The organism is Actinosynnema sp. NPDC059335, from assembly GCF_042752395.1.
Lineage (GTDB): Bacteria > Actinomycetota > Actinomycetes > Mycobacteriales > Pseudonocardiaceae > Actinosynnema.
Genome location: NZ_JBHYXZ010000010.1, coordinates 37076 through 93597, shown reverse-complemented (window position 1 = coordinate 93597; position 56522 = coordinate 37076). Strand labels below are relative to the sequence as shown.

General features: G+C 73.8%; 48 protein-coding genes, 1 other RNA gene and 1 pseudogene (1 of these 50 cut by a window edge). 21 read left to right on the top strand and 29 right to left on the bottom strand.

Annotated features, from left to right (window positions below; all coding sequences use genetic code 11):
- Positions 1-1090 (bottom strand): annotated as a pseudogene (locus ACFXGA_RS05325) (hypothetical protein); its annotated part reaches 784 nt to the left of the window's first position; the annotation flags it as partial.
- 11 nt (positions 1091-1101) lie between these two features.
- A complete protein-coding gene (locus tag ACFXGA_RS05320; protein WP_378084580.1) occupies positions 1102-2445 on the bottom strand; it encodes a glutamine synthetase family protein in 1344 nt (447 codons plus the stop codon).
- A 150-nt stretch (positions 2446-2595) separates the two neighbouring features.
- On the opposite strand from ACFXGA_RS05320, the gene ACFXGA_RS05315 reads away from it, so the two are divergent.
- The 3 genes from ACFXGA_RS05315 to ACFXGA_RS05305 all read left to right on the top strand — a co-directional run bounded on the left by ACFXGA_RS05315 (position 2596) and on the right by ACFXGA_RS05305 (position 5438).
- Positions 2596-3249: an LppX_LprAFG lipoprotein gene (locus ACFXGA_RS05315; RefSeq protein WP_378084578.1), complete on the top strand. Its 654-nt coding sequence runs from the start codon at positions 2596-2598 to the stop codon at positions 3247-3249.
- Positions 3246-4766 carry an MFS transporter gene (locus tag ACFXGA_RS05310; protein ID WP_378084576.1) on the top strand — a complete coding sequence of 507 codons (1521 nt, stop codon included), beginning with the start codon at positions 3246-3248 and terminating at the stop codon, positions 4764-4766. The genes ACFXGA_RS05315 and ACFXGA_RS05310 overlap by 4 nt, the downstream gene beginning before the upstream one ends.
- 69 nt (positions 4767-4835) lie before the next feature.
- Entirely contained in the window at positions 4836-5438 is a 603-nt protein-coding gene (locus tag ACFXGA_RS05305) for an HdeD family acid-resistance protein (RefSeq protein WP_378084575.1), read from the top strand.
- 3 nt (positions 5439-5441) lie between these two features.
- On the opposite strand, the gene ACFXGA_RS05300 is transcribed toward ACFXGA_RS05305, so the two are convergent.
- The gene (locus ACFXGA_RS05300; RefSeq protein WP_378084574.1) at positions 5442-7157 is read right to left on the bottom strand and encodes an NAD+ synthase; all 1716 of its coding nucleotides are present in this window, start codon (positions 7155-7157) and stop codon (positions 5442-5444) included.
- Between the two features lie 88 nt (positions 7158-7245).
- Here ACFXGA_RS05300 and ACFXGA_RS05295 point away from each other — a divergent pair, with 88 nt between their 5' ends.
- The gene (locus ACFXGA_RS05295) at positions 7246-8793 is read left to right on the top strand and encodes an alpha/beta hydrolase (protein ID WP_378084585.1); all 1548 of its coding nucleotides are present in this window, start codon (positions 7246-7248) and stop codon (positions 8791-8793) included.
- Between the two features lie 7 nt (positions 8794-8800).
- Here the strand turns inward: ACFXGA_RS05295 and ACFXGA_RS05290 are convergent, their stop codons facing one another.
- Positions 8801-9631, bottom strand: a complete 831-nt coding sequence (locus ACFXGA_RS05290) for a helix-turn-helix transcriptional regulator (protein ID WP_378084572.1) — start codon at positions 9629-9631, stop codon at positions 8801-8803.
- A 119-nt stretch (positions 9632-9750) separates the two neighbouring features.
- Between ACFXGA_RS05290 and ACFXGA_RS05285 the strand changes: the two genes are divergently transcribed.
- Positions 9751-10500 (top strand): SDR family oxidoreductase, encoded by a 750-nt coding sequence (locus ACFXGA_RS05285; protein WP_378084571.1) that lies wholly within the window; start codon positions 9751-9753, stop codon positions 10498-10500.
- A 36-nt stretch (positions 10501-10536) separates the two neighbouring features.
- Here the strand turns inward: ACFXGA_RS05285 and ACFXGA_RS05280 are convergent, their stop codons facing one another.
- Positions 10537-11355, bottom strand: coding sequence for a TetR/AcrR family transcriptional regulator C-terminal domain-containing protein (locus ACFXGA_RS05280; RefSeq protein WP_378084569.1), 819 nt, complete (start codon positions 11353-11355; stop codon positions 10537-10539).
- Positions 11356-11421: 66 nt separating this feature from the next.
- Here ACFXGA_RS05280 and ACFXGA_RS05275 point away from each other — a divergent pair, with 66 nt between their 5' ends.
- Positions 11422-13107: a right-handed parallel beta-helix repeat-containing protein gene (locus ACFXGA_RS05275; RefSeq protein ID WP_378084568.1), complete on the top strand. Its 1686-nt coding sequence runs from the start codon at positions 11422-11424 to the stop codon at positions 13105-13107.
- Here the strand turns inward: ACFXGA_RS05275 and lysX are convergent.
- A complete protein-coding gene (lysX, locus tag ACFXGA_RS05270; protein ID WP_378084566.1) occupies positions 13091-16351 on the bottom strand; it encodes a bifunctional lysylphosphatidylglycerol synthetase/lysine--tRNA ligase LysX in 3261 nt (1086 codons plus the stop codon). The two genes, ACFXGA_RS05275 and lysX, sit on opposite strands and share 17 nt — an antisense overlap.
- Positions 16352-16383: 32 nt before the next feature.
- Between lysX and ACFXGA_RS05265 the strand changes: the two genes are divergently transcribed.
- On the top strand, positions 16384-17190 hold the full coding sequence (locus ACFXGA_RS05265; protein WP_378084565.1) for an alpha/beta fold hydrolase: 807 nt from the start codon (positions 16384-16386) through the stop codon (positions 17188-17190).
- A 138-nt stretch (positions 17191-17328) separates the two neighbouring features.
- The gene (panB, locus tag ACFXGA_RS05260; protein WP_378084563.1) at positions 17329-18183 is read left to right on the top strand and encodes a 3-methyl-2-oxobutanoate hydroxymethyltransferase; all 855 of its coding nucleotides are present in this window, start codon (positions 17329-17331) and stop codon (positions 18181-18183) included.
- 228 nt (positions 18184-18411) lie between these two features.
- Here panB and ACFXGA_RS05255 read toward each other — a convergent pair whose 3' ends face one another.
- The gene (locus ACFXGA_RS05255; protein WP_378084562.1) at positions 18412-18918 is read right to left on the bottom strand and encodes a hypothetical protein; all 507 of its coding nucleotides are present in this window, start codon (positions 18916-18918) and stop codon (positions 18412-18414) included.
- A gap of 38 nt (positions 18919-18956) precedes the next feature.
- On the opposite strand from ACFXGA_RS05255, the gene ACFXGA_RS05250 reads away from it, so the two are divergent.
- The 3 genes from ACFXGA_RS05250 to pip are packed head-to-tail and all read left to right on the top strand — an operon-like array spanning position 18957 to position 22342.
- The gene (locus ACFXGA_RS05250) at positions 18957-19691 is read left to right on the top strand and encodes a hypothetical protein (protein ID WP_378084560.1); all 735 of its coding nucleotides are present in this window, start codon (positions 18957-18959) and stop codon (positions 19689-19691) included.
- 15 nt (positions 19692-19706) lie between these two features.
- Entirely contained in the window at positions 19707-21377 is a 1671-nt protein-coding gene (locus ACFXGA_RS05245) for a hypothetical protein (protein ID WP_378084559.1), read from the top strand.
- Between the two features lie 23 nt (positions 21378-21400).
- Positions 21401-22342: a prolyl aminopeptidase gene (gene pip / locus ACFXGA_RS05240; protein ID WP_378084557.1), complete on the top strand. Its 942-nt coding sequence runs from the start codon at positions 21401-21403 to the stop codon at positions 22340-22342.
- Here the strand turns inward: pip and ACFXGA_RS05235 are convergent.
- The 3 genes from ACFXGA_RS05235 to ACFXGA_RS05225 are packed head-to-tail and all read right to left on the bottom strand — an operon-like array spanning position 22332 to position 24334.
- Positions 22332-23081, bottom strand: a complete 750-nt coding sequence (locus tag ACFXGA_RS05235) for a helical backbone metal receptor (protein WP_378084555.1) — start codon at positions 23079-23081, stop codon at positions 22332-22334. The two genes, pip and ACFXGA_RS05235, sit on opposite strands and share 11 nt — an antisense overlap.
- On the bottom strand, positions 23081-23749 hold the full coding sequence (gene npdG / locus ACFXGA_RS05230; RefSeq protein ID WP_378084554.1) for an NADPH-dependent F420 reductase: 669 nt from the start codon (positions 23747-23749) through the stop codon (positions 23081-23083). Before npdG ends, ACFXGA_RS05235 begins: the two co-directional genes overlap by 1 nt.
- A gap of 51 nt (positions 23750-23800) precedes the next feature.
- On the bottom strand, positions 23801-24334 hold the full coding sequence (locus tag ACFXGA_RS05225; protein ID WP_378084552.1) for a Scr1 family TA system antitoxin-like transcriptional regulator: 534 nt from the start codon (positions 24332-24334) through the stop codon (positions 23801-23803).
- A gap of 114 nt (positions 24335-24448) precedes the next feature.
- Here ACFXGA_RS05225 and ACFXGA_RS05220 point away from each other — a divergent pair, with 114 nt between their 5' ends.
- Complete coding sequence (locus tag ACFXGA_RS05220) at positions 24449-25297, top strand: helix-turn-helix domain-containing protein (RefSeq protein WP_378084550.1); 849 nt, start codon at positions 24449-24451, stop codon at positions 25295-25297.
- 16 nt (positions 25298-25313) lie between these two features.
- Positions 25314-25502 (top strand): DUF397 domain-containing protein, encoded by a 189-nt coding sequence (locus ACFXGA_RS05215; RefSeq protein WP_378084548.1) that lies wholly within the window; start codon positions 25314-25316, stop codon positions 25500-25502.
- Here ACFXGA_RS05215 and ACFXGA_RS05210 read toward each other — a convergent pair whose 3' ends face one another.
- The 9 genes from ACFXGA_RS05210 to ACFXGA_RS05170 are packed head-to-tail and all read right to left on the bottom strand — an operon-like array spanning position 25503 to position 34841.
- A complete protein-coding gene (locus tag ACFXGA_RS05210; protein ID WP_378084546.1) occupies positions 25503-26909 on the bottom strand; it encodes an RNB domain-containing ribonuclease in 1407 nt (468 codons plus the stop codon).
- Positions 26910-26930: 21 nt separating this feature from the next.
- On the bottom strand, positions 26931-27119 hold the full coding sequence (locus ACFXGA_RS05205; protein ID WP_141978995.1) for a hypothetical protein: 189 nt from the start codon (positions 27117-27119) through the stop codon (positions 26931-26933).
- A gap of 37 nt (positions 27120-27156) precedes the next feature.
- Positions 27157-27693: a hypothetical protein gene (locus tag ACFXGA_RS05200; protein ID WP_378084544.1), complete on the bottom strand. Its 537-nt coding sequence runs from the start codon at positions 27691-27693 to the stop codon at positions 27157-27159.
- A 12-nt stretch (positions 27694-27705) separates the two neighbouring features.
- Positions 27706-28707 (bottom strand): C40 family peptidase, encoded by a 1002-nt coding sequence (locus tag ACFXGA_RS05195; RefSeq protein WP_378084542.1) that lies wholly within the window; start codon positions 28705-28707, stop codon positions 27706-27708.
- A 1-nt stretch (position 28708) separates the two neighbouring features.
- Positions 28709-29317 carry a hypothetical protein gene (locus ACFXGA_RS05190; RefSeq protein ID WP_378084540.1) on the bottom strand — a complete coding sequence of 203 codons (609 nt, stop codon included), beginning with the start codon at positions 29315-29317 and terminating at the stop codon, positions 28709-28711.
- Positions 29317-31212 carry a hypothetical protein gene (locus ACFXGA_RS05185; RefSeq protein WP_378084538.1) on the bottom strand — a complete coding sequence of 632 codons (1896 nt, stop codon included), beginning with the start codon at positions 31210-31212 and terminating at the stop codon, positions 29317-29319. Before ACFXGA_RS05185 ends, ACFXGA_RS05190 begins: the two co-directional genes overlap by 1 nt.
- Before the next feature lie 37 nt (positions 31213-31249).
- A complete protein-coding gene (locus ACFXGA_RS05180; protein WP_378084536.1) occupies positions 31250-34063 on the bottom strand; it encodes an ATP-binding protein in 2814 nt (937 codons plus the stop codon).
- A gap of 25 nt (positions 34064-34088) precedes the next feature.
- Entirely contained in the window at positions 34089-34562 is a 474-nt protein-coding gene (locus ACFXGA_RS05175) for a hypothetical protein (protein WP_378084534.1), read from the bottom strand.
- A 3-nt stretch (positions 34563-34565) separates the two neighbouring features.
- Positions 34566-34841 (bottom strand): hypothetical protein, encoded by a 276-nt coding sequence (locus ACFXGA_RS05170; protein ID WP_378084532.1) that lies wholly within the window; start codon positions 34839-34841, stop codon positions 34566-34568.
- Positions 34842-35224: 383 nt separating this feature from the next.
- Between ACFXGA_RS05170 and ACFXGA_RS05165 the strand changes: the two genes are divergently transcribed.
- Positions 35225-35569, top strand: coding sequence for a hypothetical protein (locus ACFXGA_RS05165; protein WP_378084531.1), 345 nt, complete (start codon positions 35225-35227; stop codon positions 35567-35569).
- A 254-nt stretch (positions 35570-35823) separates the two neighbouring features.
- Here the strand turns inward: ACFXGA_RS05165 and ACFXGA_RS05160 are convergent, their stop codons facing one another.
- Positions 35824-37434 (bottom strand): DUF6345 domain-containing protein, encoded by a 1611-nt coding sequence (locus ACFXGA_RS05160; RefSeq protein WP_378084529.1) that lies wholly within the window; start codon positions 37432-37434, stop codon positions 35824-35826.
- A 218-nt stretch (positions 37435-37652) separates the two neighbouring features.
- Positions 37653-38053, bottom strand: an RNA gene (gene rnpB / locus ACFXGA_RS05155) — RNase P RNA component class A.
- Between the two features lie 221 nt (positions 38054-38274).
- On the opposite strand from rnpB, the gene ACFXGA_RS05150 reads away from it, so the two are divergent.
- On the top strand, positions 38275-38832 hold the full coding sequence (locus ACFXGA_RS05150) for an NAD(P)H-dependent oxidoreductase (protein ID WP_378084527.1): 558 nt from the start codon (positions 38275-38277) through the stop codon (positions 38830-38832).
- Here the strand turns inward: ACFXGA_RS05150 and ACFXGA_RS05145 are convergent.
- The 6 genes from ACFXGA_RS05145 to ACFXGA_RS05120 form a co-directional block, all read right to left on the bottom strand.
- Positions 38829-39938 carry a bifunctional RNase H/acid phosphatase gene (locus tag ACFXGA_RS05145; RefSeq protein WP_378084526.1) on the bottom strand — a complete coding sequence of 370 codons (1110 nt, stop codon included), beginning with the start codon at positions 39936-39938 and terminating at the stop codon, positions 38829-38831. The genes ACFXGA_RS05150 and ACFXGA_RS05145 overlap by 4 nt on opposite strands.
- Positions 39935-40672, bottom strand: coding sequence for a zinc ribbon domain-containing protein (locus ACFXGA_RS05140; protein WP_378084524.1), 738 nt, complete (start codon positions 40670-40672; stop codon positions 39935-39937). Before ACFXGA_RS05140 ends, ACFXGA_RS05145 begins: the two co-directional genes overlap by 4 nt.
- Positions 40673-40682: 10 nt before the next feature.
- A complete protein-coding gene (locus ACFXGA_RS05135; protein WP_378084522.1) occupies positions 40683-41510 on the bottom strand; it encodes a Nif3-like dinuclear metal center hexameric protein in 828 nt (275 codons plus the stop codon).
- Positions 41507-42550 carry an Rv2231c family pyridoxal phosphate-dependent protein CobC gene (cobC, locus tag ACFXGA_RS05130; protein ID WP_378084520.1) on the bottom strand — a complete coding sequence of 348 codons (1044 nt, stop codon included), beginning with the start codon at positions 42548-42550 and terminating at the stop codon, positions 41507-41509. Before cobC ends, ACFXGA_RS05135 begins: the two co-directional genes overlap by 4 nt.
- Positions 42551-42590: 40 nt before the next feature.
- On the bottom strand, positions 42591-43589 hold the full coding sequence (locus ACFXGA_RS05125) for a polyprenyl synthetase family protein (protein WP_378084518.1): 999 nt from the start codon (positions 43587-43589) through the stop codon (positions 42591-42593).
- 330 nt (positions 43590-43919) lie between these two features.
- Positions 43920-44366, bottom strand: coding sequence for a hypothetical protein (locus tag ACFXGA_RS05120; protein WP_378084516.1), 447 nt, complete (start codon positions 44364-44366; stop codon positions 43920-43922).
- Between the two features lie 105 nt (positions 44367-44471).
- Between ACFXGA_RS05120 and ACFXGA_RS05115 the strand changes: the two genes are divergently transcribed.
- From ACFXGA_RS05115 to ACFXGA_RS05105, 3 genes are all read left to right on the top strand, one after another.
- Positions 44472-44927: a low molecular weight protein-tyrosine-phosphatase gene (locus ACFXGA_RS05115; RefSeq protein WP_378084584.1), complete on the top strand. Its 456-nt coding sequence runs from the start codon at positions 44472-44474 to the stop codon at positions 44925-44927.
- Complete coding sequence (locus ACFXGA_RS05110) at positions 44924-45754, top strand: fructosamine kinase family protein (protein WP_378084514.1); 831 nt, start codon at positions 44924-44926, stop codon at positions 45752-45754. The genes ACFXGA_RS05115 and ACFXGA_RS05110 overlap by 4 nt, the downstream gene beginning before the upstream one ends.
- 81 nt (positions 45755-45835) lie before the next feature.
- Complete coding sequence (locus ACFXGA_RS05105) at positions 45836-46660, top strand: SURF1 family protein (protein WP_378084512.1); 825 nt, start codon at positions 45836-45838, stop codon at positions 46658-46660.
- Here ACFXGA_RS05105 and ACFXGA_RS05100 read toward each other — a convergent pair.
- Positions 46602-47570 carry a cobalamin biosynthesis protein gene (locus tag ACFXGA_RS05100; protein WP_378084510.1) on the bottom strand — a complete coding sequence of 323 codons (969 nt, stop codon included), beginning with the start codon at positions 47568-47570 and terminating at the stop codon, positions 46602-46604. The two genes, ACFXGA_RS05105 and ACFXGA_RS05100, sit on opposite strands and share 59 nt — an antisense overlap.
- 51 nt (positions 47571-47621) lie before the next feature.
- On the opposite strand from ACFXGA_RS05100, the gene ACFXGA_RS05095 reads away from it, so the two are divergent.
- The 3 genes from ACFXGA_RS05095 to ACFXGA_RS05085 are packed head-to-tail and all read left to right on the top strand — an operon-like array spanning position 47622 to position 54513.
- Positions 47622-49103 (top strand): DUF2397 domain-containing protein, encoded by a 1482-nt coding sequence (locus tag ACFXGA_RS05095; RefSeq protein ID WP_378084508.1) that lies wholly within the window; start codon positions 47622-47624, stop codon positions 49101-49103.
- Positions 49103-50269, top strand: a complete 1167-nt coding sequence (locus tag ACFXGA_RS05090) for a TIGR02678 family protein (protein ID WP_378084506.1) — start codon at positions 49103-49105, stop codon at positions 50267-50269. The genes ACFXGA_RS05095 and ACFXGA_RS05090 overlap by 1 nt, the downstream gene beginning before the upstream one ends.
- Positions 50266-54513, top strand: a complete 4248-nt coding sequence (locus ACFXGA_RS05085; RefSeq protein WP_378084504.1) for an SbcC/MukB-like Walker B domain-containing protein — start codon at positions 50266-50268, stop codon at positions 54511-54513. The genes ACFXGA_RS05090 and ACFXGA_RS05085 overlap by 4 nt, the downstream gene beginning before the upstream one ends.
- Positions 54514-54644: 131 nt before the next feature.
- On the opposite strand, the gene ACFXGA_RS05080 is transcribed toward ACFXGA_RS05085, so the two are convergent.
- On the bottom strand, positions 54645-55835 hold the full coding sequence (locus ACFXGA_RS05080) for an ROK family protein (RefSeq protein WP_378084502.1): 1191 nt from the start codon (positions 55833-55835) through the stop codon (positions 54645-54647).
- Between the last annotated feature and the right edge of the window lie 687 nt (positions 55836-56522).

Genomic DNA, 56522 nt, shown 5'->3' with positions numbered 1-56522 from the left:
ACCCCTCCCGGCTGGACCCCTCGCGGTCAACCCCCTCGCGGTCGAACCCCTCGCGGTCGAACCCCTCCGGGCTGAACGCGGAGCCCGGCCTGGTCCGGGCGGCTTCGCGGTAGTCCGCGCGCAGCTCGTCCGGGATCTGGGTGCCGTCCGGGAGCTGGCCGAAGCCGTAGCGCACCCGCTGCGCGGTGTGGCCCTTGCGCACCAGTTCCGCCCGGTACGCCGTGCACAGCTCCGCCAACTGGGGGTGTTCCGACAGCAGCACGCGGGGTCGGTCGGCGAAGTCGGCCGACAGCAGCCACGGCCGGTGCGGGTCGAAGCCCGCGAAGTGCACGGTGCGGACCGGCTCGCCGATCGTCGTCAGCACGCCGTCCGGGCTCCGGTGCAGGTCGCGTTGGGCGGCGTTCCACACCGACAGGCCGACCGTCGCGTCACGCAGCACGTGCACGTTGACCAGCGCGGGGGCCATGTCGAGCACGGCCTTGGTGGCGTCCGGCGTGCGGCGGAGCTGCTCGCCCAGCGAGCGCAGGAACGGTTCCGCGCCCGGCGCGACCAGCAGGAAACCCGGGTCGAAGACGCCGGTCTCCAGCAGCTCGGTCGGCGTGGGGCGCAGGCCGTCGTCCGGCAGCGGCCGCAGCGCCCGGGGCAGCAGCACGAGCGGTCCGCGCCGGACCGCGTTCTCGACCAGGTCGGTGAGCGGCCCGAGGACCTGCACCCACGGGTCCAGGTACAGCACCGGCACGCCCTGGCCGAGCAGCTGCTCCAGCAGCGTGGGCCGCAGCACGCCGCGCAGCTGCGCCGCGGTGCAGCCGGTGGCCAGCTCGGCCAGCTCGTCCTGGGTCATCCCCAGGTCGGCGGGGGTGACCAGGCCGGGACCGGAGTTCTCCGGCTGGGCGTCGACCACCAGCGCCAGGAACCTGGCCTGCGGGTGGTTGGCCAGGAACGAACTCGACAGGACCTTCACCGCGGGCAGCTCGGCGGCGGTCGCCACCGTGCAGGCGATGAACGTGGGACGGGATTCCGAACGCGCGGGCACCTCGGTCACGGTCTGCAAACCTAGCTTCTCCGAGCGCCCGGTGTGGACGACCCGCACGGGCGTCTCCCTCACAGGACCGGCAACAGGTTGCGCAGCTCGTACGGTGTCACGCTGCGCCGATACGCGTCCCACTCGGTCCGCTTGTTGCGCAGGAAGAAGTCGTACACGTGCTCGCCGAGGGCTTCGGGGAGCAGTTCGGAGTTCTCCATCTCGGTCAGCGCCTCGCCGAGGTTCTGCGGCAGGTTGTCGTAGCCGGCGGCGCGCCGTTCGCGGTCGGTCAGCGACCACACGTCGTCCTCGGCGGGCGGGGGCAGCTCGTAGCCCTTCTCGATGCCCTTGAGGCCGGCCGCCAGGATCACCGCGTACGCCAGGTACGGGTTGCAGGCCGAGTCCAGCGACCGGATCTCCACCCGGCGGGACGACGACTTGCCGGGCGAGTACATCGGCACGCGCACCAGCGCGGACCGGTTCGCGTGGCCCCAGCACACCGCCGTCGGCGCCTCGCCGCCCACGATCAGGCGCTTGTAGGAGTTCACCCACTGGTTGGTGACGCCGGAGATCTCGCGCGCGTGCTTCAGCAGGCCGGCCACGAACATCTTGCCGGTGTCGGAGAGCTGGTAGGGGTCCTCGGCGTCGTAGAACGCGTTGCGGTCGCCCTCGAACAGGCTGACGTGCGTGTGCATGCCGCTGCCGGGCTGGTCGGTGAACGGCTTCGGCATGAACGAGGCGCGCACCCCCTGGGTGATCGCGACCTCCTTGATCACGTACCGGAACGTCATGACGTTGTCGGCCATGGTCAGGGCGTCGGCGTAGCGGAGGTCGATCTCCTGCTGGCCGGGCGCGCCCTCGTGGTGGCTGAACTCGACGGAGATGCCCATCGCCTCCAGCGCCTCGATGGCGTGGCGGCGGAAGTGGGTCGCGGTCTCGTGGCTGGTCTGGTCGAAGAATCCGCCGTTGTCCGCCGGGATGGGCTCGCTGCCGTCGTCGGGCAGGCCCTTGAGCAGGAAGAACTCCATCTCGGGGTGCACGTAGCAGGTGAAGCCCGCCTCGCTCGCCTTGGCCAGGGCGCGCCGCAGCACGTGCCGCGGGTCCGCCCACGACGGCGAGCCGTCCGGCATGGCGATGTCGCAGAACATGCGCGCCGAGTAGTGGCTCTTGTCCGGCGTCTGCCAGGGCAGGACCTGGAACGTCGACGGGTCGGGCTTGGCCACCATGTCCGACTCGTACACGCGGGCGAAGCCCTCGATGGCGGAGCCGTCGAAGCCGATGCCCTCGTTGAAGGCGCCTTCGAGCTCGGCGGGGGCGATCGCGACCGACTTGAGGAAGCCCAGGACGTCGGTGAACCAGAGCCGGACGAACCGGATGTCGCGTTCCTCGAGGGTGCGGAGCACGAACTCCTGCTGGCGGTTCATGACCCGAAGCCTAGGTAAGAGCGGCGGGCCGTGCGCTGGCGACTCGGCCGAACGCGGTGCGCCGTTTGCCACCTCCCGGCGATTGCGCAGGTCACGGGCTTGCGTCGGCGTTCGGCCGTGCGGTCGCGGCACTGGATCTACGATTCACCCATGCTCTCTCGTCGCGCCCTGATCGGGTCGCTCGTGCTCGCCCTCGCGGCGGGCTGCACGTCCTCCGGCGGTGGCGGGGGCGGGCTGCCCGACGGGCCGGAGGTGCTGGCGAAGGCGTCGGCCGCGATGAAGTCGGTGACCAGCACCCACTTCACGATCAAGGTGGACGGCGAGCTGCCCGGCGTGACCGTGAAGGACGCCGAGGGCGACCTGAACGCCGACGGCGAGTCGCAGGGCCGGGCCAAGGTGGAGCAGTTCGGCCAGTTGATCGAGGTCGAGTACGTCCTCGTCGGGCAGGACCTCTACTTCAAGGGCCCGACCGGCGGGTTCACCAAGCTGCCCGCGGCGCTGGCGGGGCAGGTGTACGACCCGACCGCGATCCTCGACCCGGACGAGGGCGTGGCCCGGGTGCTCGCGGAGGCCCGCGACGCGAAGACCGTGTCGGCCGACGACGGCGACACCGTGGTGACGGCGACCGTGCCGCGGGACGTGGTCGCCGGGCTCGTGCCGGGCATCGACGCGGACGTGGCGTCGGAGTTCTCGGTGCGGGAGGAGAAGCTGCGCAGGGCCCTGTTCACGCTGCCGGGCGGGGCGAAGGTGACGATCGAGCTGTCCGACTTCAACAAGTCCGTCACCGTCTCGCCGCCGGCGTGAGCGCCTCGGCGGTGCGGGCCCGGCGGCTCGCGATCGGGGCCGGCGCGGCGGCGGTGCTGCTGGGCGCGCTGGACGCGTACGTGGTCGTCGGCGTGCTCGTGGACATGGTGCGCGACCTGGGCATCCCGGTGAACCACCTGGAGCGCGCGACGCCCGTGGTGACCGGGTACCTGCTCGGGTACGTCGCCGGGATGCCGCTGCTCGGGCAGCTGTCGGACCGGTTCGGGCGGCGGCCGGTGCTGCACCTGTGCCTGGTCGGGTTCGCGGTCGGCTCGGCGGTGACGGCGCTGGCGGGCGACCTGCCGCTGCTGGTGGCCGGGCGGGTGGTGCAGGGGCTGGCCGGCGGGGCGTTGCTGCCGGTGACCATGGCGTTGGTGGCCGACCTGTGGGAGGAGCGGCGGCGGGCGTCGGCGCTGGGCGTGGTGGGCGCGGCGCAGGAGCTGGGCAGCGTGCTGGGCACGCTGTACGGCGTCGGGCTGGCGTCGTTGTTCAACGCCTGGTCGTTCTTCGAGTCGGTCGAGCCGCAGAGCTGGCGGTGGGTGTTCTGGGTGAACCTGCCGCTGGCCGCGGTGGCGATGGTGGTCGTGCAGCTGACCGTGCCGCGGTCGGCGCCGGCCGGGTCCGTGCGGATCGACGCGGTCGGCGGCGGGTTGCTGGCGCTGTCGCTGTCGTTGCTGGTGGTGGGGCTCTACAACCCCGACCCGGCGCGGTCGGTGCTGCCGTCGTGGGGGTGGCCCGCGCTGGGCGCGTCGGTGGTGGTGTTCGCCGGGTTCGCGTGGTGGGAGCGGCGGTCGCCGGTGCGGCTGCTGGACCCGGCCGGGGTGGCGATGCGGCCGTTCCTGGCGTCGTTGGGCGTGTCCCTGGCGACGGGTGCGGCGCTGATGGTGACGTTGGTGGACGTGGAGCTGTTCGCGCAGACCGTGCTGGGGCGCGACTCGGCCGCCGCGGCGGCGATGCTGGCCCGGTTCCTGATCGCGTTGCCGGTGGGGGCGCTGGTCGGCGGGTGGTTGGCGGCGCGGACGCGGCTGGGCGACCGGTGGGTGTCGTTCGGCGGGCTGGTGGTGGCCGCGGTCGCGTACGCGTTGATCGCGCAGTGGCCGGCGACGGTGTCGTCGTTCGTGGTGGGGCGGGACCTGGCGGTGGCCGGGTTCGGGTTGGGGCTGGTGATCGCGCCGGTGTCGGCGGCGGTGCTGCGGGTCGTGCCGGCGGAGGGGCACGGGGTGGCGTCGGCGGCCGTGGTGGTGGCGCGGATGACCGGGATGCTGGTCGGCGTGGCCGCGTTGTCGGCGTGGGGCCTGCACCGGTTCCGGGGGCTGACCGCGGACCTGGACACGCCCCTGCCGTTCGGGATGTCGCCGGAGGAGTTCGCCGAGAAGGCGGCGGCCTACAAGGAGGCGCTGACGGCGGCGCTGCTCACCGAGTACCACGAGATCTTCCGGATCACGGCGGTGATCTGCGGGGTGGGCGCGGTGGTGTCGCTGTGGCTGCCGCGCCCCGGTCCCGGCTCGGGGTCCTGACCCGGTCGGGACCACTCGGACAGGTGAATCGGCCCTGCGCCGGCGGAAGGGTCGGCGGACCATGGCCGCATGACGTATCCCGATGCCGACACCGCTGGTCAGGCCGGTCGTGACGAGTCACCGGCCGGCGAGGCGAAGTCGTTGTGGATCACCTTCGGGGTGATCACCTTGTTGATCGGTCTGGCGGTCCTGCTCTGGCCCGGCCTGACGTTGCTCACCGCGGCCGTGCTGTTCGGCCTGGAGATGCTGATCACGGGCATCTTCTGGCTGGTCGGCTCGTTCGACTCGGACACGCGCGGACGGCCGCGCTGGTTGTTGGCGGTGTCCGGGCTGTTGGCCCTGGTCGCCGGCATCCTCTGCCTGCGCGCGCCGTTCCAGACCATCGCGGTGCTGGCGCTGCTGCTGGGCGTGACCTGGGTCGTGGGCGGCGTGGCGGAGATCTTCCACGGCGTCGGCCGGAGCGGCTGGGCCGTGTTCTCCGGCGCGGTCACGGCGGTCGCCGGGATCGTGGTGCTCGTGTGGCCGGTGGCGAGCCTGATCGCGCTGGCCTGGCTGCTCGCGATCGTGCTGCTGGTCCTCGGCGCGATGGCGATCGCGGGCGCGATCGGCCCGAGGCGGCGCACGTCGAGCCGGGCGGCGGCCACCCACACCGGGACGACCGCCACCGCCTGACCGTCAGCCCTCGCGCCAGCCGCTGGTGATCGGCAGCCGCCGGTCGCGGCCGAACGCCTTGAACGTGATCTTGGTGCCCGGCGGGTACTGGCGGCGCTTGTACTCCGCCTTGTCGACCATGCGCAGCACCTTGTCGACCAGCTCGTGGGAGAACCCCATCGCGATCAGGTCGCGGTAGCCCTTGTCGCCCTCCACGTAGTCGTCCAGCACCGAGTCGAGCAGCTCGTAGTCCGGCAGCGAGTCCGTGTCGACCTGGCCGGGCCGCAGCTCGGCCGAGGGCGGCTTGGTGATCGAGTTCTCCGGGATCGGCGGCAGCTCGCCGAGCTTCTCCGCCTGCGCGTTGCGCCACCGCGCCAGGTCCCACACCAGCGTCTTGAGCACGTCCTTGATCGGCGCGAACCCGCCGACCGCGTCGCCGTAGATGGTGGAGTAGCCGACCGCCAGCTCGGTCTTGTTGCCGGTGGCCAGCACGAGGTGCCCGTGCTGGTTGGACAGCCCCATCAGGGTCACGCCCCGGCACCGCGCCTGCACGTTCTCCTCCGCCAGCCCGGTGAGCCCGAGCTGGTCGACGAAGACGCGCACCATGTCGGCGATCGGCTGCTCCTCGTAGTGGCAGCCGGTGCGCTGGGCCAGGTCGTAGGCGTCGGACTTCGAGTGGTCCGACGAGTACACCGACGGCATCGACACGCCGTAGACGTTGTCCGGGCCGAGCGCGTCCACCGACAGCGCGGCCACGACCGCCGAGTCGATCCCGCCGGACAGGCCGAGCACGACCGAGCGGAACCCGTTCTTGTGCACGTAGTCGCGCAGGCCGGTGACCAGCGCGTGCCACACCTCCGCCTCGTCGGACAGCGGTTCGGCGGGCTCCGGCACGGGCAGCGGGTCGTAGGCCGGCAGCGGCTCGTGGGTCAGCGAGCGGCGGTGGACCGCGAACCCGCCGTGCTCGCCCTCGGTGCGGGGCGCGCCGCCCGGCAGGTCGAGGTCCAGCACGACCAGGTGCTCCACGAACTGCGGCGCGCGGGTGATCAGCCCGCCGTCCGCGCCGACCACCATCGTGTCGCCGTCGAACACCAGCTCGTCCTGCCCGCCGACGAGGTTCACGTAGGCCAGCGGCGCGCCCGCCTCGACCGCGCGCCGCGCCACGAGCGGCAGCCGGGCGTCGTCCTTCTTCCGCTCGTACGGGGACGCGTTCGGCGAGACCACGAGGTCCACGCCCGCCTCGCCGAGGGCGGCGACGGGTCCGCCGTCCTGCCACAGGTCCTCGCAGATCACCATGCCGACCTCGACGCCGTGGACGCGGACGACGTCCAGCGCGTCGCCGGGGGTGAAGTACCGGCGCTCGTCGAACACGCCGTAGTTGGGCAGGTGGTGCTTGTGCTGCCGCGCCACCACCTCGCCCCGGTGCAGGACGGCGGCGGCGTTGCGCATGCCGCGCTCGTCGCGGTCCAGGTAGCCGACGAACGCCACCAGCTCGCCGCACCCCGCCTCGTCCAGCCGGGTGGCGAGCCCGGCGAGCGCCTCCCGGGACGCCTCCGCGAACGACACGCGCAGCGCGAGGTCCTCGACCGGGTAGCCGGTCAGCACCATCTCGGGGAAGACCGCGAGGTGCGCGCCCGCCTCCACGGCCTTGCGGGACCACTCGACGACGAGTTCGGTGTTGCCGGCCAGGTCGCCGACACAGGCGTTGACCTGGGCGAGGGCGAGTCGGAGCTGAGGCATGGGGGCATTGTCGCTCACTCGGAGCAACCGTGGCGGGCGTTGTGGCACACGAGTCACACCTACGATCGACCACGTGCGCCGTTCCGTGATGCTGTTCCTCGCCCTCCCGCTGCTCGCCTCGTGCACGAGCGTGCTGTCCGGCTCGCCGAGCGCCGGGACGGCGTTGGAGCAGAGAGGGCCGGCCGGTGCGGTGCCCGCCGGGTTGGAGCGGTTCTACGGGCAGCAGCTGGGCTGGGAGGACTGTGCGCCGTACGCCACGACGGGCACGACGACCACGCTGTTCCGGAGCAAGAAGTCGATCGAGTGCGCCCGGCTCGAGGTGCCGCTGGACTACGCGAAGCCGGACGGCCGGACGATCCGGATCGGGTTGCTGCGGCAGCGCGCGACCGGTGACCGGATCGGCTCGTTGATCATGAACCCGGGCGGGCCGGGCGCGTCCGGCATGGCCGCGGCGGCGAGCATGGCGTCGCAGCTCACGTCGTCCGAGGTGGGTGCGCGGTTCGACTTCGTCGGGTTCGACCCGCGCGGGGTCGGGGCGAGCGAGCCGCAGGTCCGCTGCCTGACCGACGCGGAGCGGGACGCCGACCGGCTGGACAACGACGTGGACGCGTCGCCGGCGGGCGTGGCGGAGACCGAGGCGGAGAACAAGGCGTACGCGGAGAAGTGCGCGGCGGTGACCGGGGTGGACGTGCTGGCCAACGTCGGCACCCGGGACGTGGTGCGCGACCTGGACGTCATGCGGTCGGCGCTCGGCGACGAGAAGCTGACCTACCTGGGCTACTCCTACGGCACGCACATCGGCGCGGCGTACGCGCAGGCGTTCCCCGGCAACGTGCGGGCGCTCGTGCTCGACGGCGCGGTGGACCCGACGCAGGACCAGGTGGAGTCGCTGATCGCGCAGGGCGCGGGGTTCCAGAAGGCGTTCGACGCGTTCGCCGCGTGGTGCGCGACGCGGCAGGACTGCGCGCTGGGCAACGACCCGTCGAAGGCGAACCAGGCGTTCCGGGAGCTGACGCTGCCGCTGGTGCAGCGGCCGGTGGCGGTGGGCGACCGGAAGCTGTCGTACAACGACGCGATCACCGGGGCGATCCAGGCGATGTACTCCGAGGAGCTGTGGGCGCCGCTGAACACGGGGTTGACCGAGCTGAAGAACAACCGCGGCGACGTGCTGATGCTGTTGGCGGACAACTACTTCGACCGGGACAAGGACGGCCGGTACTCGACCATCACCGACGCGTTCACGGCGGTGAAGTGCGTGGACGAGCCGCGGGTGACGGACCGGGCCGTGCTGGACGACGTGGCGCGCCGGTACAAGCAGGCCGCGCCGTTCCTGGACGACGGGCAGCCGGCGGCGGGCGCGCTGGACGCGTGCGCGTTCTGGCCGGTGCCGCCGAGCGTGCAGGAGCAGAAGCCGGTGACGGGCCTGCCGCCGGTGCTGGTGATCTCCACGACGGGCGACCCGGCCACGCCGTACGAGGCGGGGGTCAGCCTGGCCAAGGAGCTGGGCGGCGGGCTGCTCACGTTCGAGGGCAACCAGCACACCGTCTACCTCCAGGGCAACGACTGCGTGGACGAGGCGGGCAACGCGTACCTGGTCGAGGGGAAGCTGCCGGCCGAGGGCACGCGCTGCTCGTAGGCCGCGGTCAGGGGGTGGTCGACGGCACGGCGGACCAGCTCGCCAGCAGCTTGAGGCGGTCCTCGGTGGGCGAGCCGGCCCTGGCCGTGTAGACGGCCAGCACCACGTCCGGGTCGCCGGTCGGTTGCAGGCTCTCGTAGTCCAGGTCCAGGTCGCCGACCACGGGGTGGTGGACGAGCTTGGTGCCGTGGGTCTTCTCCAGCACCTTGTGCTGCGCCCACAGCCTGCGGAACGTCTCGTCCTTGACCGACAGCTCCCCCACCAACGCCGCCAGCCTCGCGTCGTCCGGGTAACGGCCCGCGTCGAGCCTGAGGAACGCCACCGTGTCGGCGGCGACCGAGGGCCAGTCGCGGTAGAAGGTGCGCGACTGCGGGCGCAGGAACGTGTGCCTGGCCGAGTTGCGGTCCTCCGGCGCCAGGTCGTCGAAGCCGTACAGAGCGCCGGCCAGCGGGTTCCAGGCCAGGATGTCCGTGCGGCGACCCATCACGAACGCGGGCACGTCGTCCACCATGTCGAGCAGGCGGCGCAGGCCGGGTCGGACGCGTTGCGGCGCGGGGCGCTTGGTCGGCGCGGGTCGCACGAGGTTGCGCAGGTGGGCGCGCTCGGTCTCGTCCAGCCGCAGCACGCGGGCGACGGCGTCGAGCACGGCGTCGGACACCGCCGGGGTCCGGCCCTGCTCCAGGCGCATGTAGTAGTCCACGCTCACGCCGGCCAGCAGCGCCAGCTCCTCGCGGCGCAGGCCGGGGACGCGCCGCCGACCGCCGCCGGGCAGGCCGACGTCGTCCGGGCGCACGCGGGCCCGGCGGCTGCGGAGGAATTCGCCGAGGTCGTGGTTCACCACCCCAGTATGGCCACCGGCCGGCCGCGCAACCTGGGTACTGGCAGACCCAGGAACCCGGGCCCACAGGATGACCAGGGCCTCTGGTACCCCTGGCGACCAGGTCCAATGTCGTTGCCATGACCTACGACCTGAACAACCGCACCGCCGTCGTCACCGGTGCCGCGAGCGGCATCGGCGCGGAGATCGCCCTCGTCCTGGCCCGGTCCGGGGCGAAGGTCGCGCTGCTGGCCCGCCGCGCGGACCGGCTCGCCGAGCTGGCCGACAAGATCGCCGCCGAGGGCGGCCGGGCGCTCGCGGTCGCCGCGGACGTCACCGGCGACCTCACCGAGGCCGCGGAGACCGTCCACACCGCCTTCGGCCGCGTCGACCTGGTGGTGAACAACGCGGGCGTCATGCTCGCCAACCCCATCACCGAGGGCCGTGACGACGAGTGGCACCGGATGATCGACACCAACCTCAAGGGCCTGCTGAACGTCACCAGGGCGTTCACCGCGGACCTGGTCGAGGCGGGCGCGACCGGCACCGCCGACCTGGTCAACGTCTCGTCCATCGGCGCGCACCTCACCTTCCCCAACTACGCCGTCTACACCGCCACGAAGGCCGCCGTCACCCACCTGTCGGCGAACCTGCGCACCGAGCTGGGTCCGCGGGGCGTGCGGGTGACGAACGTCGAGCCCGGTCTGGTGCACAGCGAGCTGGCCGACCACATCGACAACCCGGACGTGTCCGCGGACCTGACGCGGTGGCGCGAGGAGGTGCCGCCGCTGAACCCGGCCGACATCGGCGACGTGGTCGGGTTCGCCACCAGCCGGCCGAAGAACGTGAACCTGCGGCAGCTCGTGGTGCTGCCGACCGTGCAGGTCTGACGACGGCCGAGCCGCCCACCCCGTCGGGTGGGCGGCTCACGTCGACCGGCGGTGGCGGTAGGCGCGTTGCTGGCAGGCGCGCGAGCAGTAGGCGCGGGGCCGCCCGGACGCCGGCTGCTCGACCGGCGCGCCACACACCCGGCACGTTTCATCACGCTTTACCTCACGCCGCTCGATCAGGATCTCGATGCCGTCGAGCACCCGGGCCAGGCCGAAGCCGAACGGGTCGGACTCGTCGAAGCCACCCGCCTCCCACAGTCGGGTCAACGTCGGGAAGGCGTGGAAGTGGGCGTACAGCGAGTCCCGCGCGCCCCACCACTCCTCGTCGCCCACCCCGGTGTCCCGCTCCGCCCGCGCCGCCTCGACCAGCGCCGCCGCCTCGGCGTCCACGAAGCGGGCGACCAGGCCGACGGACGCGACCACCTCGGCCGGGGTCAGGCCGGTGTCGGCGAGGATCGCCAGCGCGTGCTCGAAGTGGGCCAGCGCGTTCGGTCCGGGCACGTGCCGGGCACCGCGCTCCTCGGCCAGCCACGGGTGACGTTTCCGCAGTTCCCAGGCGTGCCGGGCGAACACCTCCAGCCGGGCGCGCCACCGGAGGTCCGCCGGTGGCGCGGGCGGGTCGCCCAGCACCGCGTCCCGCATGAGGTCGACCAGGTGCGCGCGGCCGGGCACGTGGCGGTACAGCGACATGGTGGTGAAGCCGAGCCGTTCGGCGACCTTGCGCATGGACAGCCCGGCCAGGCCCTCCGCGTCGGCCACCTCGATCGCCGCGGCCACGATCGCGGGCAGGCTCAGCCCCGGCCGCCCGTCCCACAGCAGCTCGACCGAGCGGTCCGGATCGCCGGCTTTCCCCATCACGCACCTCCGCGCCCATGATATACATCCGGTCTGTTTACGGCATAAACAGCTAAGGATGTGGTCATGGTCGAGTTCCACGTCTCCCCGACCGGGGACGACGCAGCACCGGGCACCGCCGAGCGGCCGTTCGCCACGCTGGACCGCGCCAGGGCGGCGGCCCGGGACGCGGGTGGTGACGTCACCGTGCACCTCCGGGCGGGCACGCACCCGCTCACCGAGCCGTTCGAGCTGTCCGAGGAGGACTCGCGGGTCGTCTACCAGGCGTTCGGCTACGGCACCGACGCGCAGGAGGAGGTCGTCGTCAGCGGCGGGCGAACGCTCACCGGGCAGCGAGGGCCGGACGGCGTGTGGCTGGCCGAGGTCGACGACCTCGTCACCCGCCACCTCGTGGTGGACGGGCGGCGGGTCGAGCGCGCGGGGATCGACGGGCTGCCCGGCACGGTCCGCCGCACGGACACCGGGTACGTCACGGACGCGACGCTGGACTGGCGCAGCCCGGCGGGCGTCGAGTTCGTGCACCGGGGCGTCTACCCGTGGACCGAAGCGCGTGCGGCGGTCGCGGCCGCCACCCCGGACGGCGAGATCACCATGGCGCAGCCCGCGTTCGCCTGGTCGCGCGAGGTCTACAACTCCGAGTGGGACGGCCACGCCTCCACCGGCCTGCCCGAGCCGACCCGGGTCGAGAACGACCCCGCGTTCCTGACCCCCGGCACGTTCGCCCTGGATCGCGCGCGGCACGTCCTGCACTACCTCCCGCGCCCGGACGAGGACGAGCCGCACGTCGTCGCGCCCGTGCTGGAGGTGCTGGTGCGGGCCACCGGCGTGCGGGACGTGGCGTTCCGGGGCCTGACCTTCGCCGACACCACGTGGCTGCGACCGGCCGGCGACCGGGGGTTCCTGCACTACCACGCGAACGGCTTCCACGACGGCGGCGCGATCGGGCGGGTCGACGTGGCCGAGGGCGCGTGGCTGACCGTGCCCGGGGAAGCGGCGCAGATCCCCGCCGCCGTGCAGCTGCACGGCACGACCGGCGTGCGGTTCGAGGGCTGCCGGTTCACCCGGCTGGGCGCGACCGGGCTCGGCGCGACCGGCGGCGCGGACCTCGTGGTGCGCGGCTGCGACTTCGACACCCTCGCCGCGTCCGCCATCGCCGTCACCGGCACGCGCAAGGCGCTGGTCGAGGACAACCTCGTCGGGCACGTCGGGCTGGACCACTCCGGCTCGGCCGGCATCACGTTCCTGCACACCGAGGACGGCGTGATCGCGCACAACCACGTGCACGACGTGCCGCACAACGGGATCGTCGCCGGCCCGTCGCGCGGCGGCACCCGCATCACCGGCAACCTCGTGACCCGGGCGATGGGCGTGCTCGCCGACGGCGGCGGCGTCTACCTGTCCGGCCCGCAGGGCGACTCCGCCGCCACCGGCGCGGTGATCAGCGGCAACGTCATCGAGGACACCCGCACGCCGTACAACTTCGGCCTCTACACCGACTACGGGGCCACGTGGGTCACCGTCGAGGGCAACCTGGTCGCCCGCGCCGACAACACGGCCGTGCTGCACGTCAACCCGCCGCTGGAGCACGTCGCCTACCGCGGCAACTTCTTCGACGCCGACCCGGTCGGCAGCGACGCCGTGCCGGACGGCGTGACCTACGAGGGCAACACCACCATCACCGACCCCGTCGAGCTGGACGCCGCCACCGCGGACCTGCGGGCCCGCGCCGGCCTGCTCACGAGACGGGCCTGACGAACGGGAACAGCACGGTCTGCCGGATCGACGCGCCGGTGAGCATCATCAGCACCCGGTCCACGCCCACCCCCAGACCGCCGGTGGGCGGCATGCCGTGCTCCAGGGCGTCGAGGAAGTCCTCGTCCAGCTCCATCGCCTCCACGTCGCCGCTGGCCGCCCGCACCGACTGCGCCTCCAGCCTGCGGCGCTGCTCCAGCGGGTCGGTCAGCTCCGAGTAGGCCGTGCCGATCTCCGCGCCGAACGCGACCAGGTCCCAGCGCTCGGCCAGCCGGGGGTCGGCGCGGTGCGGCCGGGTCAGCGGCGACACCGAGGTCGGGAAGTCGGTGTAGAAGGTCGGCCCGGCGGTGTTGGGCTCGATCAGCTCCTCGTACGCCTCCTGCACCAGCGCGCCGTGGTCGGCGTCCTCGTCCGCGTCGATGCCGTGCCGCGCCAGCAACGCCCGCAGCTCCGCCACCGGGGTGTCCGGCGTGACGGTCGCGGACAGCGCGGCGGAGACGGCGGCGTGGACGCCGACCACCGGCCAGTCGCCCGAGATGTCGACCTCCACGCCGTCGCGCACCGCGACCGGGCGGCCGTGGGCGGCCACGGCCGCGTGCTGCACGAGTTCCCGCACCAGGTGCCGCATCGTGGTGTAGTCGGCGTAGGACTGGTACGCCTCCAGCATCGTGAACTCGGGGTTGTGGGTGGCGTCCGCGCCCTCGTTGCGGAAGTTGCGGTTCAGCTCGAACACCCGGTCCACGCCCGCCACGCACAGCCGCTTCAGGTACAGCTCCGGCGCGATGCGCAGGTACATGCGCATGTCGTAGGCGTTGATGTGGGTGACGAACGGCCGGGCGGTCGCGCCGCCGTGCACGGTCTGGAGCATCGGCGTCTCGACCTCCAGGTAGCCGCGGCCGTGCAGGAAGTCGCGGAGGGCGCGCACGACGTCGCTGCGCAGCCGCAGCATCCGCGCCGAGTCCGGGTTCACCGCGAGGTCGAGGTACCGCCGGCGCACGCGGGTCTCCGGGTCGGCCAGGCCCTTGCGCTTGTCCGGCATCGGGTGCAGGCACTTGGCCGTCACGGTCCACTCGTCGGCGAGCACGGACAGCTCACCCCGCCGGGACCGGACGACCTCGCCGCGCACGCCCACGTGGTCGCCCAGGTCGACGCCCGCCTTCCACGCGGCCAGGTCCACGCGCGAGGCGTCCAGCATGAGCTGCAACTCGCCGGTGAAGTCCCGGACCCGCGCGAAGACCAGGCCGCCCAGCTCGCGCAGCGCCACCACCCGGCCGGCCACCGAGACGGTCTCGCCGAGCAGTTCCCGGGCCTGCGCGAGGGAGTGGTCGCGCGGGTAGGCCACCGGGTAGGGGTCGATGCCGTCGGCGCGCAGCCGGTCCAGCTTGGCGATGCGGACCCGCACCTGCTCCGGGCGGCGCGGCTGCCTCGGCTCGACCTTGATCGCGTCGATCCCGGCCACGGCGGCGGCGAAGTCCGTGTCCGCCTGGTCGTGGCGCAGCGCGCGGGACGAACCCCGCCGGAACAGCGACCGCAGGCTCGGCACGAACCCCTCGGCGACCCCGGCCGCGACGCTCACCCGCGGCAGGTGGCGGGCGCGGGCGAAGCACAGGTAGCGGGGCAGCCACGCCGGGCCGTACTTGGCGTTGGACCGGTACAGCGACTCCAGCTGGAAGAAGCGGGACGCGAGGCCCAGCACGCCCCGCCACGTCCGCAGCACCGGTCCCGCGCCGATCCGCGCGCCCTCCTCGAACACCGCGCGGAACATGGCGAAGTTCAACGACACCCGCTGCACGCCCAGCCGCGCGGCGGCGGCCACCAGCTCGGCGACCATGAACTCGTTCAGGCCGTTCTCCGCCGCCCGGTCGCGGCGCATCAGGTCGAGCGACAACCCGCGCCTGCCCCACGGCACGAACGACAGCAGGCCGCGCAGGTCGCCGTCCGCGTCGTACGCCTCGACCATCACGCACCGGCCGTCGGCCGGGTCGCCCAGCCTGCCCAGCGCCATGGAGAACCCGCGTTCGGTGGCCGCGCCGCGCCACCGCTGCGCCAGGTCGAGGATCGACGCCAGCTCGTCGGCCGGGATCTCGGCGTGCCGCCGCACGCGGGCGGTGTACCCGGCGCGTTCCACCCGGCTCACCGCCTGCCGCACGGCCCGCCGCTCCGGCCCGGCCAGGCTGAACTCGCGCACGTCCAGCACGGCCTCGTCGCCGATCTCCAACGCCTTCAGGCCCGCCGCCGCGTACACGTGCGCGCCGCGTTCGCTCGCGCCCAGCACGCCGGGCAGCCAGCCGTACCGCCGCGCCTCGGCCAGCCACGCGGCCACCGCCTGCGGCCACGCCTCCTCGTCGCCGATCGGGTCGCCGCTGGCCAGCGTGGTGCCGGCGAGCACGCGGTAGGCCAGCGCGGCCCGGCCGTTCGGGGCGAACACCACGCTCTTGTCACGGCGGGTGGCGAAGTAGCCCAGCGAGTCCGGCTCGCCGTGCGCGGCCAGCAGCCGCCGCACCGCCAGCTCGTCGGTGTCGTCCAGCAGCCGGCTGGAGCGCTCGCCGCGGAAGAACACGTACAGCGCGCCGATCGCGACGAGCATGCCGCCGAACCCGAGCAGGACGCTCAGCCAGTCCGGGCCCTGGCCGCCGCGGCGCTGCGGCAGGACCTCGCCGGTGATCTGGTTGGCCGCCCACACGAGCTTCGGCCACGTGCCGTGCAGGTGACCGGGGAACAGCTCGGTCAGCCCCCAGCCCACCAGGCACAGGGCCAGGACGCCGGTGACCGACACGACCAGCGCCTGCCGCCACGCGCCCGGCGGCAGCTCGGCCGGGAACGCCTCCCGGATCACCAGCAGCAGCGCGATGAGCGCCAGTCCCACGACGATGAACGCGCCCAGCTCGGCGGCGACCGCGCCGCGATCGTCCGGGAGACCGCTGCCGCGGAACCGGTGCGGGTGGATCCAGTAGACGACGAGGAACAGCGACACCGCCGTGACGTTGAGCGCTTCGAACAGCAGCAACGTCCCCAGCGCGGCCCGCTTGCGCCGGCGCAGCGCCGCGCCGAGCACCACCAGGACCAGGGCGATGAACAGGTTGGCCTCGACGGGTAGGCCCAGCAGCGAGGCGACCGCGAGAATGCCCTTGGCGAGGTGTGAGTCCTCGTCGATCAGGAACAGCAGGAGTGACGCCGCGGCCGCCGCCTGGACGGTGGTCGCGACCACCCCCGCCGTCCGCCACTTCCACCTGGCCACCGCCACGACACGCTCCAAGGGGACTCGGGTTGTCCACCATGGTCGCCTCACTCGCCGGTCGGGTGCACGTGCGCGCGTCCGGGCGTGTCGACGGTCCCGCGGTGGTGCTCGGCTCGGCGTTGGGCGGCGCGTGGTTCGACTGGGACGCGGTGGGGGCGCTGCTGCCGGACGCGCGCGTGCTGGTGTTCGACCGGCCGGGCACGGGGCTGTCCGACCCCGCCCTCGCGCCGGCGACGCTGGCGCGCGAGGTGGCCGTGCTGGACGCCGTGCTGGCCGGGGTGCCGTCGGCGGTGCTGGTGGGGCACTCGATGGCGGCGCTGCACGTGGAGGCGTGGGCGCGGCTGCGGCCGGCGCGGGTGCGCGGGCTGGTACTGGTGGACCCCGACCCGGAGCACCCCGGCGCCGGGCGGCCGTTCGACCTGTCCGCGTCGGTGGCCCGGTGGGTGCTGCGGCTCGGGCTGGACCCGGTCGTGGCGACCCTGGCGCCGCGGTTGCGCCGGTGGGCGATGCGCGGGTCCACGCTCGGGCGGCGCGACCCGGCGGCGCCGGCGGCGCTGCGGTCGGTGTACGGGCGGCCGGCGGTGGCGCGGGCCGTGCTGGACGAGCTGGCGTCCTACCCGGGGCAGGTGGCCGCGGTGGAGCGGCTGCGCGCGTTCCGGCCGCTGCCGGCCGTGCCGTTCACCGTGCTCACGGCGGGTCGGCGGGTGTCGGCCGCGCACGTCGCGCTGGCCGCCCTGGCCCCGACCGGGCGCACCGTGCCGGTGCCGGGCAGCCGCCACATGGTGCCCGTGGACCGGCCCGACGCGGTCGCGCTGGCCGTGCTCGACGCGCTGCGCGACGCCTGACGTGCCGCTGGTCGGGCCGTGTGAAGCTACTCGCACTCCGTGCAATTCCCCTTGCGCTGGTGTCACGCTGGGCGGGTAACCGTGCAACAAGGCCCGGGGACCCGCGACGGAGCGGGCCTCGAGGGAGGACGGTCGACGATGACCTCGACTGAGGTAACCGCGCCCTACGGCAGCGGGGCGGGCAGCGCCCCCACCGGCAAGAAGGTGCGGATCCACCACCTGCAGGAGCTGAAGGACCGCGGCGAGCCGTGGCCCATGCTCACCGCCTACGACATGTACACCGCGGAGCTGTTCGACGAGGCGGGCATCCCGGTGCTGCTCGTCGGCGACTCCGCGTCCAACAACGTCTACGGGTACGACACGTCGCTGCCGGTCACCGTGGACGAGCTGATCCCGCTGGTCCGGGGCGTGACCCGGTCCGTGAAGCGGGCCCTGGTCGTGGCCGACCTGCCGTTCGGCTCCTACCAGGTGTCGGTCGAGCAGGCCGTGGCGACCGCGGTGCGGTTCATGAAGGAGGGCCGCGCGCACGCGGTGAAGCTGGAGGGCGGCAAGCACTTCGCGCCGCACATCGAGGCCATCGTGCGGGCGGGCATCCCGGTCATGGCGCACGTCGGCTTCACGCCGCAGAGCGAGCACCAGCTCGGCGGCTACCGCGTGCAGGGCCGCAGCGACGCGTTCGACGCCGTGGTGGAGGACGCGCGCGCGGTCGAGGCGGCCGGCGCGTTCGCCGTGGTGCTGGAGATGGTGACCGCCGAGGTCGCCAAGCAGATCACGCACGACCTGCGCATCCCGACCGTCGGCATCGGCGCGGGGCCGGACACCGACGCGCAGGTGCTGGTCTGGCAGGACATGATGGGCCTGCGCCGCGGGCGCGCCCCCCGGTTCGTGAAGCGCTACGCCGACGTGGCGGGCGTGATGAAGTCGGCGGCGGAGCAGTTCGCGGCCGAGGTGAAGGGCCACCGGTTCCCCGGCCCCGAGCACACCTTCCACTGATCACCCGAACGCGGTCGCCGCGCCGGCTCCAGTCGGCACGGCGACCGCGTGCTTTTCGGCCGCCGAATTCCGCACCGCCCGGAATAACGGCGGCTTGATCACTTCTCCCCGTTCTCCGAATTAATGCGGACGGCCCGGCGCGTCCTCGTGCCACCATCGCGGCGAAATGCACGGGGACGATGCGCAGCGGGTGCCGGTGTCCGGTGGCGGGCCGTGGCGCGCCGGTGCTCAGAGCCCGTGCCGCCGCACCATCGGCGTGATCAGCTCCGCCTCCACCCGCCACACCGGCCGCCGTGCGGTGAGGACCGTCGCGAACAGCAGCGCGCTGCCCAGGACCGCGCTGACGACCACCGTCGTCACGTCCTCGTCAAGGCCGCCCAGCGCCGCCCCGCCGAGCGCCACGGCCAGCGCCGCCGCCCCGAGCGCCGTCGTGCGCACCGGGTCCGACCAGCGGAAACCCCGACGCGCCTCGACCTGCGCGATGAGGTCGCGCGCCCGTCGGGCGAGGTGCGGGTCGACCGGTTCCAGCCGGGCGAGCCGCTCGGCCGCCCTGGCGCACGCCACGAACTGCGCCGCGCTGGTGATCTCCGGCTCGCCGTCGCGGGTGGTCGAGCGACACGTGTCCGCGACCGCCAGCAGCCGCTCCGCGAGCCGGTCGACGGCGGCGGGCGCGCGTTCCGCCTCGGCCACCTCGGCCCACCTCGCGGCGACCGCCGAGTCGATGTCTTCCTCCACGTCGACCTCCGATCGTGTCCGCTCCGAAGAAGGTTCCCATGAGTGATCCGCTCGGCGCGAAGATAGCCGAGAACCGCGAAGAAGAGCCGCCGCCGGGTGAAAAGGGACCGGGAAGGACACCGCGTGCGCCCGGTTCGTTCCGGTTCGCCGCGACCGCCGCCGGGACGTGCCTGCTGGCGAGCCTCGCGCTGGGGTTCGGGGTGATCCACGTGCCCCGGTGGTTCGAGGAGCCGCCACCCCCGCCGGAGGCGCAGTCCCCCGTCCCGACGCCGACCGGCACGCCCTCGTGGCAGTGGCCGACCGACGCGACCCCGACCACGACGCGCACCACGCCGGCCGGGTACACCCGGAGCACCGGCCCGGAAGGGCTCGTCACCGTGCTGCCGGACTCGTTCGAGGTGTCGGGCGGCAACGGCTCGGGCACCGCCGTCGCCCGCGACCCCGACGACCCGGAGGTCGAGGTGCGCTTCGGCGGCGCGGCTCCGGAAGGCTACGACGACCTCTACGACACGATCGCCCGGGCCGCCGCGGACACGTCCCGCCGCCCCGGGTACCGGCAGCACGCGCTCCGGTGGGCCACCCACGGTGACGTCGCCGCGGTGGACTGGGACTTCCAGCACGAGACGCCGCAAGGGCAGACGCGCCGCACGGCCGCCCACTACTGGCGCACCGGCGGCATCGAGTACGTGCTGCTCGTCCAGGCCCCGCCGGGCCGCTGGACCGAGGCGGCGCGGCTGCTCGCCACGATGATCGACCACAGCGACACCCCCTGAGGAGCGACACCGAAGATGGCCCTGGCCGACACGCGGTCCGCCCGGCGCGCCGGACCCGCCCGCGACGAGGGCACGCGCCACCTCTGCGCCGCCGCCCACCTCAGCCGCGACTTCGCCGACGCGGCCCTGCGGGAGCTGCTGGTGGTACCGACCCGCCCGGCCGCGCCCACGCCCGGCGTGGACACCGCGGCCGTGCTCACCGAAGCGCTCGCCGCACGGCTGCGCACCGACGTGGTGGACGTGCTCGTGCTGGTGCTGCTGGCCCTCACCGTCTACTTCGTGATGCCGCTCGCGGTGCTGTGGATCACCGTGGCGCTGCTGCTGAGCCTGCCCAAGCTCATCCGGCTGTGGCTCGCGGCCCGGGCCAGGCGCGGCACGCGCCCGATCCGGCCCGTCCGCCTCGGCGTCACCGTGCTCACCGTCGTGCTGTCCCTCGGCCCGGCGCTCACCACGTTCGGCAGCGACGCCGACACCGAGGACATCGTGGAGGCCGCGTTCGAGGACGTGACCGGCCTCGTGCTGCTCGGCGCGGCGCTGGCCGTGCTGCTGGCCAACCGCCTGGTCATCGCCCACCACGTGACCGCCCGCTTCGGCCGGGCCGGCGGATCCGCGCCGCCCCCGGTCGACCGCGTGCTCCTGCGGCTGGCGCCCGCCCGCCACGCCCGCATCGCCGAGCGGCACGGCGACCGCGTCCGCACCGCCCCGGACGTGTCCGAAGAGGACGGTCTGGTGCCACTGCTGGTCCACCGCGGCTACCAGCCGTTCGTCGGCGCGGGCGACATCCACGAGCCGTGGACGGTCGCCGTGCCGCTGGAGCGGTCGGGCACGTCGCGCACCGACGTCACCCTGAGCACCGCGACCCTCCTGGAGGGGATCACCGCCAAGGTGTCCGACCTGCGGGCCGCGACGCCGCTCGCGCCCGGCGGCAGGCTCGGCGCGTTGCGGGTGGACGACTTCGTCGTGGTCGCCGCGCAGGGCCTGGTCGACCACCTGCCCGACCCGGTGTCGGCGCACTACCTGCGCCGACCGGGCGAGGCCCCGTACACGCACGTGTCCCGCGCGCACGCCGACGAGCTGCGCGACCACCCGCTGGAGTGGTCCCGGTACTACCGCCGGTTCTCGCTGGAGACCTGGGACGGCGACCTGGTGCTGTCGGTCTTCGTGCACGTGGCGATGGACGAGTCCACGCTGTACCTGGAGTGGACGCCGTGCGTGCTGCGGCCGATCAACGCCGAGCTGCGGTCCGTGGACGCCGGGCCCGCGTCCCCCTGGACGCCGGTGGGGCGTGCCGTCAAGGACCTCGTGCTCCTGCCCGCGAGCACGCTGTCGCGGGTGGTCCGGCTGGCGAACCACCCCCGTGCCCGCGCGCGGGCGGGCACCCGCGTGGACGCCGACGCTTACGGCGCCTCCGTGACGCTGCGCGAGATGGCGGCGGACGTCGAGCTGCACAGCTACTTCCAGCAGGCCGACGTGGAGCGGTACACGCACCTGCTGCGCACGCGCGTCACCCTGGCGGTGGCCGGGATCCTGCGGGACGCCGGCTACCGGACGTCCTCGTTCGACCAGCAGGCCGCGTCGATCGTGAACAACACCGTCAACACGGTCACCGTCGCCGACGGCGGCACGCTCACCGGGCACGTGCTGCAGACCGGGTCGCTGACCGGGGACGTGGACATCACCGGCTGACCGCGCTCCGGCACAGTGGTGCCATGTACCCCGAGATCGAACCGTACGACCAGGGCCTGATCGACGTCGGCGACGGCAACCGCGTGTACTGGGAGGTGTGCGGGAACCCCTACGGCAAGCCCGTGGTGTTCCTGCACGGCGGGCCGGGCGGCGGGTGCTCGCCGGTGCACCGCAGGCTGTTCGACCCGGCCGCGTACCGGATCGTGCTGGTGGACCAGCGCGGGTGCGGGCGGTCCCTGCCGCACGCCGCCGACCCCGGCACCGACCTGTCGGTCAACACCACCTGGCACCTGGTGTCGGACCTGGAGAAGGTCCGCGAGCACCTGGGGGTCGAGCGGTGGCAGGTGTTCGGCGGGTCGTGGGGTTCGACGCTCGCGCTGGCGTACGCCCAGACCCACCCGGACCGCGTCACGGAGCTGGTGCTGCGGGGCGTGTTCACGTTGCGGCGCAAGGAACTGGACTGGTACTACGGCGGCGGCGCGGGGATGTTGTTCCCGGAGCGGTGGGCGCAGGTGGTGGCGCGCGTCCCGGAGGGCGCGGACGTGATCGAGACCTACGGGCGGCTGCTGGAGGACCCGGACCCGGCCGTGCGCGAGCCCGCCGCGGTGGCGTGGAGCGTGTGGGAGGGGGCGACGGTCACGCTGCTGGAGCGGCCCGAGCTGGTGGCGGCGTTCGCCGAGCCCCGGTACGCGCTGGCGTTCGCGCGGATCGAGAACCACTACTTCCGCCACGGCGGGTGGCTGGAGGAGGGGCAGTTGCTGCGCGACGCGGGCAGGCTCGCGGGCATCCCGGGCGTGATCGTGCAGGGCCGCTACGACGTGGCCACGCCCGCGACCACGGCGTGGGAGCTGCACCGGGCGTGGCCGGGGTCCGAGCTGGTCGTGGTGCCCGACGGCGGGCACGCGTTCGACGAACCGGGCGTGCTGCGCGCGTTGCTGACGGCGACGGACCGGTTCAAGGGCTGAGTGCCGCCTCCAGCGCGGGCCTCGCCTCCACCAGGGACGGGCCGTACCAGGTCAGGTGGCGGCCGGAGACGTGCACCGGGCGCAGGTCCGGGAAGAACTGCGGGCCGTCGTCCGGGGTGAACAGGTACGGCTCGTCCGGCAGCACGACGAGGTCCGCGTCCTGGAGGTCCGCCAACGCGGGGCGCGGGTAGCGCTCGGGGTGGTCGGCCAGCGCGTTGACCACGCCCAGGCGCAGCAGCACGTCCCCCGCGAACGTGTCGCGGCCCAGCGCCACCCACGGCTTGCGCCACACCGGGATCACGGCCCGCGCCCACGGCGGCGTCACCGCGCGCCACCGGCGTTCCGCCTCGACCAGCCAGTCCGGCTCCACGTCCCACGCCGTGCCGAGCAGGCGGCGCAGCGAGCCCAGCGCGGCGGGCACGGTGGCGGGCGCGGCCGTGACCCACACCGGGATGCCGTCGGCACGCAGCCGCTCCACGTCCTCCGGGCGGTTCTCCTCGCTGTTGGCCAGCACCAGGTCCGGCCGCAGCGCCAGCACCCGGTCCACCTTCGGGTACTTCGAGCCGCCCACCCGGGTCACGTCCAACTCCGGCGGGTGCGTGCAGTAGTCGGTGGCGCCGATCAGGACGGCGTCCCCGACGGTCGCGACGGCCTCGGTGAGCGACGGCACCAGGCTGACCACGCGCCTCGGCGGGCCGGGCCGCGGCACCGGCTCGCCGAGGTCGTCCACGGGCAGCATCAGATGTCGGTGATCTTCAGGCCGGCGTGCGCCTTGTACCGGCGGTTGATCGCGATGAGGTTGGCGGTGAACGCCTCGACCTGGTGGGCGTTGCGCAGCCGGCCGCCGTAGACGCCGCGGAAGCCGGGGACCGCGTCGGCCAGCGCGCGGACCAGGTCGGTGGCCTCGCGGTCGTCGCCGAGGACCAGCACGTCGCCGTCCACCGACTCGACGGTCGGGTCGGCCAGGGTGACCGCGGAGACGTGGTGGAACGCGGCCGTGACGCGGGAGTCGGGCAGCAGCGCGGCTGCCTGCTGGGCGGCGCTGCCCTCCGGCACCGGCAGCGCGAACGGGCCCTGCTTGTCGAAGCCCAAGGGGTTCACGCAGTCGATCACGACCTTGCCGCGCAGGGGTTCCCGCAGCGACGCCACGAGGTCGGCGTGCCCGTCCCACGGCACGGCGATCAGCACCACGTCCGCCTGCGCGGCGCAGCCCTCGTTGTCCGCGCCGCTGACGTGCCCGACCCCGGCCTGCGCCCGCAACTCCTCGGCCGCGGCCTCGGCGCGCCCGGCGTCACGCGACCCGATGACGACCTTCAACCCCGCCTTGGCCCACCGCAGCGCCAGTCCCCTGCCCTGCGCACCGGTACCGCCCAGCACCCCGACGGTGAGCTCACGAATATCAGTCACCAGGCCATCACAGCACACGCGATCGCCGCCGGCCCCCGATGGCGTGCTCGATCACGCCGCGACCGCGGACGAGAGGCCGTGGAGCCGGTCGAAGATCGCCCGCACCGCCTCGACCTCGTCCCACGCCTCGGTGAGGAACGCCTCGTGCGGGTAGGCGTAGAAGACGACCGACGAGCCTCCGGGCAGGTGGAAGATCGTGACGGGGCGCTCCACGCCCGCGCCGACGTCGCCCGGGATCACCCGGACCGTGACGTCGGCCCCGGTGACCGGCGCGCCTTCCGGCACGTACGCGGTGCAGCGCCCGGCGTCCACGCCGTCGAGGGGAGGCAGCCCGAACGGCGCGAACGTGTCGATCCGGTCGGCGGCGCGGCACAGCCGGCCGAGCAGGGCGGTGGCCTCCTCGCCCCACGGGCGGTGCACGTCCGGCGGGAGCGGTGACGGCGAACCGCCCTCGATGTCGCGCAGCCGTGCCGGCGAGAGGCGCGCCTTCGCCGCGAGTTCCTCCACGGTGAGGCCGGCCGCTTCGCGGTGCTCACGCAGCTTCCGGCCGAGCGACCGACCGCGTGAGGGTGGGTTGTGAGGCATGACAGGACGCTAAAGCTTGCCCACAACCTTTGAATAGTCGCCCGATCGAGGGGTTCGGGAGACCACCGGCCGTGGTGCAGACTGGTCCGGTTGATCACCGAAGGAAGCGGGGACATGATCGGAGACGCGAGCCCGGTCCTCTACAAGGCGGAACTGGGCGAGGCGCTGCGCCGGGCCCGCGAACAGGTCGGCCTGGAACGCGAGGACGCGGCCCGCGCGCTCGGCTGCTCGGTGTCCAAGATCCGCACCATCGAACGCGGACAGGTGTCGATCAGACCGGCCGAGCTGCGGGACCTGCTGGACTCCTACCGGGTCGACCCGTCCGAGCGCGCCGACTTGGAGCACCTGGCCGACCTGGCGCGGCAGCGCAAGCCGCGCACGCCGTGGGGCAGCGCGGTGCCCGACCGGCTGCGTCGGTTCTTCGCCGCCGAGGAGACCGCCGCCGTGATCCAGGTCTACCAACCGGCCTTGTTCCACGGTCTCGTGCAGACGGAGCGCTACGCCCGCGCGGTCATCGGCACGAACAGCTCGTTGAGCCGTTCCGACGCCGATCGCCTGGTGCAGGCCCGGCTCGCTCGGCAGGCCGTGCTGACCGCCGAACGGCCGCCGGCGGTGCGCCTGACCCTGGACGAGCACGTGCTGCGCACGCCGGTCGGCGGCCGCGAAGTTCTGGTCGAGCAGCTCCGGCACGTGCTGGACCTGGTCCGACGGGACGTGGTCGAGGTCCGGGTCATCCCGACCTCCGTCGGCGCGCACGCCGGCACCGGCGCACCGCTGTTCACGATCCTCACACCGCCCGGTCGGCCGAACGTGGTCTACGCCGAAACGCTCACCGACGGCTTGTTCATCGACGACCCCGAACGCATCGGCCGGTACGAAGCGGCCATGGCCGAGATGAACGCCACCGCTTTGACGCCTGCCGCTTCGATGTCGTTGATGGATACGGTTGTGGGACAACCGTGATCGCGGAGGAGGCGACGTGCTCGGTACGTGGCGCAAGAGCAGCCGGTCGAACTCGTCTGGTGGAGCGTGCGTGGAGCTGGCCTGCGGGAACGACGTCCGCGCCGTGCGCGACTCGAAGAACCCCCACGGCGGCGTGCTGCTGATCGGCGACCGGTCCGCCGGCGCGTTCCTGGCCGCCGTGAAGGCAGGACGGCTCGACCGGTAGTCAGCGGCGTTCGAAGACGACCTTGCGGCGCTCCGGGTCGGCTTCCACCAGCCGCACCACGACCCGTTCGCCCTCGGGCAGGTCCTCGCCCGTGCAGCGGCCCATCACCGGCGGTTGGGCGACGAACACGTCCGCGCCGTTGGCGTCGGCCCGCAGCACCACGGCGTCGAACTCCTGGCCCACGCGGTCGGCCAGCACCCACGCCTCGACCTGGTCCAGGCACGCCCGGTCGACCTTGGCGGCCAGCGCGTCGGAACCGCCCATCAGCCCCGGCAGCTGCGGCAACGCCTCCAGCAGCCACGCGGGCACGTCCTGGCCGGCGGTCACGGCCAGGCACACCTCGGTGGCGAAGCGGTCCACCAGCCGGCGCAGCGGCGCGGTCACGTGCGCGTACGGCGCGCCCAGGCCCGCGTGGGTGGAGACGGCGGGCACCTCGCCGTGGAACGCCGTGTACCCCGCGCCGCGCAGCAGCCGGGTCGCGTCCACGAACAGCGCCAGCGACTCGGGCCGGCTCGGGTCCAGGCCCGCGAGCAGCCGCGACGCGGTCACGCCGTCCGGCCACGGCACGCCCAGCGCGTGCGCGGACCGCCGCAGCGCGTCCACCGCGCCGTCGTCGGCGTCCGGCAGGGTGCGCAGCACGCCGACCTTCGCCTCCAGCATGACCTTCGCCGCCGACATGCCGGTGAGCAGGGAGATCTCCGCGTTCCAGGCGTCCACGTCGGCGCGCGGCCGGACCGCGAGCTTCCAGTCGCCGTCCCCGTTGGGCACGATCTCCTGCTCCGGCAGCTGCAGCTCGACCGCGCCCCGCTCGACCGCCCGTTCCCGCCGCAGCCGGCCGAAGTCGGGCAGCGCCTCGATCGACGGGTGGGGCGTGCCCGCGTCGAACCGCGCCTGCACGCCCTCGTAGTCGAACCGCTCGGTCGAGCGCACCAGCGCCCGCCGCACCCGCACCGCGGTCGGCTCGCCGTCCGGCCCGCAGTCGAACGTCCACAGCACCGCGGGCCGGGTCTGCCCCGGCAGCAGGCTCGCCGCGCCCTCCGACAGCACCGGCGGGTGCAGCGGCACGTTGCCGTCGGGCAGGTACAGCGTCTGGCCGCGCTTGCGCACCTCGGTGTCCAGCGCGCCGCCGGGGACGACGAACGCGCCCAGGTCGGCGATCGCGTAGTGCACCCGGAACCCGGACCCGGCCCGTTCCACGAGCAGCGCCTGGTCCAGGTCCTTCGCGCCCGGCGGGTCGATGGTGACCAGCGGCAGCCCGGTGGCGTCCTCGCGGTCGTCCCGGCCGAGGTCGCGCGCCACCGCCGCCTGCGCCTCGGCCAGCGCGTCGGCGGGGAACTCCTCCGGCAGGCCGAACTCGGTCCGGATGCCGCCGAAGTCGAGGTCGGCTCGACCGGTGCGGATCACCATGGGGTGCACCCTAAGCCGGCCTCAGCGCTTGCCCCACTCCTTATCGGCCTTGTCCTCCGCCTTCGTGCGCTCCCGCGCCAGCTCCAGCGCGCGCTGCGCGGTGGCCTCGTCCGGGTAGGGGCCCATGCGGTCCCCGCCCCGGCAGCCCACGCCGCGCTCGACCGTCCGGTGGGTCAGGCAGTAGTACCAAGCGTTCGGGTCAGAAGCCATGCCCCCAGGTTTCCATGCGCGACCGCGCATGTCATGTTCACCACTGGGGCGGCGGCGCGGGCGGCCCCTGCACGGGCAGCGGACCCGACTGCGGGTACGACGGCTGCGGCACCACCGGCGGCGGCTGGGGGAACCCGCGCGGCGGGGTGTTCTGGTTGGCGTTGGCGAACTCGCCCGGGATGGGGTCGAGCACCGACACCAGCACCGTCCGGTGCTCGGGGTCGTCGATCAGCGCGCCGTTGCGGTCCCGGTAGACCAGCTCGCCGTCCGAGTCGATCTCCACGATCGCGCCGACCTCGGCCAACTGGTCCTCGTCCAGGTCGACCAGCCGTTCCACCCGGGACGGCACGACCCGGTACACCGGCCAGTTGAGGTGGGCGTACGTGCGGTGGAAGTCGGCCAGCAGGTGCGCCATCTGCTGCTGCCACGGCAGCGGCATGGCCTCGACCAGCGACCGCGGCAGCACCGCGTACGACTGGTCGGTGCCGGGGGGCCGGGTGTTGAGGTAGTCGCGCGTCGGCGTGCTCGACGCGGGCGGCCCGGCGTGCCGCTGGATGGGGTCGTGGTTGAACACCGTCGTGCCTCCCTACACGCCCGGCCGGACGGCCAGCGGCATCAACTCGTGGTAGTCCCAGTTGATCTTGCTGATCTTCACCACGTCGCCGGTCTGCGGCGCGTGGATGTACTCGTCGTTGCCCAGGTACATCGCCACGTGGTGGACGGTGACCGGGTTGGCCGGGTTGGTGGCCCAGAAGATCAGGTCACCGGCCTTGGCCTCGCGCACCGGCAGGTACGCGCCGCCGGACATGTACTGGTCGTTCGCGACGCGCGGGATCTTGACCCCGGCGGCCGCGAACGCCTTGACCAGGATGCCGGAGCAGTCCCAGGCGTCCGGCCCGTTGCCGCCCCACAGGTACGGCTCGCCGAGCTGCTGCTTGGTGAACTCGATCGCGGTGGCCGCCGCGTTCGACGCGAGCAGGTAGTCGCCGAGGCTCTCGCCGCAGCCGGCCGGGTCGGTGACGTCGCCCTCCTGCCCGATCAGGAACGCGGCCATGGCCTCCCACTTGTGGTACCGGTCGGGGAACGCCGACCGCTCCACGTCCTGCGCCGAGTCGCCGGGCCGCTGCTCCTCCCAGTTCGGCAGCTTGAGCAGCACGTCGTAGAACTTGTTGATCGCGTACTCGGGGTCGGTGACCTGCTCGGGCGTGCCCCACCCCATCGACGGCCGCATCTGGAAGATGCCCAGCGAGTCGCGGTCGCCGTAGTTCAGGCTGCGCAGGCCGGACTCGGTCATGCCCGCCTGGATCGCGATCTGCCAGGCCAGCGGCGGCAGCTCGCGCTTGCGGCCGATCGAGATGATGTTCGCGACGGTGGTGCGCTGCTCCTCGGTCAGGCGGTCGGCGTCGGCCCGGCCGCGCTCCTCGCCGGCGCCGCCCCACGGCCCGATGGAGGCGTTGCAGCTCGCCATGCGGATGCCGACGGCTTCCTCCGACGGCGTGTTCTCGTTGATGACGGTGGACACGCCGTTGGTCACCGTCACGGCGACCACGGCCACCACGGCGGCGACCACGAGCCCGATCTTGAGCATGTCACCCCACCTTGTCGAACTCGTGCACGCGCCAACCCTCGGGGAGCTTCGCCACGGTCACGACGAGCTTGCCGTCCTCGAGCTTCGCCTCGAACTCCGCCGAATCGGTGAACGACTTGATCGGCCTGACCGCCTCGTCGATCACCACCGGGACGTTCGCGGGCTCGATCGAGGCCAACCGGGGGAACAGCTCCTTCGACGTGAACGGTTCGAGCCCGGCCAGCCACTGCTCCTTGGTCGTCTTGCCCGGCCGGAACGAGCTGAACGCGTCCACCCACCCGTCGGCGGCGGCCTGCGCGCCCGCGGACGTCGGCGCGGAACTCGGCGCGGGGGTGGGGCTGGGCGCCTTCGTCGGCAGCGGGGCGGACGTGGCGGTGGGCAGCACACCGACCTGGTTGCCGCCGCTGCCGCCGGTCGTGACGACCGTCGAGGCGCCCGCCGCGCCACCGCCCGTCTTCGGGCCGATCGCGTTCGGCACGACCACGCTGATCGTGGCGATCAGCGCGATCACGCCCACGATCGTGGCCACCAGGTGCCGGGGCGAGCGCAACGGCCAGCCCCACAGGCGTCGGTACACGGCCGCGCGGCCGCGATTGGTTCGGATCGGCATCAGCTGTCCCTGACCTCAAGCCCGCGTGACGGCCGGTAGATCACGTGGACCTGCCGCCCCGCCACGACCTCGGTCTCCGCCCGGCGCGGCCCCGGCACACCGGTCGGCGCCTCCGGGATCCGGCCGACCCCGTTGACGCGTGACGGCACCAGCACCGCGTCGTCCACCCGGTCGTAGTTGCGGTCCGCGATCGGCGGCGCGTCGACCACCCGCGACCGCCCGGACGGCAGCGCCGCCGGCGGCCGGTACCCGGCGGCGGGCAGCGCCGCGCCGTTCCCGCCGCCCAGCTCGCCGACGCTGTTCCCGGCCCGGTCCAACCGCTGCGCGGTCGCCGCGACCGGGTTGGCCGCCTCGGGCCGCACCCGCCGCCGGTCGCGCTGCGGCACCTCGACGCCGTCCGGGTCCGTGTCGCGCACGGTGTCCCAGAACTCCTCCTGCGGCGACGGGCCTTCCTTGCGCTTGCGGAACCGGGACAGGATGCCGCCGCGCATCGGCAGCGCGTTGCCGACCGTGCCCACCGACATCTCGACCATCTGCCACATCCGGCGCACCGGCTTGGCGACCATGAACGCGATCACCGTCAGCATCAGCCCGAGCAGCGTCCGGGCCAGCAGGGACAGCCCCGTCGCACTGAAGATCGCCTGGAGCAGCCACGCGTGCGCGCCCGCCAGCACGGCGAGCAGCAGCACGTTGAACACCGTCGCGCCGGCCGCGCGGGCGACCTTGCGCAGCAGGTCGTGGTGGATCAGCGCGACCAGGCCGATCAGCGGGCCGGTCAGCGTGAGCACCCGCAGCAGCAGCTGGGCCAGCAGCACGGCGGCCTTGGCGAACAGCTGGAACAGCGAGAACGCGATGGCCTGCAACAGCGACAGGAAACCCGCGCCGGTGCGGCCGCCGTCGTCGCCGCTGAAGTAGCCCTTCGTCGGGCCGAGCTGCGCGTAGATGTTCTTGTACTCGGCCTTCTTGGCGTCCAGCGCGGCCTGGTCGCCGTCCTTGTGCTCGGCGAGCTCCTGCACCGTCCACGCCTGCGCGGCCAGCAGCCGCGGCCCGAACTCCGTCGCCTGCGGGGCCTCCGGCGCGCCGAACTCGCCGCGCAGCCAGCTCTGGTAGACCACGGAGTCGTGCAGCCGGGACGGCAGCACGTCGAGCTGGTCCTTGCCCTCGTCCACGTCGATGAACCCGGCCTGGATCTCCGAGGTCTTGGTGACCAGGGTGTTGTCCATCAGGTCGTAGAACTGGGGCAGCGCGAGCGTCGAGGTGGCCAGCCACATCGCGGCCAGCGCCCACAGCCCCCGTTTGCTGATCGACGCCAGGTCGCCCTGCCAGATCTGGCGGAACATCAGCACCGCGAGGATCAGCGCGACCAGGCCGAACCAGCGCAGGTAGACGTTGTCGTAGACGCGCTGGACGCCTTCCTTGACCGCGTCGTCCAGCGGCTTGAGCAGACCCTGGCCGACGACCGTGTAGTGCAGGGCGTTCGTCGCGCCGACGATGTTCTTGGCGACGTTGAACAGCTCGTTGCCCATCCAGGTGTCCAGCACCGGGGTGGCGTTGGGCACCAGGCACTTCTCCTGGTAGGTGTGCCACACCATGCCCGCGTAGCCGTGGGTCAGGTACGGCGTGTCGGGCAGGCCGTTGCCGATGGGCGGGTCGATCGCGCCGACCATGCCCGAGCCGGGCCGCTCCGGGTTCGGGGCCTCGCCGCACGGCGCGGCCTGGGCGGGCGTGGCGCCGATGACTACCTGGAGGCCGACGAGCGCCACCACGACGGCCATCGCGCGCCACCGCGCGCGGCCCGGACGACCGTGCGCCGCGGCGTGCTCTTGGGCGCGTCTGAACCGCCGCCGCGCGTAGAGCGCGACGGCGATCAGCGCCACCAGGACGAGGGTGCTCATGCGGGCTCCCCGGGGGCACCCGCGCTCGTGCGGCCGCTCATGCGCTGCCTTCCCGCCCCGGTCGGCGGTTTCCTCCCTCGGCGTGCGCCAGGTCGACCAGGTCGTCGGTCAGGCCGACCTCCAGGTCGGCGGCCAACTCGTCGTCGTAGTCGTCGGTGTACTGCTCGGCGTAGGCGAACGGGTCCTGCGGCGGCGAGGAGACCTCGACCTCCGCCTCCCCGCCCTCGCGCAGGGCGTCCGGCGTCGTGTCGAGCGCGTTGCGCAGGTGCTCCAGGTGCGGCCCGGAGAAGTCGATCCGGATCCGCTCCACGCCGCCCGCGCCGTCGGCGAAGATGAACTGGCGGGGCGCGCGGTCGCGTTCGACGTTGTTGCGCACGCCGCCGGGACGACGACCCAGCGACGCCACGACCTGCTCGTAGCCCGCGCCGACCGGCACCTTCAGCAGCCGCAACGCGTCCGCCTGGGCCTGGTCGTCGTCCAACCGGCCGACGAACACCGAGTCGAGCAGCGCGACGAAGCCCTGGATCTTCAGGAAGTCCGCCGGGATCTGCGACGACAGCAGCACGCGGACGTTCCACTTGCGGGAGTCGCGGGCGAACCGGTTCATCAGCACGCGACCCGTGGGCACCTCGGACAGGAAGAACGCCTCGTCGATCCAGACGCCCTTGCGCAGGTCCTTCGGCCGCTCGTAGATCGACCGCTGGGTCAGCCACGCGGCGAGGTTCAGCATCTCCACGCCCAGCGCCTCGGCGTCCGTCCAGTGCTCGCGGCCCACGCCGTCCTTCGGCAGGTTCAGCCCCGCCATGGTCAGCACGGTCAACCGGTCGTCCCGCGCCTCGTTGTACGGGTCCAGGTCCTGCTCCGGGATGAGCAGCGACATGCGCTCCCGCATCTCGTCCAGGAAGTCCGCGACGACGACCGCGTGCTCGTGGTGCTCGCTCGCGTCCCGCCGCAGCGCCTCGAACACCATGCCGGGGTGCGCGTCGGGCCGGCCGCCGACCGTGCGGACCGCGCGCAGCAGCACGATCCGGGTCTGCGGCAGCCGGGCCACCTCGAACGGCAGCAGTCCGGTCAGCACGTCCAGCACGAGCCGGCGCCGGGTGGCCGCGGCCAGCGCGCGTTCCCGCCGCCAGGCCCGTTCCGGGTCGTCCTCGTCCATGAAGTGGTCGAGCTGCGGCTCGGCCACCACCCGGTACGGGTTGAGGATGCCCGCCTGCGCGTTGAGCAGGTTGATCGGCCGGGCGTACGGCTTCAGCTCCGGCAGGTCGCACAACGCGGCCAGCGGGCCGGACGGGTCGAGCAGCGTCCAGTGCGCGCCGGACCGCAACGTCTTGTAGACGATGCCGCCGCCGAGGAACGACTTGCCCGCGCCCAGGCCCGCGACCATCGCGGTCAGGCCGGACGAGTCGCGCAGCTCCTGCGCCATCCACGGGTCCCACGCCACCGGGCGGCGGGTCGCGGTCACGGTCTCGCCGAGCAGGATCCCGCGCCGGTCGCCCACCTCGGCGGTCGCCGTCGGCACGGCCGAGGCCGCCCACAGCACCGACCCGCGGCGCAGGTAGGCCGAGGACGACAGCGGCTCGCCGGGGATGAACTCGCGGGCGATCGCGTACTGCGCCTCGGGGTGCTCGATCGCCACCTTCGGCTTGTAGAGGTCGAGCAGGCCCTGGGCCAGCCGCAGCGCCTCGCGCTCCGTCGGCCCGGACACCGCGAGCCGCCACCAGCTCCGCACCCGCGTGCCCAGGGCGGTGAAGCCCGAGGTCATCTCGTCGTCGATCTCCAGCACCCGCGACGCCTGGCGGGCCAGCGACTGCGGCGGCTCCAGCTCGTGCTCGTCGGTGTAGTGGCGCACCTGCGAGCGGACCTTGCTCATCTGCCGCTGCAGCTCGCCGGACACCTCTTCGGGACGCCGCACGTAGATCCGCGCCGACCACTCGACCGCGGCGGGCAGCCGGTCCGACCGCTGCACCCACGGGTCGTCCTGCTCGGGGATCTGCAGGCCGTGCATCAGGCCCACGGTCAGCACCGCGACGTGCCGCTTGATGCCCGCGTTCGACCCCGTGCGGCCGCGCACGGTGACCGTCGGCGAGTACGGCTCCTGGTGGAAGTCCGCCGCGTCGGTGAACGACGCCAGGTCCTCCGGCTCCCACGGCGCGCCCGGCACCGCGGGCAGGTTGCGCGGCGCGGGCAGGCCCAGCGAGCACGACCGGTGCATCAGCCAGGACATCTCCTCGGCCGTGGCCGGGCGGCCCTCCAGACCCGCGGAGCCGATCACCTGGTCGAGGTGGTCGATCTCGGACTCGATGGCGACCAGCTCGGCGTCCACCGCGTCCGGGAACACCTTGCGCAGCACGGGGGCGGCGCGCTCGACCGCGCGGTCCATCATGTTGCGGGTCTGCACCTGGACGCCCAGGTAGACCTCTTTCTCCGCCATGGACCGGCCCATGAGCTGCTGCTGCTCGCCGACCATGTAGTCGTCGAAGCTCAGCGTGCCGGGGGTGTCCGGGAGCCGGCGCACGGCGTTGTGCACGTGCGCCTCGGCCCACATCCGGATCGGGTACGGCCGGGTCGTCACGCGCAGGTGCATCCAGCGGCCCTGCAGCTCGGCGTACTGGCCCGCGATCGCGGCGATCAGGTCCTGGCGCTGCGAGTCGGACCGGAACGACCAGCGCTGCGGCGCGAGCCGGTACCAGGCGTAGACCTCCTGGCCGGTGCGCAGCAGGTGGCCGTCGATGCTGCGGGCCGCGATCGACGGCGTGTAGCTCGGCACCGCCTGCTCGCCCGGCAACCGGCGGCCCCGCTTGCTGTAGACCTTGCGGTCGTCGCGCGCGGCGGCCGCGTGCTGGGCCACGTGTGCGGCGGATCGTCGGTCACGGTCACGCCGGCGTCCGAACACCGCGCACCTCCTTCTGACGGCGGTCTTGCTGCCTGCGGTGCTGGGATCGGGTGGGGGCGGTCGCGCGTTTCGCCCCCTTCTTGTGACGTTTGCGGGGGCGCTGCGGGTTGACGCGGATGCGCGCGGCACTGGCCGCGCCGCCCCGGCCGGACGTCGTCTCGCGCGGCGCGGTCAGCTCGCGCACCCACATCGCCAGGACCGACGACAGCGGGCGCTCGTGGCTGATCCGCGAGCAGATGAACCGGGTCAGCGCGATCGTGATCACGAAGCCCCAGCCGGTGTTGATGAAGTCGAAACCGAAGCCGACCTGGCGCTGGACAGCCGTGACCAGCAAGAAGACCACGATGCCGACGCCCCACGCGACGTACCGCGCGCGCCACGGGAAGGTCGCTTTGGGCGGGCCGAGCCAGACGGCGTCGACCCGGTAGACCTCGTCGTCAGTGCGTACCCGCAAGGGTCACCCGCCGGTGAACAGGCCGGCGATCCACTGGCCGATGTTCGCGCCCGCGTTCGTGGTCACGGCCAGTCCGATGATCGCCAACGCGATGATGACGCCGCCGAGGCGGCGCATGACCCCGGCGTTGTCGCCCTTGCCGCCGCCGAGCCAGAGCAGCAGCACGGCGACCGTCAGCAAGAGGAGGGGAACCAGGTTGTCGAGGATCCACTGGCGCACCCCGCCTGTGCCCAGGGCGGGCTGCTGCTGGGCGAGTGTTACCAGGGTCATGGCGGTCATCTCGTACTCCTGAGTACGCAGGACTTCGCCGGGCGGGCCGAGGGGTGCCCGTCCGGTTGGTGCGCTATCGAGTAGAACACGTCTTCGTCACGAGGTGTATCGGGCGACTAGCGGTGGGTAGATCAATAACCGTTCCCCTGGCACTCGAATACGTCTAATCTGACCACAGACATCATGGTTCGGGGCGAGCCGGTGGAGAACCGACGTCCCCGGTTTCTCCCGATTGCTGAGATAGTTCACTCGACTGCGAACCCCCTGGTCACGCACAGTGTGCACGACCTCCAGCCCTCTCCCCGCCGGTCACGCGGAATCCCCCGACCGGCCGAGCGACGGGCACCCGAACGGTCCGCATGCCGGAGTGACGACGCCGAGGAGGCTCGCCGATGACCCAGCCGCCCGAGGCCGTGCCCGAACCAGCCACCGGAGTGAACGAGATCACCGTCTCGGTGGCCGTCTCGGGCGGTGATCAGGTTACCGGTCAGGACCGGCAAACCGGGCGGCGGGTGCAGCGGACGGTCAACTTCGACCAGGACGTGCTGGAGCGGGCGCGGGCGGCGGCGACCTACCTGGCGGCGTACGAGGCGGAGGCGGGCGTGCGCAGCCTGGCCGACATCGTGAACCCGGCCGTCGCCGCCTACGTGGCCGAGCTGGAACGCCGCTACAACGGCGGCGAGGCGTTCCGCCCGGTCTTCCGCATGCCCCCGGGCCGCCCCGCCCGCCGCACCTGACCCCACCCGCGTGTCCTACCTCCAGAACGCGTGAGTCCTACGTTCAGAACGCGAGAGTCCTACGTTCGGAACGCGCGAGTCGAACGCTCGGGACCCGTGAGTTCAACGCTCGGGACCGCGTCGGGCCGTCCTGAACGTCGAACTCGCGGTACCCGGGCGTTCGACACACGGGCGCTGGAGGTTCGACACGCGCGGAAGGGGCCCCTTCCGACCCCCAGGTGCGGGAGGGACCCCTTCGCGTCACGTGCCCCGGGTCAGCTCAGGCCCGAGATCCGCCAGTAGCCGAACGTGGGCAACGTGTCCGGGCCGACCGGCCCCTTGTTCCAGAAGTAGTCGTTGAAGTTGGCCAGGCCGCCGAGGCCGATCGGCCCCATGGTCGCCCACCGCACGGACGCCGGCTGCGTGTCGATCGACGCCTGCGCCCACGCGTCCCGCACCTTCATCGGCTTGTTCCACCACAGGAACGGCGTCCGCAGCAGGTAGTTCGCGAACTTCCCGCCGTGCACGGCGCTGTGGTACGAGACGGTGTCGAAGCTGTTGATCTGGTGCAGCCCGCGGAACGCCTTGCCCCACCGCGCCGCCCAGCTCTGCCCGCCCGACGTGCCCTGCAGGATCGAGCAGGTGAACAGGCTCATCCACTCGACGTCCCGGTTGCCCCACCGCGCGTCGTTGTTGGACAGGAACGTGTCGGTGTTGCTGCTGCACCCGGCGAACGAGAAGCCGGTCGGCGAGCCGTGCCCCTGCCAGTACGTCATGTCCACGTCGTCGGCGTACAGGTGGTCCTGCCCGCCGGGGAACGCCGGGTCCTTGAAGTCCCGCTCCCACGCGTTGGCGTTGAGCCAGCTGAACTGCACCGGCACGCCCGCGGCGGTGAACCGGTTGTTGAACGACGCCAGGTTGTTCGCCGTCCACGGCAGCCCCGAGCACGGACCGGTGCCCTCGCTGCCGACGTCGACCCGGGTGGTCCACTGCGGGGTGAACGCGCTCTCCTGGCGCGGCGGGTCGGCCGGGCCCGGCTCGGGCAGGCGGGCGTCCACGGCCGCGCCGACGATCACCGACTGCACGGCCGCGCCGTCGGAGTTCACGCCGTCGCACCGCAGGCCCGGCTCCAGCTTCGCGACCTTCTCGGCCAGCGGCGGGGCCTCGTACACGTAGGACGCGCCGGTCGGCCGCACGCTCGTGCCGAACAGGTCGGCGCACCGCTTCAGGCCCTCGTCCAGGCCGACCACGGGCACGCTGCCGGTCTTCACCACCTCACGGGTGGCGTAGGTCAGGCCCGCGACCGCGCCCTGGCCGTCGAACGCGACCCGCAGCTTCGCCCCCGGCCCCTCCAGCGGCACGCCGTCGAGCGCGAACGCGAACGACACGGCGGTGTCCAGCGGCGCGGTCACCACGGCCTTCTGGTTGGCGTCGACGACCTCGAACGTCGTCTGCCCGGCGGTGGGCGTGGCGTTCGCGGGCAGCAGCCCGACGCCGCGCAGCGCTTCGAGCGTCTTCCTGGTGGCGTCCTCGACGGGCACGGCGCGCAGGCGCTTGAGCCCGTCCAGGTCGAGCGCCGTCGCCGTGGTCCCGATCCCGTCCTCGTCGGGCTTGCCCGCGCCCTGGTCCAGGCCGGGCACGCGCAGGTAGGTGGACTCGTCGGCGAACGACACCGAGCCGTCCTCGGCCAGGCGCACGTCCTTGAGGCCGAACGCGCGCTGCAACGCGGCGGCCTGGTCCGGGGTGAGCCCGGCGGACCGGACTTCGTACACCGGCAGCTCCGCCGGTGCGGCCGCGGCGGTGGCGGCGGCCCCGGTGATCGCCGTCGCACCCATCAGGCCGGTCAGGGCGAGCCAGGCGCCGGCTCGCCGCTTGGTGGTGGACATCGGTTCCTCCCTCGTGGCACCGCGGGGCAGGGCCCGCGGTCTGCGAGGAGGATCCGGGCCGGACGGGGTTGATACCGACAACCACTCGAACGGCCTCACTTGTGTAACACCGTTGGCGCGCAAGGGATGTATAGGCGGGCGAGTGCGCCTCGCAAGCGGTGGGCGCGCGGACGGGTGCGCCCGGACGGCGGCCGGAGCGCCCGAAGGGCGGAGAGGGGCGGATGAGCCGGCATGTAAGCCGGATTCTGTTCCCGGGCGCCTCGCGGCGGTCCCGTTCGGCGGCCATCCATCTCGGCCTGCCGTCGCCGACAGGCTCTTGCGGCCTACCCGCAGGCATCGGACGGGCCGCCCTCGATCGCCTGCGCAGGTGCCCTGGGGCACCCTCTTGGCCTTGCTCCGGGTGGGGTTTACCGAGCCGTCCCCGTCACCGGGGACGCTGGTGGTCTCTTACACCACCGTTTCACCCTTACCCCGGCTCGCGCCGGGGCGGTCTGTTCTCTGTGGCACTGTCCCGAGGGTCGCCCCTGGTTGCCGTTGACAACCACCCTGCCCTGTGGAGTCCGGACTTTCCTCGGCGACGGATCCGGGGACCCGTCGACGCGGCCGCCCTGCCGACTCATCCGCCCCACCAGGATACCGGCGGGTTCCCAGGAGGTGGAACCCGGGCCGCGGAACCTTGTCGCGATGTGGGCTTGCTGCTCTACTCGAAACCATGCCAGGAATCGGGGGGCTCACCCGCCGCCGGCACGTCGACTTCGGTCGGACCGCCGCCGCGATCTGTTGTCGCTGACCGATTTTATGTCGCACCCAGAGCCTTTTCCCGAAAGGGGTCAGCGAGCCATGTCGTCCATTCTGATGATTTCCGGCGGTCCGTCGCCGACGTCGCGCACCGGCGTCGTCGTGTCCCACGTCGAGGCCCTGCTGCGCGAGGCCGGGTACGGGGTGCGGACCCTGCACGTGCGCCAACTGCCCACGTTGCCGCTGCTCACCGAGGACCTGCGCGACCCGGACATCGGGGACGCGGTCGCCTCGGTGCTGCGCGCGGACGGCATCGTGGTCGCCAGCCCGGTGTACCGCGCGGCGTACAGCGGGCTGGTGAAGGCGCTCGTCGACATGTTGCCGAAGAGGGCGTTGCGCGGTCGAGTGATCCTGCCTTTGGCGACCGGCGGGAGCCAGGGGTTCCTGGTCGCGATGGACTACGCGCTGAACCCGTTGCTCGCGGGCAAAGGCGCGGATTCCGTGCTGCGCGGCGAATTCGTGCTCGACCACGACATCGAGAACGGCGTGATCGCGCCGAAAGCCGCCGACGCGATTCGCGCGGCGGTGGACCGGTTCGCGATGGCCGTGCAGGACGCCCGGTTCCGCCGCGAGCGGCCCCGGTTGCGGCCGGCCGGTTAGACCAGGTGCGAGGTGTCGTTGACCAGCCGCACGGACGCGAGGCCGTCGGGGTAGAACTCGACCACCGACAGCGACGCGAGGTCCAGGTGCAGCCGGAACAGCAGCGACGGCCCCACGTCCAGCGCCATCCGCAGCAGGCACTTGATCGGGGTCACGTGGCTGACCACGACGACGTTCGCGCCGCCGAAGCGGGACACGAGGGCGTTGCGGGCCCGGCGGACCCGGTGGTGCACCTGGTCGAAGCTCTCGCCGCCGGGCGTGGGCACGGACGGGTCGCCCAGCCACCGCCGGTGCACGTCGGGGTCGCGCTCGGCCGCCTCGGCGAACGTGAGCCCTTCCCACGCGCCGAAGTCGGTCTCGATCAGGTCGTCGTCCCAGGACAGCTCCGCGCCGGTGGCCGCCGCGACCGCCCGCGCGGTCTCCCGCGCCCGCCCCAGCGGCGACGACACGACCGCGGCCAGGCCCTCGACCTTGGCGAGCCGGCGGGCCGCGGCGTCGGCCTGCGCGCGGCCGACGTCGGTCAGCGGCGGGTTGCCGCGCCCGGAGTAGCGGCGGGCTGCCGACAGCTCGGTCTGGCCGTGCCGCAGCAGGTACAGCCGGGTCGGCTCGCCGACCGCGCCGGTCCACGACGCGGGTGAGCTGATCGCCGCGTCGGGCTGCTGCGGCTCGGGCCGGGCGGGCCCGGACTTCTCCGGCCGGCCGACGCCCGCCTGCTCGTCCATCGCCAGGTTGGCCAGCCGGTCGGCGCGCCGGTTGCGCTCGCGCGGGATCCACGTGTAGCCCACCCGGTCGAACGACCGCGCCACCTCGCGGGCGCGGGCGGCCAGCGGCTGCATGGCCGGGTGCTTGACCTGCCAGCGCCCGGACATCTGCTCGACCACGAGCTTGGAGTCCATCCGCACGTCCACGGCGGACGCGCCCAGCTCGGCCGCCGCCTCCAGCCCGGCGATGAGCCCCTGGTACTCGGCGACGTTGTTGGTGGCGACGCCGATCCCGGCGGACCGCTCGGCCAGCACCGCGCCCGCTTCGTCCAGCACGACCGCGCCGTAGCCGGCGGGCCCGGGGTTGCCGCGCGACCCGCCGTCCGCCTCGACGACGACCTTCACAGACCCGATTCCCCGGTCCGCACCATGATCGCGCCGCACTCCTCGCACTGCACGACCTCGTCGGCCGCCGACTCCTTGACGTGCGCGATCGCGCTGCGGTCCAGCTCGATCCGGCACGCGCCGCAGCGCCGTGACTGCAACAGCGCCGCGCCGATGCCCTTGTGCGCCCGCACGCGGTCGTAGAGGGCGAGCAGCGGCTGGGGGAACTGGCCGGTCAGGCCCTCTCGGTCGGCGGTGCGCTTGGCCTCGGTGGACTCCAGGTCGGCGAGCGCGGCGTCCCGGCGGCGGGCGGCGTCGGCGAGCGACTCCTGCGCCTTGTCCAGCTCGACGCGGGCGTGCTGGAGGTCGGCTTCGACGGCCTCGCGGCGTTCCATCAGCTCCAGCAGGTCGTCCTCCAGCGCGCCGCGGCGGCGGCCGAGGGTGGCCAGCTCGTGCTCCAGGTCGGTGAGCTGCTTCGCGCCGACCGCGCCGCCCTGGAGCAGCGCGCGGTCGCGCTCCTCGCGGGCCCGCACCTGGTCGATCTCGGTCTCCTGGCGCCGGACCTCGCGGTCGAGGTCGCCCAGGGTCGTCTCGACCGTGGTCAGCGCGTCCTGCTTGGCGCGCACCTGCTTCTCCGCCTCGGCGATCTCGGCGATCTCCGGCAGCGTGCGGCGCCGGTGGGTGACGCGCGACAGTTCGGCGTCGACCCGCGCGAGGTCGAGGAGCCTGCGCTGCACGGCGGGATCGGCTTTCACTGTGGACCTCTCATCGGGATGCTCCTGTTCGGCTCGTCACGCCGACGGTCCACGGATCGGTCCGGCGGGTCGAGACGAGGACTTCGACGGTACCGCCGAACGCGGTGCGCACGACGTGCGCCGCCTGCGCGCACCACGGCTGCTCGCTGGCCCAGTGCGCCACGTCGACCAGCGCGGGCCCGCCCGCGGCCAGGTGCTCGCCCGCCGGGTGGTGCCGCAGGTCGGCGGTGACGTAGGCGTCCACGCCCGCGCGGGTCGCGTCGGCCAGGTAGCCGTCGCCCGCGCCGCCGCACACCGCGACCCGCCGCACGGGCCGGTCCGGGTCGCCCGCCGCGCGCACGCCCCACGCCGTCGCCGGCAGCGCGTCGGCGACGCGCCGGGCGAAGTCGCGCAGCGGTTCGGGGCGGTCCAGCTCGCCGATCCGGCCGATGCCGGTGGCCGCGCCGTCCCCGCCGGGCACGAGCGGGCCGGTGACCCGCAGGCCGAGGGCCTCGGCCAGGGCGTCGGACACGCCGGGGCTGGCCGCGTCGGCGTTGGTGTGGGCGGTGTAGAGCGCGACGCCCGCGCGGATGAGCCGGTGGACCAGCCCGCCCTTGGGGTCGTCCGCGGGCACGCCCGTGACGCCGCGCAGCATCAGCGGGTGGTGCGCCACGAGCAGCTGCGCGCCGACCTCCAACGCCTCGTCCACTGTGGACTCGACGGGGTCGACGCAGAACAGCGCCCTGGTCACCGGCTCGGCGCGGTCGCCGCAGACGAGGCCGACGGCGTCCCACGACTCGGCGGTCGCGGGCGGGTAGGCGGCCTCCAGCACGGCCAGCACGTCCCCGAGCGTGGTCACAGCTCCTCCAGCACGACTCGCAGCGCGTCCGCCAGCAGGGCGAACTCCCCGGGATCGCGGACCGCGACCCGGAGGTGGTCGGGGGTCAGGCCGGGGAACGTGTCGCCGCGCCGGACCGCGATCCCCTTGTCCCGCAACGCCTGCCGCACCCGCGCGCCCTGCGGCACGCGCAGCAGCACGAACGGCGCGGACGGCGGCACGACCACGAGGTCGCCCAGCAGCCCGACGGCGTGCGCCGTGTGCTCCCGCGCCTCCCGCGCCATCGCCTCCGCCTCGGCCACCGCGGCCGGCTCGCAGCACGCCGTGACGGCCTCCAGCACCAGGCTGCCCACCGGCCACCGGGGCCGGTGCAGGGCGAGCCGGGCCAGCAGGTCCGGCGCGCCGAGCAGGTAGCCCGCGCGCAGGCCCGCCAGGCCCCAGGTCTTGGTGAGGCTGCGCAGCACCAGCAGGCCGGGCAGGTCGGCGCGGCCCGCCAGCGACGCCGGTTCGCCGGGCACGGCGTCGGCGAACGCCTCGTCCACCACCAGCACCCGGCCGGGCCGGGCCAGCGACGCCACCACGTCGGCCGGGTGCAGCACGGACGTCGGGTTGGTCGGGTTGCCGAGCACCACCAGGTCGGCCTCGTCGGGCACCAGGTCGGGCCGCAGCGCGTAGCCGTCCCCGGGGCACAGCGGGACCCGCCGCACGGGCACGCCGGCGTCCAGCAGCGCCACCTCGGGCTCGGTGAACGACGGGTGCACGACCGCGGCCAGGGTCGGGCGCAGGACCGGGAGCAGCGCGAACCCCTCCGCGGCGCCGTTGAGGACCAGCACCTCGTCGGGGGCGCGGCCGTGCCTCGCGGCGACGGCGGCGCGGGCGCGTTCGTCGGCGGCGGCGGCCGGGTAGGGGCCGAGATCGTCCAGCGCGGCGACGAGCCGGTCGCGCAGCCACGCGGGCGGCGCGGGCAGCCGCACGTTCACCGCGAAGTCCGCGAGCCCGGTCGCGGCGTCGACGTCGCCGTGGTGGCGCAGCAGCGCCCGGCCGGGGTCCTGGCTGGTCATCGCCGCGAGTCTAGGCGATCGTGGTCGGCCGGCCCGCGCTCTACCCCGTCTGCGAGGCGGCCCAGTCGAGGTAGGCGTCCGGCAGGGCCCGCAGCGTGGCCAGCGCCTCGGAGTCGGGCAGGTCCGGCAGGGCGCGCACCGCCCGCGCGGCCAGCGCCGTGCAGTGCGCCAGCGTGTCGGCGACCAGGCCGGTCTGCCGCAGCTCGGCCAGCAGCCCGGCGACCTCCGCGTCGGTCAGCTCGCGGCCGCGCCGCGCGAGCAGGTCGCGCTGGTCGTCGGTCAGGGCGCGCAGCAGCGGGAACGTGTAGACGCCCTGGCGCAGGTCGTGGCCGACCGGCTTGCCCAACCGCTGCGCGGTGGACACGAGGTCCAGCAGGTCGTCGAGGATCTGGAACATCAGCCCGAACAGCGCGCCGAACCGGGCCAGCCCGGCCGCGGTCGCCTCGTCGGCGTCGGCGCAGTGGGCGGCCAGCACGCCGCCCACCTCGAACAGCGCGCCGGTCTTCAGCCGGACGGACCGGAGCGCGGACTCCGGGCTGCGGTGCGGGTCGTAGAGGTCCATGACCTCCAGCACCTGGCCCTCGACCAGGTCCGTCACCACCCGGGCGAGCCGCCCGGCGGCGAACGGCGAGATGCGCTCCAGCGCGGCCTGGCTCGCGCGGGCCAGCAGGAAGTCGCCGACCAGCACGGCCGGGCCGGGACCCCAGTCCGCGTCGACCGTGCGGACACCGCGCCGCTCCTCGGCGTCGTCCATCAGGTCGTCGTGCACGAGCGAGCCGGCGTGCAGCAGCTCGACGCACGCGGCGGCGGTGACGGCCCGGTCCGTGATCGTGCCCGACACGGCCAGCGACCCGGACAGGATCAGCACCGACCGCAGGCGCTTGCCGCCCGCCCCGGTGATCCGGCCGGAGGCGCTGTTCACGACCGGCAGGGACGACGACGTCGCCAGCGCCTTGATCTCGTCCTCGACCCTCGTCAGCGCGCGGGCCAGCGACGGCAGCGCGGACCCGGCCGGGTTCGACGACTTCACGGTGGACACGCGGTGATCTTCCCGCGCACGACCTGAGAGGCCGCTGAGATCACCGGCGGTCAGAGCATCGAGACGGCCACCGCGAAGAACAGCAGGGCCACGCTCAGCACCAGGTGCACCGGCGACGGCCCCTCGTACCGGGCCGCCCGACACAGCGACGGCTCGGTCACCACCGGTCGCCGACCTTCCCCGGGAGCCGACCGCGGCGCCGGGATCGCCTCCACGAGTTCCGTTCCGAAATGGACGGCCGCGGCCGCCGCCCGACGCACGTGCGCGTCATTCTCATTCCTCCCCGACACATTCCCCACGCCAATGACGTCGGAATTGCGGGGCCCGCCGTTACCCGTTGTCACGCTTTCGCAGTCCCTCTTCCGCAGCCGACAGCAGCCTGGCCCGCTCCTGGCGGGCCCGCCGCACCCGTTCCCGCTCGTCCACCCATGCTCGCACGTCGTCGGCCCGCAAGCCGGCGGCTTCCCGGTAGAACCTGTCCCCGAACCACCACCACACCCGAATGCCGTGCGCGGCAATGCGCACGGGCTGTTCCCGACGCAACACGTCGAGTGACGAAAAATCCGCCACCAGCACCGGGGGGCACCCCGTGCCGACGAAGAAATGCCTTTTCCGGAACAGCACGCCGCGATCGGTGAAGAATCCGGCGTTCGGGTCCGGCTCGGGTCCGCCGGGCGTCGTCACGGGCCGTGGCCGGGCGAACGCGGGCGTGTCCGGCCACGACCGCCGCCGCACCACCACCGCGACGCCGACCGCCGCCCCGACGGCGAGCAGCACGACGACCCCGACCACGACCCCGGACATGCCCGAAACCCCCACCACGAGCCGGTCGATCCGATGGTCGCGCGTCACCCCGCCCTGGCAGACTCCCCTGCCGTGACGCTGACCGTCTCGTTCATCTGCACCGGCAACATCTGCCGTTCCCCCGTGGCCGCGATCATATTCCGGGAGCACCTGCGGCGTGCCGGGCTGGGTGATCTCGTGGAGGTGACCAGCGCGGGCACGGGCGGCTGGCACGTGGGCGACCCGGCCGACCCCCGGGCCGCGAAGTCGTTGGCGGACCGGGGCTACCCGACGGAGCACACCGCCGCCCAGGTCGACGAGAACCACCTGGACGCGGACCTGCTGGTGGCGTTGGACTCCGGGCACGCGCGGGCGCTGCGGCGGATGGCGCCCGACCCGGAGAGGGTGCGGCTGCTGCGCTCGTTCGACCCGGACGCGGACGGCGTGGACGTGCCCGACCCGTACTACGGGGACGAGCCCGGTTTCAGTCGCGTGGTGGAGATGGTGGAGGCGGCCGTCCCGGGCCTGCTGGCGTGGGTGCGCGAACGCCTGTGACGCCGGAGGACGCGGCACGGGAGCTGACCGGGACGCCGGCCGCGCGGGTGCGGCGGCTCGGCGGCGAGGTGTGGGCGGTCGACCTCGCCGACGGCTCCCCGGTCGTCCTCAAGCGGCACGACCGGCCGAACGCGGCGCTCGCCGAGGCGGCTTCGCTGGAGTGGCTGGCCGAACCCGACGGGCCGCCGGCGCCGCGGGTGCGCGGGCGGCACGAGCACTGGTTGGCGATGGACCGGGTGGAGCCCGGACGACCGTCGCCGTCCGCCGCCGAGGAGTTCGGCCGCCGCCTCGCCGCCCTGCACGCGACCGGTGCGCCCGCGTTCGGCGCGCCGCCCCCGGGCGGCCCGGTGGACGCGGCGATCGGCCTGGCGCCGATGCGCGACGTCGCCTCCGACCGCTGGCCCGAGTGGTTCGCCGAGCACCGCATCGCCTACTACGCCCGCCGCGCGGTGGACGCGGGCGCGCTGACGCCCGCCGAGGCCCGCGTCATCGAGGCCGTGCGGGTCGACGCGCCGGCCGAGCCGCCCGCCCGCCTGCACGGCGACCTGTGGAGCGGCAACGTGCACTGGGCCGCCGACGGCCGCGCGTGGCTGCTCGACCCGGCCGCGCACGGCGGCCACCGGGAGAGCGACCTGGCCATGCTCGCCCTCTTCGGCTGCCCCCACCTGGACCGCGTGCTCGCCGCCTACGACGAGGCCGCGCCGCTGGCCGACGGCTGGCGCGACCGGGTGCCGCTGCACCAGCTGTTCCCGCTGCTCGTCCACGCCGTGCTGTTCGGTCGCGGGTACGCGCGGCAGGCGTTGTCCGCCGCGCGTTCGGCGCCCTGACGACCCGTCCGCCCGGCGTGGCGCCGGCCGCCCGGTTCGACCGGGTGCAGGTCACACCGGCCCAGGGCTTACCGTGGTCACGTGCGGTTGAGGTTCCTGGTGCAGCCCGGCTGGCTGGCGTTGACGCTGGCGGTCTGGGTGTTCGCGGGCGCGTGCTTCACGCTGCTCGCCCCGTGGCAGTTCAACCGCGACGCGGACCGGGAGGCGCAGAACCACGCGGTCACGTCGTCGCTGCGCACCGACCCGGTGCCGGTCACGACGCTCCTCGACCGGTCCAACGCCGACATCGAGTGGCGGCGCGTCACGCTCACCGGCCGCTACCTGCCCGAGGGGCAGGCGGTGGCGCGGCTGCGGACCGTGCAGGGCGAGGCCGCGTTCGAGGTGCTGACGCCGTTCCGGCTGGTCGACGGCCCGGTGGTGCTGATCGACCGGGGGTACGTGCGGCCGGTCAACGGCATCAAGGTGCCCGACCTCGACCCCGTGCCGACCGGTGAGGTGACGGTGGTCGCGCTGGCCCGCCGCGACGAGTCGGACGACCGGGACGCGTTCCAGCAGGACGCGCACCGGCAGGTGTACGCGGTGAACTCGGCCGTGGTCGGCCGGGCCGCCGGGCTCGACATCCGGCCCGGCTACTTCCAGCTCACCGAAGGCCAGCCCGGCGTGGAGGAGTCGCTGCCGCTGCCGAAGCTCGACGCGGGGCCGTTCTTCTCCTACGCGTTGCAGTGGATCGCGTTCGGCGCGATGGCGCTGGGCGGCTGGCTGTACTTCACCGTCCGCGAGATCCGCCCCGGCGGGGCGCTGCGCGAGGGCGCCGACGGGGACGGGACGGCCGACAAGCCCGCGAAGGTCAGGCGGAAGTCCGTCGCCGAACAGCTCGCCGAAGACGAGGCCGCAGCAGCGCGATGACCGCGGTCACGGCCGTCGCCGACGCGCCGACCACCCGCGACAGCTCCACCGCGCGCGTGACGTGACCCGCGTCGGGATTGCGGCCGTGGCCCAGCACGGGCCGGTCCTCCGCGCCGTGCGCGTACACCGTGCGGCCGCCCAGCCGGACCTCCAGCGCCCCCGCGAACGCCGCCTCGACCTGGCCCGCGTTCGGGCTCGGGTGCGCCGAGGCGTCCCGCCGCCACGTGCGCCACGCCTCGCTCGCGGACCCGCCGACGACCGGCGCGCCCGCCGCCGTGAGCAGCGCGGCCAGCCGCGAGGGCAGCAGGTTCGCCACGTCGTCCAGCCGGGCCGCGGCCCAGCCGAACCGGCGGTACCGCTCGTTGCGGTGGCCGACCATGGCGTCCAGGGTGTTCGCCGCCCGGTACCCGAGCAGCCCCGGCACGCCCGCGACCGCGCCCCAGAACAGCGGCGCGACCACGGCGTCGGACGTGTTCTCCGCCACGGACTCGACGGTCGCCTTCGCCAGGCCCATCGTGTCCAGCTTGCGGGGCTCGCGCCCGCACAGGTTGGGCAAACGATTGCGCGCCGCGTCGAGGTCGCCGCCGTCCAGCTCGCGGCCCATCGCGGTGCCCTCGTCGGCCAACGACGAGCCGCCGAGCACCACCCACGTCGCGGCGGCCGTGGTCAGGGCCTCCAGGACCGGGCCGCGCCGGCCGAGCCGCTCGGCCGCGACCCCGGCCAGCACCGTGCCGCCGACCAGCACGACCACGTGCGCCACGCCGCCCGCCCGGTGGTCGCGGTACAGCCTGCGCTCCAGCGCCGCCGCCGCCCGCCCGAATCCCGCCACCGGGTGATACCTCTTGGGGTCGCCGAAGACCGCGTCAGCGGCCACGCCCAGCACCAACCCCACCGCGCGCCCCAGACTCACACGGGCACGGTAGCCCGCACGTGTCGGACCGCCGCACTAGGGTGGCCCACCGTGGAACCCGCCGGCCGCCTCAAGCTCTACGCGTACCTGGACGCCCGCGATCACCAGCGCACGTACCTGGCGATCATGCGGTTGTTCACCTCCACGCTGCTGGCCGACCTGTCCGCGGGCGAGGTCGCGGGCGCGCTCGCGGGCGCCGAGCGGGAGGGCCGGGTCGAGCCCGGCGAGTCCCGCATCGAGAACGTGATCAACCGGCTTCGCCAGCTCGTCGAGTGGGGCAACCTGGTGCAGGGCCGGCGCGAGGTGGTGGCCACCAGCATCGCCGAGTTCCAGCACGGCAGCGTCCGCTACCAGGTCAGCAAGCTCGCCGTCCGGGTGCAGCGCGACGTGGACGAGCTGCTGCGCGTGCCGGAGGGCGCGCGGGAGGTGTCGCGGGAGCTGCTGCCCGCCGTGGAACGCGGCCTGGACCGGCTGGGCCGGTCCCTGGCGGAGGCGCTGGTCACCGGCGCCGGCCGGTCCCGGGAGGCGTTGGCCGAGCAGGTCACCACGCTGTTCCTCCAGCACGCCGAGCTGGCCGCGACCGTGCGCGACTTCTACGCCTACCTCGGGCAGGTCGTGACACGGCACCACCTGGCGCCCGACGAGATCTCCGGGTTCCGCAACCTGCTGGTCGAGTACATCCAGATGGTCGTGGAGGACGTGCTGCGGCACACCCCCGCCATCGCCGACGCGCTGGCCCGCGTGAACGCCGCGCGCTCGGAGCTGCTGCGGCTGCTGGGCCGGGCCGACCTCGGCGAGCGCGTCGAACGGGCGCGCGGCCGGTCGGCGGAGGACTGGCAGGAGCTGACCGACTGGTTCGTGGACCGGCCCGGCCGGCCGAGCCAGGTGACGGCGCTGCGCGAGGCGACGGCGCGCGCGATCGGGTCGCTGCTGGCCAGCGTGAAGCGGGCCACCTCCGGCGGCGGGCTGCTGCCGAGCAGGCGGGCGGAGCTGCTGAAGCTCGCCGCGTGGTTCGACGCCGGCACCCGGTCGCAGGCCCACGAGCTGTACGCGGCGGCGTTCGGGCTGTACTCGGCGCGGCACGTGTCCCCCGCGCCTGAGCACGACCGCGACAACGAGCGCACGCCGTGGCGCGACGGCCCGGTGGTGGACGTGCAGGTCAGCGTGCGCAGCCGGGGCGACCGGGGCGCGCGCGGCCGGACGTCGCGGATCCTGGACGACCCGATGACCGAGCAGTCGCTGCTCGCCGAGGCGCGGGAGGCCGACGAGCGGCGGGCCGCGTCGGTGGCCGAGCTGGCCGCGGCGGCTCCCCGGCTGGCCGAGACCACGTTGTCCGGCGAGGCGCTCGGGGTGCTGTGCGAGCTGCTCACGTTGGCGATGGCGCAACGCGACAAGGCGACCGACGCCGGTTCCGCGACCGACCCGGTGCGCGGCCTGCGGGTCACGGTGGCGCACGAGGCGGGCCGGCACACGACGATCCGTTCGGCGGCGGGCACGTTGACCCTGCACGACTCCACGGTGGTGCTCGACTGATGTTCGAGGACCTCTCCGAGATCGACGCGGCGAACGTGGTGCGCTGCGCCCGCACCCTGCTGCGCCGGCCGCTGCTGCGCGCCGACGGGCCGGACGGCGAGCTGCTGGCGCTGGTCTACCGGCACCGGGCCGCGTTGCAGGACCTGTTCGCCCGGGTGCTCGGCTACCGGCTGGTGGTGGAGCGGCGGTTCGCGCGGCTCTACAAGTCCGGGCCCGGCCCGGACGACTCGCGGGGCGTGCTCGGCATGTCCCCGCGCGGGTACGCGTACCTGGCGCTGACGATGGCGGTGCTGACCGGCACCGGGCGGCAGGCGTTGCTGTCGCGGCTGGTGGCCGACGTCCGCGCGGCGGCGGTGGAGGCTGGGCTGACCGTCGTGGACGACGTGGCCGACCGGCGCGCGTTGACGGCGGCGCTGCGGCACCTGGTGTCGCTGGGCGTGCTGCACGAGACCGAGGGCACGGTGGACGCGCAGGCCGAGGCGTTGATCACCATCGACACCGACCTGCTCGGGCAGTTGCTGACCGGCCCGGTGGCCGAGGCGACGTCGCCCGAGCGGCTGGTGGAGCTGGCCGCCCGGCCCGGTCCGCGCGGCGTCGAGCACGCGGTGCGGCGCAAGCTCGTGGAGAACCCCGTGGTGCTGTACGCCGACCTGCCGCCCGAGCAGGCCGAGTGGCTGCGGCGCAACCAGCGCAAGGAGACCGCGCTGCTGGAGACGTGCTTCGGGCTGCACACCGAGTGCCGGGTCGAGGGCGTGCTCGCGGCCGACCCCGAGGACTACCTGACCGACCTGTACTTCCCCGGCACGTCCACGGTCGCGCGGATCGCGCTGCTGGCGCTGCCGGAGCTGCTGGACTCCGACCCGCGCCCCGACGGGCGGCACGAGGTGGCCGTGCCGGCGTTGAAGGCGGTGTGCGAGCGGTTGGTGGAGGACTACCCGACCGCGTGGTCCAAGCAGTTCACCGAGGACCCCGACCGGCTGGTGGACGAGGTGCTGGAGCTGCTGCGCCGCATGGGGTTGGCGGTGCCCGCGGCGGACGGGTGGCTGCTCAACGCGGCCGCGCACCGGTGGCTGCCGTCGCCGGACGGCGACCCGGAACGTGACGTGGAGCCGGTCGTCGTGCCGGACGTGCCCAGCTGGTCGTTGTTCGATGAGGAGACCGCGTGAACAGGTGGCGGCTGCACAGGGGCGGCATCGTCAACATCTGGCAGTACACCGAGCAGGCGTTCGACTTCTCCGGCGGGCGCGCGATCTTCCAGGGCACCAACGGGTCCGGCAAGTCGCGCACGCTGGAGCTGCTGCTGCCGCTGTGCCTGGACGGCGACCTGCGGCAGGTCGGGTCCAAGGGCTTCGACACGGTGTCGCTGCGGCGGCTCATGCTGGACGACTACGACGGCGGGCCCAACCGGATCGGCTACGCGTGGGTCGAGCTGACCCGCGGCGACGACGAGTACCTGACCTGCGGGTTGGGCGTGAAGGCGTCCAAGACGTCGCAGGCGATCACCGACTCGTGGCGGTTCATCACGCCGCTGCGGGTGGGCAGCTCGCTGGCCCTGGTGGGCCCGGACCGCACGCCGCTGGGGCCGACGCAGCTGCGTGACGTGGTCGGGGCGGACTGCGTGCTGGAGGAGGCGGCGTTCCGGGCGCGGGTGGCCGAGACCGTGTACGGGGTGCCCGCGCCCCGCTACGGCGACCTGCTGCACCTGCAGCGGACGCTGCGCAACCCCGACGTCGGCCTGAAGGTGCTGGAAGGGCAGTTGGAGCAGATCCTGTCCGACGCGCTGCCGCCGTTGGACCAGGCGATGCTCGAGCAGTTGGCGACCTCGTTCGACGACCTGGAGTCGATCCGGGAGAACATCACGCGGCTGTCGGCGGCGGACGCGGCGCTGGGGACGTTCCTGAAGACGTACTCGGACTACGCGTTCGGCGGGTTGCGGGCGGCGGCGGAGCGGTTGGGCGCGGCCGAGGACGGCGTGCGGAAGCTGGAGCGCGCCTCGGCGCGGTTGTCGGCGTCGCTGGAGGAGACGCTCGCGGCGCGGGCGGCGGCGGAGCACGCGCAGGCGTCGCTGGAGGCCGGGGAGCAGCAGGCCGAGGAGACCATCGGCGCGTTGAAGGAGCTGCCGGCGTTCCGCGACCTGCAGGACCTGCAGACGCGCGAGAAGCTGGTGGCGGAGAAGCGCTCGTCGGCGGTCGCCGCGTTGGACATGGCCAACAAGCAGCGGTTGCAGGAGGACGGCGCGGTCGACGGCGTGCTGCGGCTGCTGCGGCGGCTGGCGGACGACCTCGGCTCGGCGCACGAGCTGGTCGAACCGCTGCGGCACCACCTGCGCGTGGCCGGCCTGGACTCCGCCGTGGTCCCCGACCTCCCGCGCGTGTCCACTTCGGACGCCCTGGTGCGGACGGAGTCCGTGCGCGCCAAGCCCGACCCGGAAGCCGAACCACTGCCGATCGACCGCCGCGTGCCACCCGCCGTCGAGCTGGACGACGTCGCGCTGGAGACCGTGGCGGCGCGCCTGGCCGAGATCGCCTCGTCGGCGCGGCAACGCGGCGCGCTGGCCCTGGCCCTGGCCGCGCAGGCCGCCGAGCTGGACGCGGTCTGGCGTCAGGTGGAGAGCCTGCGCCACACCGCGCGCGACGCCCAGCACACGGCCACCGAGGCCGCCGCGCTGCGCAACCAGGAGGCCCAGGAACTGGCCGAGGTGGCGCAGGCGTGGCTGGCCGACGTCGAGTCGTGGCACACCTCCGGCCCGCTCGCGGAGCAGCAGCCGGACACCCCGCTGCCCCTGCCGACCTCGGTCGACCCGGCCACCGCCCGTTCCCTCACCGCCGCCGCGAGGGACTGGGTGAGCCCCCTCGTGACGGCCGCGCGGGACGGCGCGCACGCGGTCGTGCAGCGGCGGGCGGAGCTGGTGACGTCGATCAACGCGCTGGACGCCGAGCTGGCGGGACTGCGCTCGGGGTCGGCGCGGGCGCCGGAGCGGACCCGGTTCACCGCCGTCGACCGGGATCCCACGACCGGCGCGCCGTTCTACCGCCTGGTCGACTTCCGGCCGACGGTGGACGATGAGGCCAAGGCCGGCCTGGAAGCCGCCCTGGAGGCGTCCGGCCTGCTCGACGCGTGGGTCACCCCGACACGATCGGGTGAAGATGCCGCGAACATGTACGGAAACACTGTTACCGCACCTCGGTTGAAAACCAGCGGACCCGCCGAAACCACCCCCGACCGCCCAACCCCCACCCACACCCCCGACTCCCCGCCCACCGCACCCGCCACCCCCGACACGACCCCCCACACATCCGCCGCACCGGACATGCCCGCCCCACCCGGCCTGCCGACCGCACCCGGCGTGCCGTCCGTCCCGGGCGTGCTCGCCGCCCCCGGCACCCCGGTCGACGGCCCGTCCCTCGCCGACGTCCTGACCCCGGCCGTCGACCCGACCTCCCCGGTCCCCGCCGCCGTCGTCGCGGACCTGCTCGCATCGGTGTCCCTGCGCACCCTGACTCCGGCCGGCGCGTTCGCGGTGTCCCCGGACGGCCGCTGGCAGGCGGGCGTGCTGACCGGCGCGTGGCACAAGGACGCGGCGGAGTTCATCGGCGCCGGAGCCCGCGAAGCCGCCCGCCGGCGCCGGATCGCGGAACTCGAGGACGAGCTGGCCACCCTGCGCGCCGACCTGGGCACCGCCGAAGCCGACCTCGCCGCCGCGCACGCCCTGGTCGGCCGGTGGGAGACCCACCTCGACCGCTTCCCCGCCGACCGCGAGCTGGTCGCCCGTCACGGCCGCCTCCAGGCCGCCCAGGAATCCGCCGACCGCGCCGCCCGCCGCGCGGAGGAGCTGCGCGACGAACTCGCCACCGCCCAGGCCCGCGGCGAGGCCGCCGCCGCCGAGGTCGTCCGCCAGGCCGGCGACGCGGGCCTGCCCGCCACCACCGACGGCCTCCAGCAGGCCCAGCGGGCGGCGGCCGAGGCGCAGCGGACGGCCGACCGGTTGGGTGACGTGCTGCGCCGCCAGTGCCGCGGCACCGTGGCCGACCTGACAGATGCGACGCACCGGTACCACGCGGCGGTGGCGGATCGGGTCGCGGCGGAGGCGGATGCGGAGGCACGGTGCGTGGATTACGCGTCGCAGGCGGCGACGTTGGCAGAGTTGACCGACGCGATCGGGGGCGAGGCCAGGGAAATCGCCTCGCAACTGTCCACTTTGGAGCGTTCGCGGCGGGAGATGCGGGACGAGCTGAAGAGTGTGCGGGAACAGGTCGTCGAGGCGCGTGAGCAGGCCGCGAAGCTGACCGCCCAGCTGGAGACGTCCGCCGACCAACTCGCCGCCGCCCGCGACACCCTGACCCACGCGGCCGAGCACTTCAAGGCCACCGTGCAGGCGCCGGGAATCCTTGTGGCCGCGCTGCCGGACGTGCCGGAGGACGTCACGGCCGTCCGGGCCGCGCTGGCGGGTTCCGACCGGCGCGGCGCGGGCGAGGCGACCGTGATCACCAAGCTGCAGGCGCTCCAGACGTCGCTGGCGGGCAGCCACGACATCGCCGCCGAGCAGCACGTCGGCCTGCTCACGGTCACCGTCACCGGCGAGGAGGGCGCCCGACCGGTCGCCGTCGCCGCACGTCAGGTCACCGCGAAGCTCGCCGAGCAGCGCGGTTTCCTCGACGAGCAGTACCAGAACATCTTCGCCGACTACCTGATCCGCGACCTGGCCGAGTGGCTGCGCGGCCAGATCGCGGTCGCCGAGGACCTGTGCAAGCGCATGAACGAGGTCCTCGGCCGGGCGCGGTCGAGCCAGGGCGTGCACGTCAAGCTGGCGTGGAAGCCGTCGGCGGCGTTGGAGGAGGAGACCCGCGACGCATTGGCGCTGGTCCGCCTGCCCTACGCGGAACGCGACCCGGAGCAGGACGCGACGCTGCGGCGCGTGTTCACCGAACGCATCGAAGCCGAACGCGACGCGCACACCGGCAACTACGCCGAGATCCTGTCCCGCGCCCTGGACTACCGGACGTGGCACCAGTTCACCGTCACCGTCGCCGACACCGGCCCGGACGGCGGGCCGCGCGAGCGCAGGCTGCGGCAGCTCTCGTCCGGTGAGACGCGCCTGATCTCGTACGTGACGCTGTTCGCGGCGGCGGCGTCGTTCTACGACGCGGTGAGCGGTGAGTTCTCGCCGTTGCGCCTGGTGCTGCTGGACGAGGCGTTCGAGCGGCTGGACGACCCGACGATCGCGCGCATGCTCGGCCTGCTCGTGGACCTGGACATGGACTGGGTGATCACCTGGCCCAGCGGCTGGGGCGTGTCGGACAAGATCCCCCGCATGCACATCTACGACGTGCTGCGGCCCAAGAACGGGCGTGGCGTGGCGTGCACGCAGACGACCTGGGACGGCGCGGCCCTGGACCGGATCGACCCGTAGCCCGGGCCCGATGCGTCGAGCCTCGTGCTGTCGGCGCACGGGCCCCGATCGGACGGTGCGGCCGGGCGGTGCTGAACCGGCCGAGGCCCAACCAGGCAGGATCAGCGCGGCCGGGGTTCAACCAGGCCGGGCTAGACCGCGCGGCTGGCGGTGCGGTCCGGCACGCCGCCCGCGGCCAGGAACCGGGCCACCGGCAGGGTCGCCGCGCCGAGCGCGACGGACTCGGGGCCCAGTTGGCACAGGGTGATCGTGGCCTGCTCGAACGGCCGGTGCAGGGCGTGGCGGGACGCCTGGGTACGCACGTCGTCCAGGATCCGCTCGCCGAGCAGCAGGCCGGCCCAGCCCCCGACGATCACCTGCGACGGGTTGAACAGGTTGATCAGGTTCGCGATGCCCAGCCCCGCGTACCGGGCGGTCTCGGCGAGGACGTCGCGGGCCGCCCGTGACTTGTCGGCGACCAGCGCCGCCAACGCCGCCTCCTGCTCGGCGGGCACGTCGGCCTTCACCGCGCGGTACCGGGCGACGATGGCCGACGCGCCGATGTACGCCTCCAGGCACCCGTGCGCGCCGCACCGGCACGGACGGCCGTCCAGGGCGACCGTCGTGTGCCCCCACTCCCCCGCGCCACCCGACGAACCCCGGTACAGCACCCCGTCCGCGATGACGCTCGCGCCGACACCCGACCCGATCAGCGCGACCACCGCGTCACCCGTGCCGCGGCCGGCGCCGAACCACACCTCCGCCTGACCCAACGTGTTCGCCCCGTTGTCCAGGAACAACGGCAGGTCGGTGCCGGTCCGGAGCAGCCGTTCCAGAGCGACGCCGTGCCAACCGACGGTCTGCGCGTACACCAGTCCGCGCTCGACCTGGCCGGGCACGCCGATGCCGACGCCGAGCACGTCGCGCACCCCGCTGGCGGCGAGGCACCGGTCGAGTCCTTCGAGGACCCGCCGCGCCACGTCGTCGATCGACTGGGCCTCGGGCTCCATCGGGAACGTCGCCTCCGCCAGCCGCCGCAGCGTCAGGTCGAACACCTCGACCAGCACGTGCGTCTCGCCGACGTCGACCCCGACCACCGCCGCGTGCGACTGGTTGACCCGCAGCAGCACGCGCGGCCGGCCGCCGTCGGAGTCGACCTGGCCGGCCTCGACCACCACGCCGTCGGCGATCAGCTCGGCGACGACGTTGCTGACCGACGCCTGGCTCAGCCCGGTGATGCCCGCCAGTTCCTGGCGACTGCGCGGCTGGTCGAAGTACAGCGCGCGCAGCACCCGCGCACGGTTGCCTGCACGCAGGTCGCGCACGGTCAGTTTGCGGTGCACGGCGACCCCCATCGAGCGAGTAGGACCACGGCCGCCAGTCGGGCGCGTCGAAGTCCCGACGTTAGTCGGTGGCGAACCGCTTGGTGCCCCATTTCCCGGGCGCTTCCAGCAGTTTTCGCCCGATGCGCTTCAGATCGGCGACGTCGCGGTCACTCAGCGGAGCGGCGTCCTCCTCGGCGACCGACTCCCGGTACGCGGGGTCGCTCGTGGTCGCCGGCAGACGCCGCCCGTCGCCTGACAACCTCCACGTGCACAACCCGGCGTTTGTCCGGTGGCCGCTCGTGCACCACCCGGCTGCGGCGCACCAACCAGTCGGGTGACGCCGCTCCGGCCGACCGCGAGCAGATCGGACAACTCGGACATCAGCAGACCGCCGTTCAGGTCGATCCGGAGCCGTGGTGGACATCGCGCCCCGACGCAGGCGAGGTCCGTTCCGAGGGGTCGGAGTTCTTGCGCCGCAACGCTGTCCGGCGTGCAGGAGGGCTCGCGCGCAGGCCAGGAGCGTGCGTGCCCATGCCATCCGCGGGCATTGCACCCGTGCCGGACATCGCGCCGAGGCGTTGACGGCCGCCCCCGGTCACCCGGTCCGGGCCCCCCCCCCCGGGGTGGGGGGGGGGGGGGGGCGCGCGGCGGGCCCCGGGGCCCCGGGTGGGCGGGGGGAGCGCGGTGGGGCGCCCGGGCCGCCCC

What these genes read in the sequence shown, in the direction of transcription:
- ACFXGA_RS05245 (WP_378084559.1), top strand. Translation starts at nt 19,707, where the DNA reads ATGGCCCTGGCCGACACGCGGTCCGCCCGGCGCGCCGGACCCGCCCGC.
- ACFXGA_RS05185 (WP_378084538.1), bottom strand. Translation starts at nt 31,212, where the DNA reads ATGAGCACCCTCGTCCTGGTGGCGCTGATCGCCGTCGCGCTCTACGCG.
- panB (WP_378084563.1), top strand. Translation starts at nt 17,329, where the DNA reads ATGACCTCGACTGAGGTAACCGCGCCCTACGGCAGCGGGGCGGGCAGC.
- ACFXGA_RS05220 (WP_378084550.1), top strand. Translation starts at nt 24,449, where the DNA reads ATGATCGGAGACGCGAGCCCGGTCCTCTACAAGGCGGAACTGGGCGAG.
- ACFXGA_RS05280 (WP_378084569.1), bottom strand. Translation starts at nt 11,355, where the DNA reads ATGGGGAAAGCCGGCGATCCGGACCGCTCGGTCGAGCTGCTGTGGGAC.
- ACFXGA_RS05150 (WP_378084527.1), top strand. Translation starts at nt 38,275, where the DNA reads ATGTCGTCCATTCTGATGATTTCCGGCGGTCCGTCGCCGACGTCGCGC.
- ACFXGA_RS05160 (WP_378084529.1), bottom strand. Translation starts at nt 37,434, where the DNA reads ATGTCCACCACCAAGCGGCGAGCCGGCGCCTGGCTCGCCCTGACCGGC.
- cobC (WP_378084520.1), bottom strand. Translation starts at nt 42,550, where the DNA reads ATGACCAGCCAGGACCCCGGCCGGGCGCTGCTGCGCCACCACGGCGAC.
- ACFXGA_RS05275 (WP_378084568.1), top strand. Translation starts at nt 11,422, where the DNA reads ATGGTCGAGTTCCACGTCTCCCCGACCGGGGACGACGCAGCACCGGGC.
- ACFXGA_RS05315 (WP_378084578.1), top strand. Translation starts at nt 2,596, where the DNA reads ATGCTCTCTCGTCGCGCCCTGATCGGGTCGCTCGTGCTCGCCCTCGCG.
- ACFXGA_RS05170 (WP_378084532.1), bottom strand. Translation starts at nt 34,841, where the DNA reads ATGACCGCCATGACCCTGGTAACACTCGCCCAGCAGCAGCCCGCCCTG.
- ACFXGA_RS05225 (WP_378084552.1), bottom strand. Translation starts at nt 24,334, where the DNA reads ATGCCTCACAACCCACCCTCACGCGGTCGGTCGCTCGGCCGGAAGCTG.
- ACFXGA_RS05305 (WP_378084575.1), top strand. Translation starts at nt 4,836, where the DNA reads ATGACGTATCCCGATGCCGACACCGCTGGTCAGGCCGGTCGTGACGAG.
- ACFXGA_RS05300 (WP_378084574.1), bottom strand. Translation starts at nt 7,157, where the DNA reads ATGCCTCAGCTCCGACTCGCCCTCGCCCAGGTCAACGCCTGTGTCGGC.
- ACFXGA_RS05205 (WP_141978995.1), bottom strand. Translation starts at nt 27,119, where the DNA reads ATGGCTTCTGACCCGAACGCTTGGTACTACTGCCTGACCCACCGGACG.
- ACFXGA_RS05285 (WP_378084571.1), top strand. Translation starts at nt 9,751, where the DNA reads ATGACCTACGACCTGAACAACCGCACCGCCGTCGTCACCGGTGCCGCG.
- ACFXGA_RS05210 (WP_378084546.1), bottom strand. Translation starts at nt 26,909, where the DNA reads ATGGTGATCCGCACCGGTCGAGCCGACCTCGACTTCGGCGGCATCCGG.
- ACFXGA_RS05295 (WP_378084585.1), top strand. Translation starts at nt 7,246, where the DNA reads ATGCTGTTCCTCGCCCTCCCGCTGCTCGCCTCGTGCACGAGCGTGCTG.
- ACFXGA_RS05320 (WP_378084580.1), bottom strand. Translation starts at nt 2,445, where the DNA reads ATGAACCGCCAGCAGGAGTTCGTGCTCCGCACCCTCGAGGAACGCGAC.
- ACFXGA_RS05190 (WP_378084540.1), bottom strand. Translation starts at nt 29,317, where the DNA reads ATGCCGATCCGAACCAATCGCGGCCGCGCGGCCGTGTACCGACGCCTG.
- ACFXGA_RS05265 (WP_378084565.1), top strand. Translation starts at nt 16,384, where the DNA reads ATGGTCGCCTCACTCGCCGGTCGGGTGCACGTGCGCGCGTCCGGGCGT.
- pip (WP_378084557.1), top strand. Translation starts at nt 21,401, where the DNA reads ATGTACCCCGAGATCGAACCGTACGACCAGGGCCTGATCGACGTCGGC.
- ACFXGA_RS05235 (WP_378084555.1), bottom strand. Translation starts at nt 23,081, where the DNA reads ATGCTGCCCGTGGACGACCTCGGCGAGCCGGTGCCGCGGCCCGGCCCG.
- ACFXGA_RS05090 (WP_378084506.1), top strand. Translation starts at nt 49,103, where the DNA reads ATGTTCGAGGACCTCTCCGAGATCGACGCGGCGAACGTGGTGCGCTGC.
- ACFXGA_RS05250 (WP_378084560.1), top strand. Translation starts at nt 18,957, where the DNA reads ATGAGTGATCCGCTCGGCGCGAAGATAGCCGAGAACCGCGAAGAAGAG.
- ACFXGA_RS05195 (WP_378084542.1), bottom strand. Translation starts at nt 28,707, where the DNA reads ATGCTCAAGATCGGGCTCGTGGTCGCCGCCGTGGTGGCCGTGGTCGCC.
- ACFXGA_RS05165 (WP_378084531.1), top strand. Translation starts at nt 35,225, where the DNA reads ATGACCCAGCCGCCCGAGGCCGTGCCCGAACCAGCCACCGGAGTGAAC.